We start from the raw sequence: 57,671 nt of genomic DNA, 5'->3' as shown, positions 1-57,671 counted from the left end.
CATGACGGACTCTAAGTACTTCTCAAAAGGGAGTCTAAATGGTTTTATTGCCCACAATAATTTTTCGGATTGGAAACTAGGATTAGAATTAAACACAGATCGACTTTTAGTATTGAACACGGAAGAATCTGAAGACGAATTATATTATGGTACCGGATTTATTTCAGGAACAGCAGAAATAAAAGGCCCAACAGATCAGCTTACGATTAAAGTTATTAATGGAAGGACTGAAGCAGGAACTGAGTTTTTTATTCCACTTAATGATTCTGAAAGTTTTGGAGATAACTCGTTTATTCATTTTTTAAGTCCAGAAGAAAAAGCATCACGAATTAAAGGAGAGATTTCAGAGCAAATTGAAGTTAAAGGATTGGTTTTGGATTTTGATTTAAACGTAAATGAAAATGCTGTTATTGAAATCGTAATAGATAAAGAAGCAGGAAGTACTATAAAAGGAAGAGGAGTAGGTGGTTTAAATTTCTTAATCAATACCAACGGAACCTTTAATATGTGGGGAGATTTTGTGGTTTATGATGGAACTTATAACTTTAAATATGGAGGTTTTGTAGAGAAGAAATTTAAAGTAGAACAAGGAGGAAGTATTGTTTGGGAAGGAGATCCTATGGGAGCCGAAATTAACCTTAAAGCGTTATATGCTGGTAATGCAAATCCTTCGGTTTTATTAGATAACCCCATAAATCAAAGTATTGATGTGGAAGTCGAAATTCACTTAACGGGTAAATTAGAGCAACCAGACCCTCAATTCGATTTTAGATTTCCTAATGTAAGTTCAACGGTTAAGTCTGAGTTAGATTATAGATTATCCTCTAAAGACGAGCGCGATAATCAAGCCTTAATATTTTTAGCAACAGGTGGGTTTTCAAGTAGTTTGGGAGGTGCTAATTTTACAGGTACAATTTCAGAAAGACTTACAGGTATTGTTAATAACCTACTCGGTACAAGTAATGGAAATTTAGATATAGGTATTGATTTAGAATTAGGTCAAGACACACCAGAACTGCAGACGAATAATAAATTTGGTTTAACCCTTCAAACTAAAATAAGCGATAAAATCTTGGTGAATGGTAAGGTTGGTGTGCCTTTTGGAAGTGCGAGTCAAACCGTTATCAGTGGAGATGTTCAAATAGACTTACTGCTAAATGAAGATGGTACACTTAGAGCTAAAGTTTTCAATAGAGAAAATAGTATCAGAAACTTCGGTGAAGAAATTGGGTATACTCAAGGTGTTGGTCTATCATATAATGTAGAGTTTGATACCTTTAAAGAATTACTTCAAATTATTTTTTCAGGTAAAAACAGAAAAGATAAAATTGAAAAGAAAGAGAGTACAAAGAAGAAAAACGACGATAATTTATTGCCAGATTACATGACAATGAAGGATAAAAAGTCAAAATCAAAGTCTTAAACTTCTCAAATCCTTCATATTTATTAAATACTTATTAACGAAAACGTTTGAATTGTTTTTTCGCTATCATTTTTATGATAATAGTCACTTTTATCTATATATAGTTTCTTAATTTTACTGTAAATAATTAAGAAAATGCTACAAACAATAAAAAAAATAGGTGTTTTAACCTCTGGAGGAGATGCGCCAGGAATGAACGCTGCAATTAGATCTGTAGTAAGAACTTGTGCTTTTCATGATATAAAATGCTACGGTATTTATAGAGGATATGAAGGGATGATTGATGGGGATTTTATAGAGATGGATGCACGTAGCGTAAAAGGTATCATTAATAAAGGTGGTACGATTTTAAAATCTGCGCGATCAAAAGAGTTCAGAACTAAAGAAGGCAGACAAATAGCTTACGATCAATTAAAAAAAGCGGGTATTGATGCTTTTGTTGTGATTGGTGGAGATGGTAGTTTTACTGGTGCCATGATATTTAATAAAGAATTTAATTTTCCAGTAATGGGAATTCCGGGTACTATAGATAATGATATCTTTGGTACGACGCATACACTCGGTTACGATACAGCTTTAAATACGGTTGTTGAAGTTATAGATAAGATTAGAGATACAGCAAGTTCACATAACAGATTGTTTTTTGTTGAAGTGATGGGAAGAGATGTGGGGCATATTGCTTTAAACGTTGGTATTGCTGGTGGAGCAGAAGAAATTCTAATTCCTGAAGAAGACTTAGGATTAGATAGACTCGTAGAATCTTTAAGACGAAGTAAAAAATCTGGAAAATCATCCAGTATAGTTGTCGTAGCTGAAGGAGATAAAATAGGTAAAAGTGTTTTTGAACTTAAAGACTATGTGGATCAAAATATGGAAGGTTACGATGTTAGAGTTTCTGTACTTGGACATATGCAGCGAGGTGGTCCACCATCATGTTTCGATAGAGTTTTTGCAAGTAGAATGGGAGTAAAGGCTGTAGAAAGTTTAATTACCGGTAAAAGTAATTATATGGTGGGTATGAAAAACGACCTTATAGAATTAACACCATTTGACCAAGCTGTAAAAGGTAAATCAAAAATAAACAAGGAACTTTTAAGAGTTTCTGACATAATGTCAATTTAAATAAGAATAAAAATTAAAATAAAAATAGAAAAATGGCAGATTTAAAATTAGGAATCAACGGATTCGGTAGAATAGGAAGAATAGTTTTTAGAGCAACTGTAAAACGTAATGACGTTGATGTTGTAGCAATTAACGATTTATTAGATGTAGAGCATTTAGCATATTTATTAAAGTATGATTCTGTTCACGGAAGATTTGATGGAACAGTAGAAGTAAAAGATGGACATTTAGTTGTTGATGGAAAAACAATTCGTGTAACAGCAGAAAAAGATCCTAAAAATTTAAAGTGGGATGAAGCAGGAGCAACAGTTGTTGCAGAATGTACAGGTATTTTTACAACTTTAGAGACTGCACAATATCATATTGATGGTGGTGCTAAAAAAGTAGTAATTTCTGCACCTAGTAAAGATGCGCCGATGTTTGTAATGGGTGTGAATGATGATACGTTGAAAGCTAGTGATACTATCGTTTCTAACGCGTCTTGTACAACAAACTGTTTAGCGCCTATCGCTAAAGTTATAGAAGATAATTTCGGAATCGAAGAAGCTTTAATGACAACGATCCACGCAGCAACTTCTACTCAATTTACTGTAGATGCGCCTTCTCGTAAAAATTACCGTTTAGGACGTTCTGCTCTTAATAACATTATTCCAAGTTCTACAGGAGCTGCAAAAGCAGTAGGTAAAGTAATACCTGAATTAGACGGAAAACTTACAGGTATGGCATTTAGAGTACCAACTGTAGATGTTTCAGTTGTAGATTTAACTGTAAAAACAAAAAAAGACACAACTTTAGCAGATATCAAAGCAGCAATGAAGAATGCAGCTGAGGGATCTATGAAAGGTGTTTTAGGTTATACTGAAGATGCTGTAGTATCTCAAGATTTTGTTAGTGAAGTAAGAACTAGTGTTTTTGATGCTGATGCTTCAATTGAATTAAATTCTAAATTCTTTAAATTAATATCTTGGTATGACAATGAATTTGGATATTCAAACAAATTAATTGATTTAGCTCAAAAGGCAAATAACCTATAAGACATAGTATTAATTCTGAAAATTCCGTAGGATTATGTATTGTCATAGACTACGGAATTTTTATATAAATTCATCATCATGATTTTAATTACAGATGGGGGTTCTACAAAATGCGATTGGATTGCAATAGACTCTAATGGCAAACAAGCTGTTGATAAAATAAGAACCAAAGGTTTAAACCCAGCAATTGTAGCTGAGAAGAAACTGAGTAAAACAATTCGTAAGAGCAAAGAGTTAATGGCTATTGCTAGCGATGTGACGCATGTATACTTTTACGGAGCTGGTTGTGGAACAGAAAAACCAACACTGTTGTTAAAGTCAATTTTAGAATTGTATTTTGTTAACGCAACAGTAGAAGTTAGAGAAGATACGTATGCCGCAGTTAGGGCATGTATTAATTCTAAGGATGAAGCCGCCGTAGTATGCATATTAGGAACAGGTTCTAATTGTAGCTATTATGATGGTAAAGATTTACACCAACGTGTAGCAAGTTTGGGATTTATACTAATGGATGATGCGAGTGGAAACTATTTTGGTAAACAGTTGATTAGAGATTACTACTTTAAAAAAATGCCAGATACCATTAGTGTTGCATTTGCCCATAAACATAACTTAGATGCTGATTTTATTAAGTATAATCTTTATAAGCAAACCAATCCGAGTGCATATTTAGCAGACCATGCTGAGTTTATGTTTATCAATAAGGATTCAGAGTATATTAGCAATATAATCACTAAAGGTATTCGTCTGTTTGCAGAAAACATGATTCTTCAATTTAAGGAGGAATTAAATGCTGGGGTTCCTGTTCATTTTGCAGGATCTATTGCTTTTTTCGGTCAACAAGAAATTAAGCAAGTTGCTGAAGAATACGGATTCAAAGTAGGTAATTTTGTAAGACGACCAATAGAAGGTTTAGTAGATTATCACATACAAAATCTTTAATATGGAAATTGCAATTATAGCGCATGATGGAAAAAAGGCTGAAATGGTTCAGTTTTTAAATGAACATAGTGAAATTTTGCACCATAAAAATATTAATTTAGTGTCTACCGGTACAACTGGAGAAAAGGTGTCTAAAGCAGGTTTTAATGTTAATGCATTATTATCTGGTCCTTTGGGAGGTGATGCACAAATTGCAGCTAGAGTCGCAGAAGGAAAATGTAATATGGTGCTGTTTTTTAGAGATCCATTAGACAGACATCCACATGAACCCGATATTCTTATGTTAATGAGATTGTGTGATGTACACAATGTGCCTTTGGCTACAAATCCGGCTACAGCAGATTTGTTAATGAAATCTTTATGAAATTTTTAATAACCTGTTAATAAAACTGTGCAAGCTTGTTGTAAAACTTATATTTTGGTTATATCTTTGTACTAACAAAACGAAAACGATACAAGAATTATGTTCGACTTTGATCAATATTTAGGATTTTTAGCATTTTTAACCATATTAACTATAGGATTTTGGTTAATGATTTTCCTTTTAACCTTTGTAGTACCATATTGGATTTTTGGTTCAGCAATGGAACGTTTTAAAGAAATAAGAGAAGAAAAGAAAGCTAAACGTGAAGGGTTAACCCTTTAATAGCATTTATGATATAAAAAAAGAGAGCGCAATTTGCGCTCTTTTTTTATGCTTTATGTTTTGCTATACGGTATAACCAATACGAAGCCATTAATCCTACAAAGCTAAAGGTTGCCAAAACCTTAAATGAATTCTGTAATCCGGCGACTTTGTCAGGATTATCTAATAAGATTCCAAACATAGGCCCTGAGAAAATGTCTGGTGTATAACCAATGACGGAAATTAATCCAACAGCAGTTCCCGTTAAAGCAACAGGTATTTTCGCTTCTTCGAGTGTCGCAAAATATAATACACGACAAGAATATACTCCTATAGCTAAAAGCAAAATATTGATGATAAATAATAACGTTGTGTTTGCGTCAATAAAATCTAGTGTAAATATAATACTTGATATGATAGACAATGCAAACCCAATAATTAACCATAAGGTCGCTCTTGTTTTATCAGCTAAAAAACCAATAATTACTCCAATAATTGGACGCACATATAATAAAGAGGTACCAACTCCTGCAGATTCAATGACGTTATATTTCATAACGTCTGTAGCGTATAAAGTAAAGATGTCAGTTGCTTTATAGCCTGTATAGGCACATAAAATAATTAGCATTAATAACCAAACAGAAGGCATTCTGAGTAATACTTTAAAACTGGAGCTATCAATTAATTTGGGTTTAACAGTGATATTCTCATTGTTTTGAAGCGGTTTCAAAAAGAAATAAACTAATAAAGCAATGCAGGCGACCATTGTAGAGCAAACAAGAATTACTTGCTTAAATGCAGCTTGTCTTTCTATTAATGTGCTTTCAGAAACACCGGAATCAATAAACATTGCAAATACAAATACCCCTACAGAACCAAAAGCTGCTGCAACTAAGCCCCGCCCTCCGTCCAAAAACCCAAAAGCAATACCTTGATTATTGTGCCCTCCCCAAATTCTAGTTGCTTTTATCATTGCGGCCCAAAACAAAAAAATGGTCGTAAATCCCCAATACCCATATAAGATTTTTAATTCAAAATAATTTGGAAAGGTCGCAAAGTAAACACCACCAAGCGCAGTTAAGAGCAATGCTAAAGCCATTAAGTTCTTGGGATGGAATTTATCTGCTAGTGGACCACCAAAAAAGTATGAAATAAACGCTACCATACCATAAATTGAAAAACAATACCCAATGTCTTCATTATTAATCGCAAAGACCTCGAGAAATGTAGGTCTAAAAATGCGTTGCAACACAAAAGGCAAAATAAAAATAGCCTCTGCTGCTAATATCAATAATAATATTACATACAGAGGCTGCTTTTTAGATGGTTTTTCGGTCATACTAAACCTGTAAAACTCCCATATTAAAAGGCTTTTCAATAGGAGCGTGGTTAGCGGCTTCTATGCCCATAGAAATCCATGTTCTCGTGTCTAAAGGATCAATTACCCCATCGGTCCAAATACGAGACGCAGCATAATAAGGTGAAACCTGGTCGTCGTATCTATCTTTAATTTTATTAAATAATTCGTCTTCCTTTTCTTTAGTAATTTTCTCACCTTTTTTCTTAAGCGAAGCCGTTTCAATCTGTAATAAAACTTTGGCTGCAGAATTACCACTCATTACTGCTAATTCAGCACTTGGCCAGGCCGCAATTAATCTTGGGTCATATGCTTTTCCGCACATGGCATAGTTTCCTGCACCATAACTATTACCTAATATAATCGTGAATTTTGGAACTACCGAATTACTAACCGCATTTACCATTTTAGCGCCATCTTTAATGATTCCGGAGTGTTCTGATTTACTCCCAACCATAAATCCTGTAACATCTTGTAGAAATACCAATGGTATTTTTTTCTGATTACAATTCGCAATAAAGCGTGTAGCCTTATCAGCTGAGTCATTATAAATAACCCCGCCAAATTGCATTTCTCCTTGTTTGTTTTTAACTAATTTTCGTTGATTTGCAACGATACCTACAGCCCAACCTTCAATTCTGGCATAAGCAGTGATAATGGTTTTTCCGTAATCTTGTTTGTATTCATCAAATTCAGAGTTATCAACCAAACGTTTAATAATTTCTTTCATATCGTATTGGTCAGCACGACTTTTTGGAAGAATGCCATAGATGTCATCCGGATTTTCTTTTGGCTTCTTTGATTCAGCTCTATTATAACCAGCTTTATCAAAATCACCAATTTTATCAACGAGATTTTTAATTTTATCTAAAGCATCTTTATCATCTTTTGCTTTGTAATCTGTAACTCCAGAAATTTCGCAATGTGTTGTTGCTCCACCTAGTGTTTCATTATCAATAGATTCTCCTATGGCAGCTTTCACTAAATAGCTTCCTGCTAAGAAAATACTTCCTGTTTTATCTACAATTATAGCTTCATCGCTCATTATAGGTAAGTAGGCTCCTCCAGCAACACAACTACCCATAACTGCCGCAATTTGGGTAATGCCCATGCTGCTCATTATGGCATTATTTCTAAATATTCGTCCAAAGTGTTCTTTGTCCGGGAAAATTTCATCTTGCATTGGTAGAAAAACACCCGCGCTATCCACTAAATATATAATTGGCAAACGATTTTCTATAGCGATTTCCTGAGCACGTAAATTCTTTTTTCCTGTTATAGGAAACCAAGCTCCGGCCTTCACAGTGGCGTCATTAGCGACAACAATACATTGCTTTCCTTTTACATAACCCATCTTCACAACAACACCACCAGACGGACAGCCACCATATTGTTCATACATACCTTCACCTGCAAAAGCACCAATCTCTATGGATTTAGCTTTAGGATCTAATAAGTAATTGATGCGCTCGCGAGCTGTCATTTTTCCTTTAGCCTTATGTTTTTCAATACTTTTTTCACCACCACCTAATTTGACTTTAACTAAACGTTTTTTAAGATCGGAAAGAAGAAGTTTATTATGATCTTCGTTTTTATTGAATTTAATATCCATATGATTTGCCCATTAAAGTGGGTGTTATTTATGAGTTGAACCTTAGTTTTGTTTTGCACGAATTTACAAAACGAAACGATGTTTGGAAAGTGATTGGTTTGCTAAATAATATTACATGGAAATATTTTCCTTGGAAACTAATTAGTTTTTTTGTAAATTTGTATCATTAAAACATATAAAAAATGAAAAAAAATAAAATTATTTATTACATAGCCACAGGCTTATTAACCTTGTTAATGTTATTTTCCATTAGCATGTACTTTTTTAAACATGACGATATGGTAATGGCATTCACAAATTTTGGATATCCATCGTATATTATATATCCCTATGCTGTTGTGAAATTACTGGGATTGATAGTACTTTGGGCACCAGGTCTAAAAACCTTAAAGGAATGGGCGTATTCAGGCTTCTTTTTTGCTTTTATATTGGCCTTTTTTGCACATTATATGATTGGAGATGGTGAACAAATGGCAGCAGTATTAGCATTTGTCTTACTGATCGTATCTTACATCTTTTATAAAAAAATAAATTAAACCTAAATAAGAAATCAATGAAGCATATTATAGCATTTGCAGGAAGTAATAGTAGTACTTCAATTAATAAACAGTTAGCGACCTATGCATCTCAATTAGTAGAAGGTGTTAGTACAACAGTATTAGATTTAAACGATTTTGAAATGCCTATTTATAGTTCAGATAGAGAGCAGGCTCACGGTTTTCCTGAGCAAGCTGTAAATTTCGTGAATCATTTAAAGAAAGCAGATGGTTTTATAATTGCTTTAGCTGAACATAACGGAGCGTACACTACGGCTTTCAAAAACATATTTGATTGGGCTTCTAGAGTAGAACAAAAGACGTTTTTAAATAAACCTTTACTACTTATGACAACTTCACCAGGGGCCAGGGGGGGAGCTTCGGTTTTAGAATTGGCTGCTGATCGTTTTCCAAGACATGATGCTAATATTGTAGCAGAGTTTTCTTTACCGTCATTTTATGATAATTTTTCTGAAGGTAAAATTTCTAATGACGCATTAAATACCGAATTGTTAAACAAAGTGAAATTATTTAAAGAAAGTTTATAAGCATGGAATTAAAACACGACACGTCAAACGAAAATAATAGATTCTATCTTTTAGATAATGAAAAAGAGATCGGTGAAATTGCGTATACATACGTTAACGAAGATCTTATCGATATCAATCACACAGAGATCGACCCAAATTATAGAGGGCAAGATCTTGGTCATAAATTAATAGATGCAGTTGCAGATTTCGCAAGAGAAAATAAATTACAAGCAAAAGCAAGTTGTCCTTACGTTGCCAAAGTCTTTGGTAAGACTACGCAATATGATGACATAAAAGCCTAAATAGAATTTTAAGACTATTAATATGGGAGACTTATCTAAAGATATTAATTCAAAATTTGAAAGCAATAGAGTTAAGGCGCTTCTAAACATTATTTATACAGCTAATTGGATTACAAGTATTCAAAGCGAATCTTTTAAAGTCTTTGGAATTTCACAACAGCAGTATAATATTTTAAGAATTTTAAGAGGCGCCAACGAGCCTCTAAATGTACAAACTATTAAGGACAGAATGTTAGAACGTTCACCCAATGCTACGCGATTAATGGATAAACTCTGTGCCAAACAATTAATTAAACGTTTGCCATCAGAACACGATCGGCGTGTGGTTAAAATTGAAATTACACAGCAAGGTTTGGATTTGTTGAATACTATTCCGAGCGATATGAATAAAGAGTTAATTCAAAATTTAAGTGAAGCTGAAGCGGAACAATTAAGTGACTTATTGGATAAAATGCGCTAGTAGAATTAAATAAAAGGAAATAATCATGAAAAAAGTAATACATAAAGCAGACAGTAGAGGATTTGCAGATCATGGATGGTTGCAGGCTAAACATTCCTTTAGTTTTGCAAGTTGGAATAATCCTGAACGCGTGCATTTCGGAGCGTTAAGAGTCTTAAATGATGATGTTATTGGTCCAAAAATGGGGTTTGGAACACATCCACATGATAATATGGAAATTATAACCATACCATTAAAAGGTGTTTTAAAACATCGTGATAACATGAAAGATGATTGGCAAGCTGTGCTTCCTGGTGAAGTTCAAGTAATGTCCGCTGGTACTGGAGTGCAACATTCTGAAATTAATGGATCGGTTGATGAGCAGTTAAGTCTATTTCAAATTTGGGTGATTCCACAAGAACGAAATGTAGAGCCGCGTTACGATCAAAAAACATTTAAGGCTGAAGACCGAGAAGGAAAGCTTCAAACATTAGTATCATCTTTTGATGATAGTGACTCCGAAAGCCTTAAAATTCATCAAGATGCTAAGCTTTCAAGAATTGATTTGTCAAAAGATGAAACATTCATATATCATCTAAAAAGTACGAATCATGGTGTTTATGTAATGCTGATTTCTGGTAAAGTCGAAATCGAAGGGGATATTTTAGAATCTAGAGATGCTATAGGGATTTCAGTAACTGATAGTTTTAATTTAACAGCTAAAACAGATAGCGATTTATTATTTATTGAAGTTCCTATGATTAATTTTTAATTTTCATCATAATTTAAGTCAGAAGCATCACAAATAGTGATGCTTTTTTTATTTAAAATGCGATATTTGTAAACTAACTAACGATTAAAACTAAGAATGATTATGGCAATGAATAAAAATACAGTATTAGCTTGGGCGACATGGATTATGGTCTTTGTAGGATTAGGGTTAATTGCGCTAGGAGCATTTAGATATGATGATGTTGCAGGTTGGGGATTTGCTGCTGTTGGTGGCGGTTTCTTCTGTATTGCATGGGTTTTTAATGCATTAAAAGGACGTGTATAATTAATTTGTGATGTTCAATAGTTTAACTTTATAATAAATAACTAACAATTATGAGTGACGATAAAAAAGTAATTTTTGCAATGTCTGGTCTCACAAAGACCTTTCCAGGAGCAAATACTCCGGTTTTAAAAAATATATATTTAAGTTTCTTTTATGGTGCTAAGATAGGTATTCTAGGTCTAAATGGTTCTGGTAAGTCCACACTTTTAAAAATCATAGCAGGTGTAGATAAAAACTATCAAGGTGATGTGGTTTTTCAACCGGGTTATACGGTTGGGTATTTAGAACAAGAACCGCAATTAGATGATGACAAAACGGTTATGGAAATTGTGCGCGAAGGTGCTGCAGAAACTGTTGCCATTCTTGATGAATATAACAGTATCAATGATCAGTTTGGATTAGAAGAAGTGTATAGCGATGCTGATAAGATGGAAAAGCTAATGAATCGCCAAGCGGAACTGCAAGATCAGATTGATGCCGCTAATGCTTGGGAGTTAGATACCAAGTTAGAAATCGCAATGGACGCCTTAAGAACTCCAGATGGGGATAAGAAAATTGGAGTGCTTTCTGGTGGTGAACGTCGTCGTGTAGCTTTATGTCGCTTGTTATTACAAGAACCTGATGTATTATTATTAGATGAGCCTACCAACCACTTGGATGCAGAGTCTGTACATTGGCTAGAACATCATTTAGCACAATATAAAGGTACTGTTATCGCTGTAACACACGATAGATATTTCTTAGATAATGTGGCTGGTTGGATTCTAGAACTCGATAGAGGCGAAGGGATTCCATGGAAAGGAAACTACTCGTCTTGGTTAGATCAAAAGTCTACGCGCATGGCACAAGAAAGTAAAACGGCTTCTAAGCGTCAAAAGACATTAGAGCGTGAGCTAGATTGGGTACGTCAAGGTGCAAAAGGTCGTCAAACAAAGCAGAAAGCACGTTTGAAGAACTATGATAAATTAATGAGTCAAGATCAAAAACAGCTTGACGAAAAATTAGAAATCTATATTCCTAATGGACCACGTTTAGGAACAAATGTAATTGAAGCGATTGGTGTTGCTAAGGGCTATGATGACAAATTACTTTATGATAATCTAAATTTCAATTTGCCACAAGCAGGTATTGTTGGTGTTATTGGGCCAAATGGTGCTGGTAAAACTACAATATTCAGGATGATAATGGGTGAGGAAACTCCAGATAAAGGAGAGTTCAAAGTGGGTGAAACAGCGAAGATAGCCTACGTAGATCAGAAACACTCTAATATAGATCCAGAGAAAACTATTTGGCAAAACTTTAGTGATGAACAAGAGTTGGTAATGATGGGAGGAAAAGAAGTCAATTCTAGAGCCTATTTAAGTCGATTTAATTTTTCAGGAGGTGAGCAAAATAAGAAAGTGAAATTGCTTTCTGGTGGTGAACGTAACCGTTTACACTTGGCTATGACACTTAAAGAAGAAGGTAATGTATTACTTTTAGATGAGCCTACTAATGATTTGGATGTTAATACATTAAGAGCTCTAGAAGAAGGTTTAGAAAACTTCGCAGGTTGTGCCGTTGTTATTAGTCACGATAGATGGTTCTTAGATAGAATTTGTACACATATTTTAGCTTTCGAAGGAGATTCTCAAGTCTATTTCTTTGAAGGAGGATTTAGTGAATATGAAGAAAATAAGAAGAAACGTTTGGGTGGTGATTTAATGCCAAAACGAATTAAGTATAGAAAGTTGGTAAGGTAAATTTACAGACTATTGAGACAAAAAAAGAGCCAGCAATTTGCTGGCTTTTTTTTTTATGTTTTATTGATTATTTATTTTCTAATTGTTTTATTTTGTCTTTCAATTTTCTGGATTTTAAATATTGTAAAGCCCATAGAATTGTCATTGTAACAAACCCAATTCCCAAAATACTTATCATTCGTTGAGAAGAGCCATCTAAAATACGCGTAATCGTTATTAAATTCATTATAACTTACTATACTATTTAGTTATCTCCATAAAGATGACCACTTGGTACGTCTTCAGCAGCTTCTTCATAATCTTTATAGGCATTGGTTTGCATTAACTTTTTATTTTCAGCTTTTAGTTTATACATCTTAACGATGGCAATTAAAATAAAAACGAGAAAAATAGTTGCTACAGCTATTAAAATCATGGTGAGTTGTGTCGTAGTCACAATTATAGCCTTTATAAACAGGTTAAAATAAATCATTCTTCGCTCTAGATTTGGGTTCTATGATGCTAATATATAAAAAAAGTTAATGTTAAATACTTAATATTAAATTATTTACAAACTTTTAGTCAACAACCCTATCGATAAACTGTTAATAAAGTCCGTTAAACCACAGTGTTTTTGAGGGGGACAGATGAATTCTAATTTTTTTTAAAATTCAATTTTATTATAATAATTTGTAACAATTATTAGAAAAGTGCTACCTATATTTTAGTAACTAAAGTTTTTATAGTCTTAAAAAATTACCGAAATTGCTTAAAAGAATAATGTTCAACTTTAATAACACTACACTATATGCCTGACGATTTTGATTTATTAGAAACCAACTCACAAGAAAAAGCTGAAAAAGTCGATGTCAATTGGGGTAAAGCCATTGACCAAATGAAGTCAAAGCTTGCCCAAGAAGATGACCCAGAAAGTCGTCAGAAAATACTAAATGCAACATTAGATAATGTTGTAGATATGGCAGAAAAAGATAGGTCTACCTTATTAGATGCTATAAAGGATTTAACAGATTACCAAGATGAAGTTGGTATTATGTTCGAAGGTTTTTCGGCATTAAATGGTGCTGAGCAGAAAATCATTGACGATGCTATTAAACGATTAGAACGTGCTAAAGTTGAGCTTGAGGATGCAAATAATAAACCAGACACATGGTGGAATAATCTTTGGGGACGCAAAAGCAAAATTAAAGAAGCCGAAGCAGAACTTAAGAATGCTCAAAAAACACGTGATGCTGCAGATAATGAAGCAAAAGCGATGTTTCAGCAACGTATTGAAACGGCCGATGTTCAAACCTTATTAAATGAATTATCATTTAAGAGTCAGGCTGCAATTAAGCGTTTAAAAGATAGAGAAATTGAAATCAAAGAAGTTGAAGAAAGTCTCAAAACAGCTATTGTAGAAGCTTCTAACAATCATACTAAAGCACTTCAAAAGAAAAAAGAAGTAGAGGATAAGCTAGAGACGGAATATGCGTTATTAAAACAAGCACGTCAAGCTCTAGAAGAAGTAGCAGATAAGCAATCAACTGATTATTCTGATGCTTTAAGTAAAGTAACCACTTTAGAGCAAAAAGTTGAAGAGTTAGAAGGTCTTAAGAATGCCTACACAACATTAGCAGCTTCAAAAGATAGTTTTGTACATAAACATAACTTAACCATTAAAGTATTAACGTCTTTACGAAGTAATTTACAAACACATCGTGCAAAATTAAAGTCAGATACAGATGAACGTCTTAAGTATTATGATGGTTATGTGGTAGCTTTAAAAGCACGTACAGATCAGGAATTTGCAGCAATCTTAGAACATTTAGGTGTTAAGACAGATGAGCATATTGGTGAAACTTTAGCCGCAATGCATACCGCAAGTGCTAGAGCACGTCAAGAAATGATGGATAATATTCCAGTGCACGAAAAAGTTATGCAGGGCGTTTACGGAAGTTATGCTGAAGCTTTAAGTGAGATTCGTGAAAAGGATAAGTCTATTCAAAAGAATTTTGCAGAACGTTACGGCATTGATATGAAAGAAATTTTCGAAGATTATTACGCAGCAGATGCCAACGCACCTTCAGGAAGTGATGGAGGAGGAGAGCCAGCAGATGGACCAAAGCCAGATGCGGGTGATGATGATTTGTTAGGATAATTAAATGATGGCGTTTCCTACTTTTGCTTTAATGACAAAAGTAGGTCAGGCTTTCACTACTCGCTCTCTGCGAGGAGCTCAAACAAACCGTTCAATCCTTAACGCGAAAGCAACCTAAACATAATATATTTAGTTATAGCTAATTGTTTTCAATGGAAGACTTTTTAAGAAGAATAAAATTAATTGATACTTTCTCGACTACTTTGAATGTGTCTAGGTCTGAATTTATTTCAGCTTTGCGTAATAATGTTGATGAAGCAGATATTGATAGTATATTCTCTGGAGCATTTGAGGTATTTACATCTAGCAAAAACCTTTATAAGGGTAATGTAAATCACAATGGTTTTAGAATTAGAAAGCGAAAACGTTTTTTTGAGAAGAACATCGGAAAAACTATAGCAACCGGTAACTTGAGAGAACAAGGGGAAACATTGTTTATAAATACTCAAATTAAAGGCTGGAATAATTCCATGTTTTTATTTTATGGGTTTTTATCTGTATTCTATTTGATTTTTATTGTTGGTTCTTTTGCTAATATATTCTCAAGTGATTCGGCTTTTCCGATTTTTGTACCGATTTTTATTCTCATACATGCTTTATTTATGTTTGGAATTCCATACTTCATGATGCGTAGAAGTGTAAAACGATTAAAGGAAGATTTAGATAGAGAATTTCATTATATAATAAGTAAATCTAGTTCCCTTAGATGATTGTAACCCCATTAGATTCCGCAATATTAGATTCCAAAGAGCAATATGTATTCTATCACAAAATGATAGATTTCTCTCTAAAAGAGCTTATTGTTGCTGTTCAGCAAAAACAAATTCTGAACCATCAAGAAGTGCTTCTTTTTAAGCAATACAGCGATTTATTATTATATTCTATTGAAGCCATGCGTGTAAAATACATGTATGACGATGAAGAAAATATGAAGGTCGATTTAACAGACTCTAGTTTTCCTAATTATTTAGAATTCCGTTACTTATTTAACGATTTAGCATTACGAGAAGATTATTTAGGTAAACTCACAGACGTAGATACTTTAAAAGACGAATTTTTAGATACGTTAATGCGAAAGAAAGAACCTATTGCTAAGCGTAAGCTCTTTCAAGCAGCGTCAATAGTGTATTATACGTCGGCTAAAAAAGAATACATTTTTAATCGTTTTGTGCAAGGTAAAATTATAGCAGCACCAGAAGGTTCTGTTGCAGAGCATTTGGTGAGTTGGAGTTTTTATGATGTGTCTCACAATAGGCCGTTTATCTGCTACATGTATTTTGATTATGATGGCAAAGATCCTCTAAAAGAACGCAGTGAAATATACGGTGCTTTAAAGTCTATTGCAGACCGAGAAATGGCATTAGACACTATGGCTTACGGTATAGATAAGCGTTTACCAAAAGTATTTCCAAAGCTCATAAAACGTGTGGATTTAGGTCCAATTCATAATGTATTTGCTAAAGACGAAAATAAAGTGACACATGCCATTTTGCAAAGTATAGCAAATAAGGAAATCCCATTAGAATCGTATGCGATTTCATTTAAAATAGATGAATTAAAATCAGCGAGCGAATTTAAAGAAGGTGGTTTTTTTAGTAAACAAACCTATCAACGCTGGGATGTTATGTTTAGACAGCGTTATGTCTTTGCGCCGCACAGAATTATACAAATGCTATATAATAAAACACCCGAGATTATGAATAAGTTGGCAATGTCACCTATTCAGATTTCTGAATTAAAAATCGATAAATAAGATGAAAGTTTGGAGTCTGAAGCTCGAAGATTCGAGTAAGAAAACTTTTCACTTTTCACTTTTCACTTATAACTCAATCAATGGAACACAACTCAACTTTCCCTATAAAACAAAATGAATTAGATATGCTTCGCGATGAAGCAACATCATACTTAAAATCTATTCAATGGGAACAAGGTCAACGCGCTAAAAATAAAGATAACGACGCCAAAGATGAATCTATTTTATTGTATTTGTCTAGAGCCAATAACGGAAGCAACGTCAATGTCACTTCAGTTTCAAAAACCATTTTGGCTTTAAAAAAGCGTTTGCTACCAGAATCGGTTGCACTTCCTATTTTCTTAAATCAAACGTTGTATGCTGTACAAGAAGGATTGACTTTGGGTATATGGATTAAAGATTCGTACTATGATGCGTCTGGTTTATCGAGTTTAAGTGAGAATAAATCTGCATTAGATAGTTCAGGAAGGCGAGAGTACGAAAGCAAAATGCATACATCAACGGCATTTATGTTGTTCTCCACAGCCTATAAGATTTTACATGATTTAAAACCGCATGCTTCAGATGATTTATCGGTGATGAAGCAGAAGTTTGCAGGTATTCCAGAAGTGTCTTTTTTAACACCTTTAAAAGGAATTTCGTGTCAATTGTTTTATTACGACAAGTATTTAGGTCATCCTGAAATTATAAAGTCAGATAAAGATGTTATCGATTTTACAGTGGTTTATTTTGAAGCTTTAATTGCAGAAATTCAACTACGTAAAAGCAGTTTAGAATACACAGAAACCGTTTCGGACCGAACGTACAAACTCGAAAACTCAGACTTTGCAGTTTCGGGTTGGGAGAATGTATTTCAAGGAACAGCAAAGAGTGTTGAATTCAATAAAATTCAGTTTGAGCAAATTGTAGGTAACAAAGATGCCAAACATTTTGGTCGTCGATTAACTGAACGTTTGTTAAGTTATGATATTGAAGCAAAGAAGAATCCATTTCAAGAATTAGGCGGTTTTATGCCGGTTTTTATGGGCTATGGAATTCCGGGAACAGGAAAGAGTATGTTAATTGCTGCTATTGCCACCCGATTAAAAGAACATTCTGATAATTTAGATATTCCATTTTTATTCCACCCAATGCCAGATACGCTGATATCTACATTTCAAGGTGGTTCTGCCGAAAAAATGGTAGAGTGGATGAAGCCTCTGCAAGATCCTACTAAATTGATTTTCGCACCAATAGATGATGCTGAAAATAATTTGCAAGAACGAACAGCTCAAGGAGTTTCAGCAGGTGTAAAAGAAGTGATTGGTGTATTTTTAAGATATACAGAAGGTGCTTATGCTGTGAATTACGGAAATAGTTCTATTGGTTTATTTACCAATTTACCAGAAATGCTAGATAAAGCGGTGATTTCTCGTGTGCAAGGTCGATTTAAAATTGATGGAGCACGTACGGAACACGACTTTGTAGATCAAGATTATATTTGGTGGAAGAAGTTACAAGACACTATGCCAGATTTTGTAAACATGAATGATCCGGAAGTTTATAAATACTTATCAGATCAGGGTTTAGCAAACAGTATGGGCGAAATTTTGAATGCGGTTAATCACCCTTCAGAAGAACGTGTTCACGATACGTTTAATAAAGTAGAAAAGCTTCACGAAAACAACGATCACATGTTTTATGCGGCTTTGTATAAAGAGATTCAGAAGATATTTCCGTTTTTCTCTTCAAGAGATGTTAGAAACATTCAATCTGCAATTTCATTACGATTAACAGATTTTGACCTAGAGAAAGATTGGTTTGAGAATCCTGAAACCTATTTTAAAAAGGATTACGAAACGAAGTTCAATATGCTTCAAGAATTAATGAAATCGAATATGAAAGGTTTAAACTTTTCAGATATAAGACGACAAGAAGTCATTCGTTATTTAGATAACGTAGCGACTATTGCAGATACGGACTTTAAACGAAAAGTGGACGCTAGAGTGAATCAGTTGAATATTGAAACTGAGGCTAGAGAACAGTTTGGTAAATAAAGTGAAATATTAAAAGTATGAAGTCTATGTCATTCCGACAAAGCGAGGCACGAGCGACGAGGAATCTCATAATGGGAAAACCTAACCAACAAGCAGATTGCCACAGCTAACAATGATGTTAGCTTCGCAATGACATAAAATAGAATGTTTTGTAAAAATATGAATAACCTAAAAAATATAACTAAAACAACCCTTTCTAAAGAATGGGCAAGATTAGATAGAATAGATTACGATTATCAATTTAAAAATGGAGAATGGAAACGTTTATCACGGGAATGTTATAATCGAGGAAATGGCGCTGCGATATTACTATACAATGTAGAAAGACAAACGGTTATTCTTACTAAACAGTTCCGTATGCCTGCTTATGAGAACAATAGTAGGGAAGGTATGTCAATTGAAGCCTGTGCAGGAGCAATTGATAATAATGATAAGCCTTTAGAAACCATAATTAGGGAAACAGAAGAAGAAGTAGGTTATAAAATAAGTGAAGCAAAACTAGTTTTAACGGCATATACATCACCCGGAGCTCTAACAGAAAAGATGTTCTTATTTGTGGCAGAATATGATGAGAACATGAAAATCAGCAAAGGTGGGGGATTAGAAAGTGAAGATGAAGACATTGAAATTCTTGAAATTCCGTTTTCAGAAGCTTTAGAAATGATTAAAAAAGAAGAGATTATAGATGCAAAAACGATTATGTTATTGCAATATGTTCAGATTAACAAATTATTAATTCCCGAGAAGGCAGGAATCTGATGTCATAAAAGAAGGTCAAATAAAACCTATCGTGTTTAGAGATAAATAGTTTTAAAATCGTTCGATGATTTTTAAGCGATTTATAAATAGTGAGATTTAATTACAAATAATGAGATTACCGCTGAAGTTTATCTTGAGCGAAGCCGAAAGACAGCAACAAGATGAATAAACTAAAACAAGCCAACCTATACCGAAGTGATCTTATTCCTATAAGTGGAAAACTAGTTGAGCGTTACAACAAGTGCTTAAAAACCTTGGGGTTTTCAGAAACAAAGTTAACCTCATTTTTTATTGATGGTCTTGGTTGGAGTCCTGATATTGCTGAAGAAAAGAAAAACATGCATTACCTTAATCATGGCGATGCAAACCCCAATGGGATTATTATTTCACCATTACAAAAAGGAAAACCCGTCTATCTGCCGTTTCATTCTTTTGATAGGGAAATGATGCAACATGTATTTAGAACACATGGTCAAAAAATTAATGATATTACTAGAGACTCTGCCATTTGTATTGATTTTGATCAGAATATCGATGTGTTTTATGAGCCTTTAGATGTCTTGAAATATGATAAAATCAATATCACATTCAAGCTTATAGATAACTTAGAACAGGTTCAAAAAGATCAGTTACATCTCGTTGATAAATTTAAAAATGGGAATAACTTTATAGATGAAGGCATTCATCAACAATTACTAGATTCTGCAAATACATTTGGCGATTTAAGAGATAGAGATTTAAGCTTACATCCATTACAATTTAGAACAGATTCGTTTTACACAAGGGCTTTTGATGGAGTGTATTTACTTCGTGATTTCATAAAACCGATAGTCGTTTTTGAAAGTAAAGAACATTATAAGGAAGCGATAAAAGATACCATTCACGATGTACTGATTTATCATATTGAGCAACCAGAATTAGTAGATAAGTTAAAAGATCATTTAATTATTGAATGTGATTTGGAAACGTTAGTAAAAACACCAAATTACGATCGCGTTAAGAAGTATGAATTAGCTCAGTTTTTAAAAGAGACTGAACATCCTATTAAGGATATTTTAAATGATAATGTATTATTTAAAAGTTATTTAAACAAAATAGACATCAATGCCAGAAAGCAGGTGATGAGTGTCGAAATATATCTTGAAAAATTAGAACGTAGTAATGCCTATAAAATTGAAGATATTGTAGATCAGGCCTTTTATTTTGCTTTGCATCAGCCACATTCATCGCTGTCTTCTGAGCATCGCGATTTAATTCATAAGTTACTCATTAACATTGCTCCAATGGATGTGTTATTCTTGTATTGGTATGATAAAGAACAGTTTTATATAAATTATTTGACTTGGGATGATTCTTTTAAGGATTGGGTAATTGAAAGAATCCGTAACAATATTTGATAATTTTAGACTAATTTAGTAGAGCATTTTTTTTGTTTGCAAAAACGCAAATACGCATAGAAAATATTAATTCAAGTTGTCAGCAAATTTCTAGCTTCGTGCTTCAATCTTAACTGCTTCCAACTTCTAACTTTTACAACCATGGGAATTGAACTCGTTATATTTATAGCCGCCATTTTATTCGGAATCTTTCTGTATTGGAGAGAATCTAATAGCAATACTACATATCGCTTTTTAAATAAAATAGTGAATAGTAAAGAGCTACAAATGAGTCCTGATAATCCAAAAGGATTTGTTTACCAACAATCACTTTTGCCACGTATTATTTTTGTGGTTAGTTTGGTTTTGGTATCCGCGTTAATCGTAGAGTTCTTAACGCCAATTGCTGTTTTTAGTAGTTATAACGGCGTTTCTGCATTTGCATCTTTTGCTGTTGGAACACTTTTAGGAACTTATATTGCTGGTTTTGTAATTAAATCGTCTGAAGTTATTGAGGAACAAAGTGAATCCTTAGAAGACAAGTTTGATGATGTCGTTGAAAAAGGTAAAGATTTTATAGAGGATCTAAGAACCAGAGAACCTAAAGTGGTTGAGGAAGCAAAGAAAGAAATTAAAACAGAACCTGAAATAGAAAAACCAAGTGCACGTGACCGTTTGAAAGATAAGGGTCTTATGTAATCCTAAATGTCATACTGAGCGCAGTCGAAGTATCTCATTAACATTATTATATTTATAAAATAACGAACAGATTGCCACAGTTGACAAAAATGTCAACTTCGCAATGACAAACAATTACTATGATAAAAAACTATTGGAACAAAGGAGGTAAACAAAAACGAATCACTGTTTTTGTGGTATTGCTATTATTAGTGTTATTGTTCTTTTTTAGGGATGATTATCAGCTTGTTCTACTATTTCTACGAAAGTATATTTTTGTTTTATTAGTTAGTGCGTTAATTCTGTTTTTTGGTTTACGAAAATTCAGAAAATCAGCTAAAGTAGGGAGTCGATTAGGAGTTTTAGCATTGCTCATTATCTTCTTTGGATTATTATATGTTGTAGGTTGGCATTATAAAATGTACGATTACATGAAAACGTATAATGTATTTAATAGTCTGAATAAAGTTGAAATAGATGAATTACCATTAACTCAAAACGAACGTATTCAACCGTTACGAAACATCTTTTCTATGGCTAATGAAAGTGTTGGTGAAACTAAAGATGTGTCGTTACCTCACTTGGTTAGAGTAGACGATCAGAATAAATGGACGATGGCCATTCAACCAAGTGAAAAGTACGTTATGCAACGTATTAGCGATAATACAGAAGAAGTATTTTCGGTAAGTAGTACCACACCATTTCCTAGATTTTCTAATGAGAATCGTATTGATGTGACGTTTTCAATTGGTGAATCTTTAAAATTTAGTAGAAATACCTACAATGCCGTAGTGCAGCGCTTTAATCCTTGGATGCTATTTAATCACGAGCCTAGTGATACCTTTTACATGAAAAATGATAATGGAGAATGGGTGCAAGTGGTGAGTTTAATTAAATGGAAAGGCTTCTTTTTTCCATATCCAAGTTTTGGGGGTGTGATGATTATTGAAAACGGAGAACACGATTTTAATGATTACATGGAGCGGATTTTAATAGGAAAAGGAACGTATGTGAGTCCTGATGACATTAAGAATTATCCGTTCTTAATGAAGCAAAATACCTTATCTGAAAAGGTGTCTCAACTAGAAGCAGAATCGTTAAAGTTTTTAGGTGGATTTAGTGATCCGTTACCTTGGAACATGAAAACGGCTGTGAAAATTCCTGTGATGCCTAAAGATCAAAATCAACAACCTTATGTTACTGACTTCAATTTTTCGGGTTCAAATAGCGATGCTTACAGTGGATTATATCATTGGTTTGGGTTAGAGCCGGTAGGAGATGAGCGTACCAGTTTAAGTTATAGTGTGTTTGTACCTGCTGATGGAACTGACAAATTATACTATTATGATCATGCCACTAGAAAGCAAGGTTATGCAGGTGTTTCTGCGATGCCATTAAAAGTAAAAGAGTCTAAAAAAGAATACGATTGGACGGCAAGTACACCTGTAGAATTTAGACCTTATATTAAAGACATTGCGGGTAGAAAACGTATGTTTTTCTTAGGAACCATATCATCAATAAGTTCTACAGATGCACAACAGTTTGACGGTTCTGCAACACCAGATTTAGTATTGATTGACAGCGAATACAGAGATGTGATTTGGATTGATGTAAAGCATCCAAGCACATGGGATCAAGAAGTTTATAATCAACTAAACGAAGCTTGGAGAGCAAGTGAAGGTATTGGTTATTTCTATAATGAAAAACCTAAAGATGAAGACATTATGGAACAAGAAATAGATTCCTTAATGCGTATTCCAAAAGTAGAAGATAATTCGGATATGATAAATGCTTTGCAACGTCAGCTAGATTCTTTGAAGGCTGCTGGTGGACAATAATGTAATGAAAAAGTTGAAACAAGTATATGTTGTTTATGCTATCATTCTTCTAATTTTTGTTTTATATCTTACTGCAAATATCTATAGGCTTGTAAATATTCATGATTTAAATGGTCTTTCTTATAGTCTAAAATCTATTTATAGAACCATTTCAATATATGGAATATTTAAATTATTCTTGGTTTTTCTGATTCCTGTTATAGCTATTTTTTATAAAAACAGATTCAGTTGGATACTTATTCTGACTTATTTTTATTTTCTGTTTTGTCGCATTATTACAAATTTATTATTTGATTTGACGTTTAATGATGTTTTAGATGTGTATATGGTTATTTTCATTGCTTTTTTAGTATTACCAATGCTTTCAATTTATTTACTTAATAGCACACCAACGTTTAAGAGTGTTTATGGTTTAGAAAAAAAATCATTATCGACATATAATCTTATGGCATTTATTCTCGGTTGTGGTTTGAGTTTGCTAGTATATATAAGTCAAAATAATCTATACTTTAGTAGCTTCTTTTAACTTTTAATTCTATCAACATTATGTTCCTTTCTTTTTTCAATACGTCATCAAAAGAAGAAAAATTCTGGAATTGGGTTTTAAAAAATAAGACTAAACTGGAAGCTTTTATTCATTCCGATTTTGAAGATTATACTGTATATAATAGATTGACTAATACGCTTAAAAAGTATAATTCATTGTTATTCCCGGAAATGACTTTAGGTGAAAATGGTAAAGTCGTTTTAATTATAACACCAGATGGCATGAAGGACGGGATTCTTCCAACGCAAAAGCTTTATGATTCCAAACCAAATTTAGACAATTGGATTATTAAAAAATTTAGGCAGCCAAATGACGAGATTGGGTTAAATTTTGACGGTGTAGAATATCCCAGTTCAGATATAACAATACGAACACAAATTAATGAGAAAGAAGAAAAAGTTGACGTTGAGATTTATATTAAAAATATGAATTCAGAGCCAAGTAAACATAAAACCTTAGCTTTTTTATATCTCGATCACATTTTAGGCGAGTTTAATACAATTACTAAAGTCGGATTTATCGACTTTAAACACTGGAATGATGCTGTTACTATCGAAGATGGTATTTCAATATTAGAGCTGAGAATATTGATAGAAAAGGAATTGTATTAACTACTAATGTAAAACCTGACAGGTCTTATTCATTATTTACATCTAAATAGTTGTAGCAAAGCTATTATATTAAGTCCTGTACTATAATGACAATGTTGATGATTTACTAAAACAAGAGTAGAAACTCTTATTACTTATTCCGTCTATTATAATTCTTATCACCTCTAGTTTTTGGCTTCTTATATTTTGCTGCAATTTTAAATTTATAAGAACCACCTAAATTTTCTTTAGAGTTTTTTTCTGATTTCTCATGGAAAGCTGGTCCAGGAGCATCTTCATCACGACGTTTAGTTGGATTATTTCGCTCACGTATTTGCGGACGCTCTTCTTCAATTAATTCAGTTGAAATTGTAATATCCTCAGGAATCTCAAGGGTTTCAATTTTCATTTGCATTAATTCCTCAATACGTTCTAGTCCTTCTTGTTCGCTTTCAGTAGAAAACAAAATGGTATGTCCTTCTTTCTCAGCACGACCAGTTCTACCAATTCTGTGCATGTAGTTTTCAGGGTAATCTGGTGTGTCAAAATTAATAACATGAGATACACCTTCTATATCCAAACCTCTAGCCATAACATCTGTAGCTACTAATAAACGATTTTCACCGTCTCTAAATTGCTCTATACTACGCAACCTGTAATTTTGGGTTTTGTTAGAGTGAATGACACAAGTTTCATTCGGAAACAATTCTTCTAACTGATCAAAAAGGCGATCTGCCATTTTCTTATACGCCACAAAAATTAAGACTCTTGAGAATTCGTCTTTATCACGAAGTAAATGTTCTAATAGATTTACTTTGGTATAAAAATTAGGAACATCAAAACGTTCTTGTTTAATGTTTTCTAATGGAGTTCCAGAAACTGCGATTGATATTTTTGTTGGACTTTTAAAAAAGTCGGTAATTAAATCATCAACATCTTTAGTCATCGTTGCCGAATACATAATGTTTTGGCGACGCGGAGGTAAAATATCGAAAATATTAAGGAGTTGATGTCTAAAACCTAAGTCTAACATCACATCAACTTCATCAATCACTAATTTTTGAATAGACTTTAACTGTAAAACGCGGCTCACTGCTAAATCATACAGTCGACCAGGAGTGGCAACAATGATGTCTTGCCCTTGTGCAACGGCTTGCTTTTGCGTATTAATGTTAGTACCACCATAAACACCTAAAACACGATTGTTAATGTATTTAGAGAATTTTTCAATTTCACTAACAACTTGAACCACTAATTCTCGTGTTGGTACTAAAACCAAAACTCTAGGGTTTTCTTGTTGCGAAAACTTCAAATTTCTCAATATAGGTAACATATAGGCAAGGGTCTTACCAGTACCAGTTTGTGCAATACCAACGACATCTTTACCGGCAGCAACTACATTAAAAGATTCTGCTTGTATTGGAGTAGGAGTATCAAAGCCTAAGTCGTCTAAAGCGTTATATAAAGGGGTATTTAAATTAAGGTCGTTAAAAGTCACGTTTCTGTTTTAAGGTGCAAAGATAGTTGTAATTAGATAACTATTTCTACAACTCTAAAAAATCTGTAATTAGAGTTTCTATTTTAGTCTTCCAATCCTCATCATATTCATCCCAATAGGTGTAAGAATCATACATTGTAAATTCAGTGTTTTGATCTATTTTTTTAAGGGGGCCGACGATACCTATGTACGAAATGTTTTCATTTGGATCTTCATCTATATAGTCGAATCTAACAGCGTAAAACTCTGAATCAGTCTTCTTAATTTTTTTCAAAATCTTAATTTCATCCGGATAACCTCCATCTTCACCAACATAATTGTAAAAAGAAAGCTTAGCGAATGTTTCTTCTTTAAGATATTTTTTGTCTACATCATGAAGTTTGTTGACTTTATGATAGGCTTCTATGATTTCAAATCTGAAATAGAAATCTTCTAAATAGGGATTCAGCACAGCTTCTGAAATAGAATAATTATTAAATATACGCGAAGTAATAGCTAATAATCTCAACCATCTGTCATCATCTCTGCTTAATAATTTGGAAGTAAAAGCATTGCTGATACTGTCGTCATATTTTACGGTATTTAGGCTATTTAAATAAGCCACCATTAAATTATAATAGGTGTAATCATAATCTTCATCATACTCATCACTAGGTGGAGGTATGTTAAAAAATACCTCGGCATCAGTCGTTAAATAATTTAGAATCTTATCGTAATTTGACTTTACAATGTCATTTGTATCTAATTCGGAGTTATGAATATCATTAGATAAGTATATAATGTCATTTCTGTATTGTCTTACAGACATAAGCGATAGTAGTTTAATGTAATTTTCTATCGCATAATTTAATGAGTCATTAAAAGGTTGAAATATACTATAGTCATAAGAATCCTCTTCAGTTGGCGGATTAGAAAAGAATAATTTGTTATAAAGCGGTAAAGATTGTTCTGATTCAATAGCTGGAATAGCAATCAAGATAGCCGTTTTTAAGATATCTGATGTTGAAGATTTGTTATAAAATGACTCCAAGGTTCCCAAGGACGTTTCATCATTTATTAAACTATATTCATTAATTAAACTAGCTTTTATCGCATCATTAGTGTCTTCGGAAAAAGGATAGTTAAGTGCGACGTTTAAAATTGGCAGATCATCTTTATCAAACTCGTAGTATTCAAAAGCTTTTATGGCTCTATTATACACTAATGAATCTGTAGATTTTAAATCTTCAATAATGTATTTCGCTTTAGATTCGAAAACATTAATATCAGAGATCACAGGTTTTACATCTATAGAATTGAAGACATCTTCTACAATACTAGTATTTAATTCTTCCTCATTTATAATGGCTTTAGCAATATGCATTCTGTAATTGTTATACCAAATCCGGTGGACAGTCACACGTTGTGTATCTTCGAATAATTTATTTTTGACAGTAAACTGAATTAATGAATCACCTTCTTTAACTAAAATGCGTTCATTTACAATACTATCATTGTATTCTATTGAGCCATTTTTGTAGTCCTCGAGAAATTTCTTGTGTGTTGGTATTCTGAAGTATTTGCCAATATTGTTATAACCATACTGGTAAATGTTACCCGTATTAGGGTTTATGGTTGTATAATCATACGAATCAATAACATTAGAATCATTGGTATCTAGTGTGTCGATATCTTCAGTTACGCGTTCAAATAATTTTATTTTAAAATCTTTATTTGGAGATTCGTAATCTGTAAGTTGTGATTGTTGATAAGGCAATAACTTAAAACTATCAAAGAAAAGATCATCAACACTCACTTTCTCAGTTTCGCTAAGTTTTTGTTTCATCAATAGATATGTTCTGTTCCCTCTGAAATAAGCACGTACAATACAATGATATTTGTTATTTAGTAATATTTCATATTCTCGTCCTTCTATGTCATCTAAATAAATAACTTTCGGCTCTGCAAGTAATTCTGATGTTTGCGTTAATCCATTTTCAGTTTCTTTAAATGCTATCTCGGGATTTTGAAGAAAATAACCCATAGGTTGGTCGTTATACCGAATCAAATAATTATTTAAATTTTTAGAATCCGTGGCCATGTAAAGATTAAGAAAATAAGGCTCACCATCAGGATCAATAGGGTTTGGGTGTTCTCTCGATACTTCTTTGGCGTCAACAGGTATTTGAATGGTAAAAGCTCCCTTTTCGCTTTTAAATTCTCGCCAACCTTTAGTTTCAATAACGGGTTCTACACCGTCGATAGTAATGGAATTAAAATAACGATCAATATAATTTTCGTTGATTTGTTCTTGTGGTGTTTCGGCTGAGAAGTAGTAAAAATGATTATTCTTAATTACAAACCGTGCTTTTATCATATTGCCATCGGGTAATTCAGCGGTAATATCAGACCCAAATTGATCTGAGTCCGCTAGCTCTTCTCGTTTAATAACGACTCCCTCTCTTTTTTCAATAATATTAGAAATCATAGTTTCTAATAAGGTGTCTATCTGAGATTGCGCCAAAGTATAGCCAGAATCAAATCCCATAAAAAGGTAGCTCGTTTTAGTAGGTATATCTCCATAGCCATGTATAATAAACTTATCGAAATCTTGTTTAATATTTGGTGTTTTTGGTAATTCAAGATTAAATCCTAAATCATGATCTATATAATTGTACCAATACCCTTTAGAAGTGTCAATTTTATAGGTGTCTGCAACTCCAGTAAATTTTGCTTCAACAACGCTAACGTTATAACCTTCTTTTTGTAATAACTCAATAACATTTTGTTCTCCTACTAAGTGAGCAGCTCCAACCCCAGCAAATAGACTACCTTTTTTCATTATGTCTATAATGCTATTGCTCATAACTTTATTTCTCGAAATCATAGTGTCGTCAATAACCTCGTATTGATTTACAAAAGCAGCAATTTTATTTAAATCACCAGTCGCATAAACTTTGGTCATTATTTCCTTGGTTCTATTAATACTATCAACATCAATACTCAAGTGATTTAAAATTTCTTCTATTTTATTCTCATCAGAAAGATTATCAAAATAGTTCATCTGATCATCTACATCTTCTAATCCGGTAATCGTTTTATTCATGGTGCGCGCCTGACCTAAAAGATAAAAATCTACAAAGGTCGATTTGCCATCCTCTTTATCAATATCAGGTATTAGCATGCTCATTATCTGATCTGGACTCATAATGTCAGAGTCTTCTAATGAGTACTCATTAACTTCTTCGAAACGTTCTAAAAGACGCTTATAGTCATTGGGTTTTAATAATTTTTTATAATAATCGTTTGCAGGGATGTCGTATTTTTTGCGGGTAATCGCAGCCATTAGAGAATCTGCATTGACTTCTAAAGCAAAATATTCTGTGCTTTCAATTGCTGGCATTACGGCATCACTAAAGTTAAATACTCTAGCATCATCGATGTGCATAGTCCCAAATATGTAAGAAGGAGAATCTGTGTTGCCACCTTCAATTTTCCATAACAAACTATAGTTATCATTGTTTTGAGCAAATGCAAATTGCGATAAAAACGATAGAATTATAAAAAGACGAAATAGGTGATTGTTTTGTAATATTTGGTAGCTCATAGGGTGGTGTTAACGTTTTGTTAAAGCAAATTAATATACTTTTTAAATAATAGGGCATTTTGCTTCAATAAAATTAAAACAACAATCTATAATTATGATCTAAACAACTTACTGTAAGTGATTTTTGTTTATTTCAATACTGTAGCTCGCATTAAATTGTGAACTAGCATCTAATTTTATAATCCCTTCTTTAGTTTCTATGTTTTGATCTGTAGTCTCGTTATCAGCAAAACCTAACCAAGGCTCAATACAAACATAAGTAGCGTTTGGTTTTGCCCAAATACCTAAGTGTTTAAAATCTTCAAAATTCAGAGTCAAAACGTTCCCTTTGGTTTTATGCTTTAAGCTTACTATTCTCGATTTTAAATTTTTAAAAATTAAAGCGTCTTCGTTAAATAGGTCTGGTCGAAGGTTTATCTTATTACCTTCCGTAAATGCTGGTTTGGTTTTATCAGTAATTAAACCCGTATTCATGTTTAATAGGTGAGACTGACTGTTTTCAGATTGCTCAAATTCTAAAAAGTAATCGGTATAATTTTCATCCTTCTTAAGCGGACAATTAAAAGCAGGATGACCTCCTAAAGAAAAATAAAGCACTTTGTCATCTAAATTGGTAACCTTATGTGTAATAGTTAAGATGTTGTTTGAAAGTGTATAAGTGATTTCAAACTCAAATAAGAAAGGATAGTAAGTATGTAATTCTTCATTTGAAACTAATGAAAACGTAACACTAGAATCTGACTGATTTTTAATCGTGAAATTATCGTTATGTCTTGCAAAACCATGCTTTGGCATAGGGTACGATTTGTCGTTGTAGATGTATGTATCATCTTTCATGCAACCGATTATAGGGAATAGGTTTGGCGCGTGACTTCCCCAAAACTCAGGATTAGCTTGCCACATAAATTCGGTATTATGCTTTGCTGAAGTAATATTACATAACTCAGCACCTTTAGATTTTATATTAATCTGTAAGAGATTATTCTTTAAACTATACATTGATTTTATTTTTCTTGAAATATACAATTCTTATAGAACCCATGAAATTGCTTTGGATTCAAATTTATTTCCTACCAAATTTTAATTTAGGTAAATTGCAGCAATTATATTTCTATTGAGAACAACACAAAGTCATCAACTTAAAAACAGCGCGACCTTTAAACAAAATTTATTGCTTTGGAGTCAGCAATTTGACGATATCGTTTGGTTAGATTCTAATAACCACAAGGATCAATATAGCAGTTACGATGCTGTGCTGGCAGTCGATGCGTTTACAACAATACGTACCGATTATTTTGATGCGTTTGAGCGTTTAAAGGAATATCAGACATTAACCAACGATTGGATCTTCGGTTATCTCACCTACGATTTAAAAAACACGACAGAACACTTAAAATCTAAAAATTATGATGGTTTAAATTTTCCTGATTTGTATTTCTTTCAACCTAAGAAGTTGTTTTTAATTAAAGATAACCAGGTTGAAATTCAGTATTTAAAAATGGTTGATGATGAGATTGAGGATGATTTATTAGAAATCGAAAAATCGAATCATCTAACCATCGAAAAATCGAACCATCCCATCAAAATAAAACTAAGAATCCACAAAGACTCTTATTTTGAAAAAGCAACTAAAATGCTGGCTCATATTCAACGCGGTGATATTTATGAAGCTAATTTTTGTCAAGAGTTTTATGCAGAAGACAGCGTTATAAATCCAGTTGAGACCTTTAATAAGCTAAATGCTATTTCAAAGCCGCCTTTTGCTAGTTTTTTGAAATTTGAAGATAAATATATGATGTCTGCATCTCCAGAACGTTATATTAAAAAGCGTGGAACAACAATTATTTCGCAACCCATTAAAGGCACAGCCAAACGTTCAAACAGTACAGTTGAAGACTTAAAACTTGCAGAAGACTTATCGCAAGACCCAAAAGAACGTAGTGAGAATATTATGATTGTTGATTTAGTGCGTAATGATTTATCGCACACCGCTATAAAAGGTAGTGTAGAGGTGAAGGAGCTTTGTAAAGTGTATTCATTTTTACAAGTACATCAAATGATTTCAACAGTTCAATCTAAAGTAGAACCAGAAACTAATGCTGTAGACATTATAAAATCTACATTTCCGATGGGAAGCATGACAGGTGTTCCAAAAATTTCAGCTATGAAAATCATTGAAAACCTCGAAGAAACGAAGCGTGGTTTATATTCTGGTTCAGTTGGTTATTTTACACCAAAGGGAGATTTCGATTTTAATGTTATTATTAGGAGTATTCTCTACAACGAAACTAAAAAATACATTTCCTATTCCGTTGGAGGTGCCATCACGGCAAAGAGCGATCCGCTAAAAGAATATGAGGAATGTTTAATTAAAGCAAAAGCCATGCGCGAAGCCTTAGAAAATTAAATAAGCTCACTAATACACACAACCTTTCTACAAGTTTTACATCTTTAGATAAATCCGGTAATGAAAAAGAATTTAAAATTTCTTCTGTTAGCACCTTTTTTAATGGCAATACTTTGTGAGTCTGACGATGACCAATGTAGTAGTATTTCGCCAGAATTTTGGTTAGATGTTGAAAACATCTCAGATAATTACAACACAGACGAAATAATTTGGATAAGTGCTGAAGCAAGTTCAGAGTTATTATTGGGTTGTCCTGGTGAAGATATGAGACAAGTACTTAGTGATGGATTATTTGTTCTAAAACTGACCAATGAATTAGAGAATCTAAATGCACTTGTTGTACAAGATTACGACGTAATTTATGAATTCGGCTCAGCATATGATGGCAGCTATTGCTCAGAATACGTTTCTTATGTGCCGGAATATTTAGATAATGAACTAGTTTACAAATTCAGAATAGGTATTTCAATTAATCAACCAGGTGATTACTGTCTTGCTATGGTAAAAAACAATTACTTTAACTTTGAGCAAGAAAATAATTTTGAAATATTCGAGCCTTATAACACTCTCGATAACAATGTTAAGTTTAATCGTTGTGGAAATACCTATATAAGATATGGTTACTTAGATCGTTACTTTTTGAGTATAAATCCGTAAAATTATTTACTCAATATGTCTTCTAAAGGTGCGCTTAACCTTATCAAAAATCGCTTCAACACGTTTCTGTTCTATCTTTTTAATCTTAGCTATAGATTCAAAATCTAATTTCCCAAAAATGTATAAATCCATAATGTTAGACACATTAAATGGTAACCAGTTGTAAAGCTTATCGAATACTTTTGGTGATTGTTTTGCAGATAAATCCTCAACTTCAAAGGCAGTTAAAATCGACGTTTCTTTGTCTGAGTATAACTGTAACGTTTCATTATTATCTTGGTGATAAGAAATATCATTAAGTTCTGTGTTTAAAATAAAATCGAAATCACCATCAACAGTATAGTCTTCACTAAGCTTAGATAATTCTTTTTTAAGTAATGCATCTGTACTAATCGTTTCTTTATGATAAGCTTCGTTTTTAAACAGCAGATTCATATAATTGTCCACAATTTTAAACAGTTCGAGTTTTACAGCTAATGGTTCTGCTTCGATGTCGAAATCAGTATCATAAAGTAGAATAATACTCTCGTCAATAATTCCGTTAGATGAAAACATATTTTTTGGCAAGATACCCGTGGTTTCAGCAATATAAATTCTATGTTTTACATAGGGGTGTAGATGTGGTATTGCAGAAAGCACCTTTTTTTCAAAGGTATTTCGTGTCTTTTCTGATGTTAGTTTTTCTGTTACACTCATGACCTAATAATTTTAAATTCTTTTAAAGTTAATTAAAAAGAAAACACATCAATATGATAAAAGTCATTTTAACATCAGAGAATATAGTCTAGAAATCATAAAACTTTGAGTATATGTGCTTCTAAAGGAATAAATAAATTCAATACCTTTGAGATGTGCAAAACGACTTTAATATTCATATAAATAAAAATCTTTCTATTTTAAAAGAGGGTAAATTGCTGATTGCTATTTCTGGTGGAATAGATAGCGTGGTATTGGCGCATTTATGTAAGCGTCATAATCTTAATTTTTCGCTAGCCCATTGTAATTTCAACTTAAGAGCAGAGGAAAGCAATAAGGATGAAGACTTTGTTCTAGAATTAGCAGAAGAATTAGATGTCGAAGTTTTTATTCAAAATTTTGATACAGAAACCTATGCAAAAGAGCATAAACGGTCTATTCAAATGGCTGCGCGCGAATTGCGTTACGATTGGTTTAAAGAATTAGCAGAACAATTAAAATTCGATTATATTTTAACAGCGCATCATGCTGATGATAATTTGGAAACCTTTCTTATCAACTTTACAAGAGGAACAGGGTTAAACGGTTTAACCGGAATCCCAATGATTAATGATAATGTTGTAAGACCCTTGTTGCCGTTTTCAAGAGCGCAAATTGAAGCTTTTGCAAAACAGGAAAGCATTTTGTGGCGAGAAGATGCGAGTAATGCGTCGCGAAAGTATTTAAGAAATAAATTACGACATGAAGTTGTGCCTATTTTAAAGGAAATCAATCCACAATTACTAGATAGCTTTCAAAACACCATTTCTAATCTTAATGATACGGCAGGTCTTATAGAAGATAACCTCAATAATTTTGCAGAAAGCGCTATTGTGAGTAATGATGCTTACGGAATAACTTATAAAATTTCAGAATTCAAAAAACTCAATAACCCTAAAGCGTATTTGTTTGAATTGTTTAAGGACTATGGTTTTACAGAATGGAATGATATTGTTGATTTATTAGATGCGCAATCTGGTAAGTTGGTAAAATCGAATTCACATCGTTTAATAAAGCATCGCGAGTTTTTAATCCTAACAGATTTTTGTCATTCTGAGCAAAGCGAAGAATCTCTATTGATCAATGAAAATAATAAAGAAATAGAAACACCAATAGGTAAGCTTTCTTTTGATACTGTTGAAGGCCTTTTTGAGGTTTCAAAAAACACAATTTACATTGATAAAGATCTCTTGAAATTTCCATTAGAATTCAGACTTTGGAAAGAAGGGGATGTGTTTCAACCCTCAGGAATGACGGGTAAAAAGAAATTGAGTAAATACCTTAAAGATGAAAAACAGTCTTTGGTTGAAAAAGAAAATACGTGGTTATTAACGTCCGATAATAAGGTCGTTTGGGTCGTAGGTAAACGTGCTGACGAACGATTTAAAGTGACAAACAACACAAAAAATAGACTTAAAGTTGAGATTCAATAAATTAATGTAAATAATTCACAATTAATTATTTAAGTGGGTTGTGTTTTTGAGCTTTAAGTGATTTTATAATAAAATAAAACAGACAATTTGATAATAAAAGGAAACATCGTAGATATTCAGAATCGAAGCATCTACAAAGGCGAAGTGACTATTAAAAATGGTAAAATAGAATCTATCATAGAAAAGGATTGTGAAGAAAATCATTTCATTTTACCAGGTTTTGTAGATGCACATATTCATATTGAAAGCTCAATGTTAGTGCCAAGTGAATTTGCAAAGATTGCAGTAAATCACGGAACCGTTTCTACCGTTTCCGACCCACATGAAATTGCCAATGTACTCGGGGTAAGGGGTGTGGAATTCATGATTGAAAACGGAAAGAAAACCCCTTTTAAATTCAATTTCGGAGCACCTTCTTGTGTGCCAGCCACGAGTTTTGAATCTGCAGGAGCAGTGATTGATTCGGATGATATTAAAACCTTAATGGCGAATCCTGATATTAAGTATTTGGCTGAAATGATGAATTATCCCGGAGTCATTTATGATGATGCTGAAGTGCTTAAGAAAATCGAATGGGCAAAACATTACAATAAACCGGTTGATGGTCATGCGCCAGGATTACGAGGTGATGATTTAACCAAATATATTTCGGCTGGTATTTCTACAGACCATGAATGTTTCACTTATGATGAAGGTTTAGAAAAACTTCAAAAAGGCATGAAAGTGATTATTAGAGAGGGTAGTGCTGCTAAAAACTTTAATGCGCTTATAGATTTATTAGACGAACATTATGAAAATATGATGTTTTGTAGTGATGATAAGCATCCAGATGATTTATTATTAGGACATATAAATGAAGTTTGTGCAAGAGCCGTTGCAAAAGATATTGATGTCTTTAAAGTATTACAAGCTGCTTGTGTGAATCCTGTAAAACACTACAATTTAGATGTTGGCTTATTGAATGTTGGTGACGATGCCGATTGTATTGTTGTAGAAGATTTAAAAGATTTTAAAACGCTTCAAACGTATATTAATGGAGAATTGGTTTCCGATAATGGAGTGTCAAAAATTAAACATGTTGAATTTGAAAATTTAAACAATTTTAACACAGATAAAAAACAAGTTTCAGATTTTAGATTCGAATCAAATTCAAAACAAATTAGAGTAATTGAATGTTTGGATGGTGAATTAGTAACGAATGAAATTATTGAAGATTCAACGATTGAGGATGGAAATCTAGTGTCTAATATAGAAACAGATGTATTAAAAATGGTTGTTGTTAATCGTTATCAAAATGATACACCAGCTATTGCATTCATTAAAAACTATGGACTAAAAGAAGGAGCCATTGCGAGTTCTGTTGGTCACGATTCACACAATATTATTGCTGTTGGTGTTTCGGATGAGGCTATTTGTAAAGCAGTGAACTTATTAATAGAAAATGAAGGTGGTATTTGTGCAGTTTCAGATTCAGAAGAAAAAGTAGTAGCACTTCCTGTAGCAGGGATTATGAGTGATAAAAGTGCTGACGTTATAGGAAAGCAATATTCCGAATTAGATAAAATGGCTAAACAATTAGGAAGCAAGCTTCATGCACCTTATATGAGTTTATCGTTTATGGCCTTATTGGTGATTCCGGCATTAAAATTAAGTGATAAAGGACTTTTTGATGGAGGAAAGTTCGAGTTTACTTCAGTTGAAGTCGCTTAAAATCCAATCTATCCTGCGAGGTTTTAAAAACCTTGTAGGTATAAAATTTTAACTGCTTATCTTTAAACTTTTCAAAATTTAACTACAATGATATTCCAAAGAATTACGCTTTTCCTATTAATTTTTATAACCCTTTCAAGTTGTAAACCCACTGAAACATCTTCTGTTAAAGAGGTTTCGGAACTTGCAGTTGATACGGTTTACAATCCACAAGACCATTATACAAAGAAAGAGGTGGTGATAGCGATGCGTGATGGAATTAAGTTGCATACCACTATTTATTCGCCAAAAGATGCGTCTAAGACTTATCCGATGCTAATGATGCGTACGCCTTACAGTTGCCAACCGTATGGGGAAGATGAATTCAAATCTAAAATTGGGCCAAATAAATACCTAATGGAAGAAGGTAATATTATGGTGTATCAAGATGTGCGTGGGCGTTGGAATAGTGAAGGTGTTTATGATAATATGCGTGCTTATATTCCTAATAAAACAGGGACTCAAATCGATGAAGCTAGTGATACTTATGATACTATTGAATGGTTGGTAAATAATGTTGAAAACAACAATGGAAATGTTGGAACTTACGGCATTTCATATCCTGGTTTTTATGCCACCTATTCTTTATTGGATTCTCATCCGGCTTTAAAAGCGGTGTCTCCACAAGCTTGTATTAGTGATTTCTTTTTCGATGATTTTATTCATAATGGTGCGTTTTTATTGAGTTATTGGAGAGCAACTGCTTTATTTGGAGCTATGAAACAAGAGCCAACAACTGAAGCTTGGTATGCATTTCCAGATATGGAAACAGAAGATCAACATCAGTTTTTCTTAGACCACATGCCATTAAGTAAACTGAATAAATTCTACGACAGCACTAATGTGTTTATGGAGCAAATAAAAACACATGTTACTTATGATGAGTTTTGGAAGAGTAGAGGGATTATTCAACATTTAAAAGATATCAAGCCTGCGACGATGATTGTTGGTGGTTTGTTTGATGCTGAAGATTTATATGGGCCTTTTAATACGTATAAAGGCATTGAAGAAAATAGCGATAATTATAATACTGTTGTTTTTGGACCTTGGAGTCATGGAGATTGGGCTAGAAATAGCGAAAGACAAGTTGTTGGGAATATTCATTTTGGAGATAGCATATCAGATCATTTTCAGAAAAATATTGAAACCAAATTCTTTAATCACTTCCTTAAAGGCGAGGCAGATGGAGAAACTAATTTACCTGAAGCACAATTCTTTAATACAGGCACCAAAGAATGGCAATCCTTTGACGTTTGGCCTCCAGAAAATACAACGAAGGAAAGTTATTACATGCAGCCTTATGAGCGTTTAACACAACAACCTAATAAAATGTATGGAGCGTCAGAATTTGTTAGTGATCCTAAAAAACCAGTGCCATACACGGAAGATATTAAAGTTGGTTTTACTCCAAGAAAATTCATGACAGACGATCAGCGTTTCGCCTCAAGACGCCCAGATGTATTAACTTTTGAAACTGAAGTCTTGGAGGATGACGTTACACTTGCTGGAGATATTCTAACAAAGTTATACGTTTCAACAACAGGAACAGCAGCAGACTGGATTGTAAAAGTGATTGATGTCTTTCCTGCAGATACTGAAAACACAGAAGATGTTCAAGATCATTTAAAACTGAGTAATTATCACATGATGGTGCGCAGTGAAGTCCTAAGAGGACGTTTTAGAAACAGCATGTCTAAACCAGAGCCTTTTGTGCCGAATGAAAAGACAAAAGTGAATCTAAAGTTGCAAGATGTATTTCATACGTTTAAAAAAGGACATAAGATTCAGGTGCAAGTTCAGAGTACGTTCTTTCCTTATATTGATGCAAATCCGCAGACGTATGTCGATAACATATTTGAAGCCAAGGAAGCGGATTTTCAAAAGCAAACACATAAAGTTTTTAATGATTCGTCTATAGAGTTTACTGTGCTTAAATAATATAACAATTACATTGCAGTGGTCACTTCGAGTGATTTCGAAGCATGAGGAATTGTATCGAGAAGTCTTTAGTAATTAATGCTTTAAAAAGTTCTCGATACATCCCGACGAAAAAGTCGGAACACTCGAACTGACATGAATCTATAAATAGGAAATATTACAAGAATGCCAATATTAGAATCAACCTACAAACCACCATTCTGGGCTAAGAAAAGCTTTGTGTCAACCGTTTTTTCTGGACTAGCTCGAAAAGTTGATGGAGTAGATCAGACTAGAGAACGTATACCGCTTCCAGATACCGACTTCTTAGATTTAGATTGGAGCTACGCGAAACAAAAATCGAATAAGATCATTATTCTTTTACATGGATTAGAGGGTAATGCGCAACGACCCTATATCACAGGAGCAGCAAAACACTTTAACAGCAATGGTATCGATGCTGTTGCCGTTAATTTTAGAGGTTGTGGTGGTGAACCTAATCTCTTGTTTCGTAGTTACCACTCTGGTGCAACTGAGGATTTAGATGCTACGGTAAAGCATGTGTTGTCAAAAGGAGTTTATGATGAAATCTATATTAAAGGCATAAGTTTAGGTGCTAATATGGTTTTGAAATATGTGGGTGAAGGAAGGGAACTTCCAACGGAACTAAAGTCGGTTATTGCAGTGTCTACACCTTGTGATTTAAAAGGTTCTTGTGGAGAATTATTAAGTTTAAAAAATAAACATTACGCGATTCGATTCTTAGCGCATTTAAAAGATAAGTTGAAACCAAAATTAGAGCAATTCCCTAATAATATATCAGTTGCAGATTTTGATTCAATTAAAACTTTAATAGACTTTGATGATGTCTACACTTCAAAAGCACATGGTTTTAAAGACGCTTTAGATTATTATGACAAGGCTAGTTGCTTGCAATTTCTGCCAAATATTAAAGTACCGTCTTTAATTATTAATGCACTTAATGATTCTTTTTTATCTGCAGAATGTTATCCAGTAAAAGAAGCAAAACAGAATTCAAATGTCTTTTTAGAAATGCCTAAATATGGAGGGCATGTCGGATTTATTGGGAGGGGGAATGTTTATTATAATGAACAGCGTGCTTTGGAGTTTGTTAGTAATGTTAAAAAGCGTTAATTTTCCGACTAGAGATTTATAGATATATGAAACAGTTTTACACAACAATTATTTTAGTTTTTTGTTTGCAGTTTGGTTTTGGGCAGGTTGAATTTCAGGAGCATCTCATAATTGAGCCTGCTGCACATTCACCTCAATATTTAAATAGTGCTGATATAGATGGAGACGGCGATTTAGATATTTTTTCAATATCATCACAAGATGAAAAACTTGCTTGGTATGAAAATAGTGATGGTAATGGAACCTTTGAAGATCAACAAATAATTTCTAACAGTCTCGGTTATCTTAAAGCGCTTTGCTCAGCGGATTTTGATGGAGATGGAGATATTGATGTGTTGGCAGCTAGTTATAATAATTCTATTAATTTTTTTAAGAATTCTGACGGTTTAGGAAATTTTACTCTCCAGCAAGTGATAACTAATGGTTCAGATTTTCTTCATCCAGCCGACTTAGATGGAGACGGAGATATAGACATTATTTCGGCCTCAATATCGGGCGATATTGTGAGCTGGTATGAAAACACTGATGGTCAAGGTACATTTGGTCCGCAATTAACTATTAGCATCGCCGTGGATGGTGCATCCGCAGTTTTTGCGGCTGATATAGATAATGATAATGATATGGATGTGTTTTCGGTATCTCGTTACGATGATAAAGTGGCTTGGTACGAAAACACAGATGGTCTTGGGACTTTTGGCGCACAACAAATAATTTCTACAGTACCAAGTGTTTATTCTATTTATGCAACAGATGTAGATGGTGATGGTAATGTAGATGTTGTAACTGGTTCAAATTCTGGCCCTAATTATTTGGTTTGGTACAAAAATGTAGATGGCTTAGGGACTTTTAATGAGGTACAGCAAATACAAATAAGTATGGGTTCAGTACAACATTTAACCTGTTCAGATTTTGATAATGATGGTGATCAAGATATTGCAATAGCTTCAACCAATGGAGCGAATTCTGTAATTGCGTGGTACGAAAATGAAAATGGACTAGGTGACTTTGGAGAGCAAAATAACGTTAGTACAAAAGTAAATGGTCCTGTGTATGTTGGTGCTGGTGATTTAGATGGCGATGGCTTTGTAGATGTTTTGTCGGCATCGCATTTCGATAATAAAATGGCATGGTATAAATATGATAATGCTCAAAGTATTTTTGGGGAGCAACGACTTATGGCTCCTGCAACGGCTAAAGCAATATCTGTTTTTGCCATTGATATTGATGGAGATAGTGATTTAGACGTTATTTCAGGAACAAGGGAAGATAATATCATTGCTTGGTATGAAAATATGGATGGAGAGGGAAGTTACAGTGAAAGGATTATTGTAGCCACTAATGTTAGTAGTCCAGAATCTGTCTATGCAACAGATATTGATAATGATGGTGATAATGATATTATTTTTTCAGGAATTAGTAAAATAGGTTGGTACGAAAATGAAGATGGTAATGGTAGTTTTGGAGAAGCACAAATTATAAATAGTAGTGCCCAAGCAGTAACTTCGGTTGTCTCTATAGATATAGATGGAGATGGAGATATGGATGTGTTATCATCATCTAGACTTAATGATAGGATAGGTTGGTATGAAAACCTGAATGGTAATGGTAATTTTGGTTCTCAGCAAGCCATATCATCGAATGCAGACGATGCAAAAGATGTTTATGCTGCGGATTTAGATGGAGACGGAGATATGGATGTCATATCAGCGTCTAGAGGAGATGATAAGATTGCTTGGTACGAAAATGCAAATGGCAATGGGGATTTTGGTGCTGAACAAATATTAACAACAGATGCTAATGGAGCTGCATCTGTATATGCAAGTGATATTGATGGTGATGGAGATAAAGATATATTGTTTGCCTCAACTTATGATGATAAAATAGCTTGGTTTGAAAATCTAGATAGTGAAGGTAGTTTTAGTACAGAGCAAATTATTACTATGAATGCAGATGGACCAAAAAAAGTTCATGCTAATGATATAGATAAGGATGGTGATGAAGATGTGCTTTACATTTCTGGAACAAAGTTAGCTTGGTTTGAAAATATTAACGGATTAGGGAACTTTGCTGAAGAACAATTAATTACATCAATAACGAATGATGGATTGTGCGCCTATGCTGTAGATATTGATGGTGATTCTAATATGGACGTTCTATCCTCTACAGAGGACGATTTAAAAATAACTTGGTACGAGAATTTGAATGCTACGAATGAAATAAGAGGAGAAATCAGAATTGATGTCAATGCTAATGGATGTGATGATAGCGATTTATCATTAAGTAATATTTTAATTGAAACCACAGACGGGACTAATAGTTTATCGACATTTAGCTTTTCTAATGGTGTTTATAGGTTGTTTCCAAATGAAGGTACTTATACGACATCTGTAATTGGTGGATTACCAGATTTTTATAATATAAGTCCACTGTCAGCCACATCAGATTTTACAAGTCTTGGTGATTTAGATATAGTAGATTTTTGTGCGGAACCTACAGTTTTGTTAAATGATTTAACGGTTAGTATATATCCATCACTAGATGATCCAAGACCTGGTTTTGATACAACTTATCAAATAGTATATAAAAACGTTGGAACAATACAACTAAGCGGTTCAGTAACTTTTGAGTTTGATGATTCAAAATTAAATTTCCTAAGTGCAAATGAAACTATAGCATCACAAACAACAAATACACTAACTTTTGATTTTACAGACTTAAATCCTTTTGAAACAAGAACCATAGATTTAGAGTTCAACGTTTTTGCTCCACCAATCACCAACATAGATGATGAGCTTGTGGCAACGGCAACCATAAACCCTGTTTCAGGTGACGAAACCGAAGAGGATAATGTATTCACTTTAGAGCAAACCGTTATTGGTTCTTACGATCCCAACGACATCACAGTTTTAGAAGGGGAAGAAATAACTATTGAAGAAGCAGACAAATATTTACATTATTTAATCCGTTTTCAAAATACAGGTACAGCGAGCGCTATCAATGTAAGAGTAGAAAATGTCCTAGATGATAAATTAGATTGGACCACTATGCAGTTAGAAAGTTTAAGTCATACAGGTCGTGTAGAAATTTTTAACGAAACTGATGTGAGTTTTATATTCAATAATATCAACTTAGCAGACAGTACAAATGATGAACCTAATTCTCACGGTTACATCGCTTACAAAATAAAGCCTAAAAGTGATGTAGAAGTTGGAGACATCATAAGTGGAACAGCAGATATATTCTTCGATTTTAATCCTGCAATAATAACAAATACAGTAAGTACGGAAATTGTAGAATCTTTAAGTGTAGATCAGTTTAATGCACAAGCTATTCAGGTGTTTCCAAATCCTGTAAAAAATAAATTAGAAATTACATCTAATCAAATTATTGATAAGCTTACTATTATTGATATTAATGGTAGACTATTGAAAGAAATTAAGCTATCTAATTTAAACTACGATTTAGATGTTTCAAACCTAACCAAAGGAGTTTATTTCTTGGAAATTCAATTTGGAGAATCAAAATCGACTAAGAAGTTTATAAAAAATTAAATAAGTATTAAGAGCATTCCAAATATATTCGGCGTCGAAGAATTTCATACTTAAAAAGAAAGCCTTTCAAAATTAAATTTTGAAAGGCTTTTTTATGGGATAATGTTATCCTGTTAAAGCATCAAAGCAAAAATCAAAATCTGTTTTTAGAAATGCCAAAATATGGTGGACATGTTGTATTTATTGGGAAAGGGAATGTGTATTATAACTAAAAACGTGTATTGGATTTTGCGAATAGATATAATAAGAGTTAATTTACGGATTATAGTTTTAGATATATGAAACAGTCTTACATTACGGTTAGTTTAGTTTTTTGCTTACAATTTGGTTTTGGGCAGATTGGGTTTCAAGATCATTTAATTTCTAGCGATACTTATGCTCCAATTGGTGCTAAAATGGCGCTCTCTGCAGATATTGATGGAGATGGTGATTTGGATATTGTTTCAGCTTCTACTTCAGATGACACTATTACAATACATGAAAATATTGACGGACAAGGAACATTCAGGTTGCGGTTCTTAACAACGTCTGCCATAGATGTATTAGCTATTGAAGTTACAGATATGGATGGTAATGGAGATATTGATGTTGTGGCTGTTTCTGGTTCTGCAGACCGACTAACATGGTACAGGAATTTAGATGGTAATGGTAATTTTAGTTCTGCAATCATGATAGATACTAACATTAATTATCCTGTTAGTGTTAAATCTGCAGATCTCGATGGTGATGGAGATCAGGACCTTGTAGTTGCTAGTGCTGGTGATAGTAAAATAGGTTGGTATGAAAATATAGGTGGACAGGCAATTTTTAGTTCTATTAAAGATATTACATTACTTACAGAGAATATTTATGCTATTGATATCGTGGATATCGATGGAGATGGAGATCATGATGTTTTATCTGCTTCAGTTAATGATGATAAGATAGCTTGGTATGAAAATTTAGATGGTTTGGGTAATTTTGGAAGTCAGCAAATTATTGAAAATCTTGATAGAGCCAATGCTATAAGTTCGGGTGACTTAGATGGTGATGGTGATATCGATGTTGTATCTGGGTCAGGTGCCTTTGGAGCGGATAAAACCATTTCATGGTATAAAAACACTGATGGTATAGGGACTTTTGGGTTGCCGCAAATAATAGTGTCATCAACTGCTTCTTATGGCGGATCCATTGAGGTTGTGGATTTAGATGGCGATACAGATTTAGATTTGCTCATTTTCTCTCCAAGTGATTCTACGATGTTTTGGCGCGAAAACACAAATGGTTTAGGTGATTTTTCGGTAGAACATATTATTACAACTTCAACTATATTTAGACATGTAAGTGCAGATGACATGGATAATGATGGTGATATAGATATACTGGCTACATCTTCTACTGAACAGAAAATTGAATGGTATGAAAACAATGACGGTTTTGGTAATTTTAATTCCGGCATAAATACAAATGATTTTCCTGAAAGTCCTGAAGCTGTATATGTTGCAGATATGGATGGTGATGGCGATAATGATATATTAGCAACCTCTAAAGGCGATAAAGAACTCGTTTGGTTTAAAAATTTAGATGGTCAAGGCTATTTTAGTGCTCAAATTGTTATTACAGATGATCCTGGAATCGTGGCTTATGCATATCAAAATAATATAATAGCGGTAGATATTGACGGAGATGGTGATTTGGATGTTGCAAATATGGCCCAAACGCGTTTAGCTTGGTATGAAAATGATGATGGCTTAGGGACTTCATTTACACAACATATTATAGAAGATGTGGTTGTTGGTGGTACAACCATTACAGGTAGTGATTTAGATGGAGATGGTGATATTGATTTGCTGGTTTCTAAAAGAAATGATGAATCAATTAGTGATACCTTATGGTATGAGAATACAGATGGTAATGGGACATTTATTGCTCAAAATATTATCAGATCATCATCAGAGTATACTGCAGTTTTCTCAAGTGCTTATGATTTTGATAACGATGGAGATATGGATGCGTTATTGGTAAATGAGAATGAAAGAAAACTAAGTATGTATAAAAATTTAGATGGTCAAGGTAGTTTTGGTCCAGAAATCTTAATAAATGATGAAGGAGGTGCTTATCAGGCTGCATATGGAGGTGATATTGATTTAGATGGTGATTTAGATATATTGTTGTCTCAAGGTCAGGGGATTTTTTGGTTAGAGAATTTGGATGGGCTTGGTGGTTTTGGCCCCCCAATTACGGTTACAGATATATATGCTCAATATGGTGATACATGCTATTTAGCAGATCTTGATAATGATGGGGATTTAGATGTTGTTATGGCAAGATCAGGACCTAATAACCGTGTGGCATGGTATGAAAACATTGACGGTTTAGGAACCTTTGGAGTCCAGCAGATTATATCTGAACAAAGCAGTAATTCTAGAGCTTTACATTTTGGTGATATAGATGGTGATGGTGATTTAGATCCGGTCTCTGCTTCATGGTATGATGGTAATATAATTTGGCACGAAAACCTTGGTATTGTTCGTAATCAAATAAGAGGTTATGTGAGATTAAAACCATCAGAAGAAGCTTGTGATATTTCAAGCTATCCTTTTGCTAATATGATGGTTGTTAGCACAAGCGGCTCAGAAACAGTTGCAAATTTCACCTCTCATACGGGGTTATATCAATTATTTCCTAATGAAGGTGGATATGAAACGAGTGTCACTTCTCAATTGCCTACTTATTACGAATCTAATCCAAATTCTTATACTTCAAATTTCACAGGAATAGGTTATTTAGATATCGTAGATTTTTGTATTGAACCAATTGCGAATAAAAATGATTTAAATATTAGTGTATATCCTTCAACTAACGAGCCTAGACCAGGCTTTGATACAAGTTACAGGTTGGTTTATCGTAATATAGGAACAACCCAATTAAGTGGTTCTGTCTCTTTTGAGTTTGATAATTCAAAATTAAATTTTCTTAACGCAAGTGAAACTATAGCATCACAAACAACAAACATATTAACATTCGATTTTACAGACCTAAATCCTTTTGAAACAAGAACTATTGACTTAAGTTTTAATGTGTTTCCTCCACCAACAACTAATATAGATGATGAGCTTGTTGCAATAGCGACAGTTAATCCTGTTTCTGGCGATGAAACCGAAGGAGATAATGTATTTACTTTAGAGCAAACGGTTATTGGTTCTTACGACCCAAATGACATTACAGTTTTAGAGGGTGATGAAATTTCTATAGAAGAAGCAAATAAGTATTTGCATTATTTAATTCGTTTTCAAAATACAGGAACAGCTAGTGCTATTAAGGTAAGAGTTGAACATGTGTTGGATGATAAATTAGATTGGACAACCATGCAATTAGAAAGCTTAAGTCATACAGGTAGAGTTGAAATAGTTAACGAAACTAATGTTAGTTTTATATTTAATAGCATCTATTTACCAGATAGTACAACTGATGAGCCTAATTCTCATGGTTATATAGCCTTCAAAATAAAACCTAAAAGTGATGTTGCTATTGGAGATGTTATAAGTGGAATAGCAGATATATTCTTCGATTTTAATCCTGCAATAATAACAAATACGGTAAACACAGAAATTGTAGCGCCTTTAAGTGTCAATGAGTTTAATGTGCAATCTATTCAGGTGTTTCCTAATCCTGGTCAAAATGTATTAAAAGTAGTGTCAAATCAAGTTATTGATAAATTAACTATAATAGATATTAATGGGCGCGTTTTAAATTCAATAGATATCTCTAATTTAGAATATAGTTTAGATATTTCAAGTTTCTTAGAAGGAGTGTATTTTATTAAAGTTGACTCTGGAGATACAGAATCAACTAAAAAATTCATCAAAAACTAAAGCAATCAATACGTTACAGTTAAAACCTTTCAAGATTAAATTTTGAAAGGTTTTTTTATTGCATTGGTTTTCTTACATTTAAGAAAACTAATCATTCATGCTTAAAAAAGTTTTTGCAAGTGCCGTTTTTGGTGTTGAAGCTTCTGTTATTACGGTTGAGGTAAATGTAGATATTGGCGTTGGTTACCATTTAGTTGGACTTCCAGATAATGCCATTAAAGAAAGCAATTATCGTATTGCAGCTGCGCTTCAGAATAATGGTTACCGAATTCCAGGGAAAAAGATCACCATCAACATGGCCCCTGCCGATTTACGGAAAGAGGGATCTGCTTATGATTTAACCTTGGCATTAGGAATATTAGCAGCAACAAATCAAATTAAAGCAGAAAATTTAGACGATTATCTCATAATGGGAGAATTGTCTTTGGATGGAAGTTTACAGCCTTTTAAAGGTGCTTTGCCAATGGCTGTAAAAGCAAGAGAAGCAGGATTTAAAGGTTTTATATTGCCTATTCAAAATGCAAAAGAAGCTGCCATCGTTGATGATTTACAAGTTTTTGGTGTCGAAAACATCATGCAGGTCATTAATCACTTCGATAAAGGCGAACCTCTAGAGCAAACCATAATAAATACAAGAGAAGAATTTTATAATAAATTAGATTTTCCTGAGTTTGATTTTGCAGATGTAAAAGGCCAAGAGTCTATAAAACGTTGTATGGAAATCGCGGCAGCAGGTGGTCATAATATTATATTAATTGGTCCTCCGGGTTCAGGAAAAACTATGCTAGCAAAGCGTTTGCCAAGTATTTTGCCTCCAATGACATTGCATGAGGCTTTGGAGACAACCAAAATACATTCGGTTGTTGGTAGAGTAAAAGAACATACGGGTTTAATGGCACAACGTCCGTTTAGGAGTCCTCACCATACGATATCGAATGTTGCGCTCGTAGGCGGCGGAAGTTACCCGCAACCTGGTGAAATCTCCTTATCTCATAACGGAGTTTTATTCTTAGATGAATTACCAGAGTTTAAACGCGAAGTTCTAGAAGTTATGCGTCAGCCTTTGGAGGATCGAGAAGTCACCATTTCTAGAGCGAAATTTACAGTCACGTATCCATCATCTTTTATGCTAGTGGCTAGTATGAACCCGAGTCCAAGTGGTTATTTTAACGATCCAGATTCGCCGATAACATCATCGCCTGCGGAAATGCAACGTTATATGGGGAAAATCTCAGGACCCTTATTAGATCGTATTGATATTCATATAGAAGTGACTCCGGTGCCTTTTGAAAAATTAGCAGATGAAAGAAACGGTGAGTCTTCTGTTGAGATTAGAAAACGCGTGACTAAAGCTAGAGAACGCCAAACGGAACGTTTTAAAGATTTACCGAATATTCATTACAATGCGCAAATGAATACAAAACAAATACGGAAGTATTGTAAATTAGATGAGGCTTCCATGCAGTTATTGAAATCAGCAATGGAGCGTTTAAATTTATCAGCCAGAGCTTATGATAGGATTTTGAAAGTAGGGAGAACAATCGCTGATTTAGAAGGTGCTGATGATGTTTTGGGTGCTCATATTAGCGAAGCTATTCAATATCGAAGTTTAGATAGAGAGGGTTGGTTAGGGTAGTTAATTCCTGCGGATGCAGGAATCTCTATTTAATAAGCCAGTAAGTCATTTTAAGCGACAACTACAGTCAAATATTTTTTATTTTAGCCTGAGAAGCATCCATCCTCACAAAAGCCATATTTTTAATACAACAAAACATGAACAAACTATACATACTTTCATTAATTCTATTAGCATTAAGTTGTGGTGACACAAAAGAGCATCAAAACACCACTAAATCTGCTTTAGAGACCGAAGAAATAGCAGGAACACCATCTCTAAGTCTAATTCAGGCCAATCATTTGGCGCAATTACCATTACATTGTATTAATACAGAATACCCAAATAAACTAGGGCAAACCATTGGGGATGCTTCAGATTTAAAAACACCACAAGAATTACATCCTGCATTTTATGGCTGTTTCGATTGGCATTCTGCAGTTCATGGGCATTGGAGTTTGGTGTCGTTATTAAAGCAATTTCCTGATCTGGAAAATAGAGCTGAGATTGGGCAGAAATTACTTCAGAATATATCTAAAGAAAACATAGAGCAAGAATTGCTATACTTTGATGGTCAGTATAATAAATCTTTTGAGCGGACCTATGGTTGGGCTTGGTTATTAAAGTTAGCAGAAGAATTACACACTTGGGATAGTGATGTGGCGAGACGATTAGAAGCTAATCTTTTGCCATTAACGAATATAATTATTGAAAAATACTTAGAGTTTTTACCGAAGCTCAATTACCCAATTAGAGTAGGAGAGCACCCAAATACAGCTTTTGGATTGAGTTTCGCTTATGATTATGCTGTGGCTGTTGAGCATATAGAGTTAAAAACATTGATAGAACGAAGAGCGAAAGATTTCTATGAAGATGATCAAGATTGTTCTATAGAATGGGAGCCGAGTGGTTTCGATTTTCTATCACCATGCTTAGAGGAGGCGGCTTTAATGAAGCGTGTGTTGTCTGTAGCGGAGTTTAAAGTTTGGGTAAACGATTTTATGCCAGAGCTTAGTAATGATGATTTTGATATCGCAGTCGGTGAAGTCTCAGATAGAACTGATGGAAAACTGGTGCATCTTGATGGAGTTAACTTTTCAAGAGCATGGAGTCTTAATTATATCGCTAAGGATTTACCAGAATATAAACACCTTCAAAATGTAGCCAATGCACATATTAATTATTCATTACCTAGTATTGTTGGTGATAGTTATGAAGGTGGACATTGGTTAGGGAGTTTTGCTATTTATGCTCTAAATTCGATAGATAAAGAATGACGGAATTCTTTAAAAATATTGGGCCGGGACCTTTAGTTGCAGCTGCTTTTATTGGTCCGGGAACTGTGACGGTTTGCACGTTGGCAGGAGTCAATTTTGGTTTCGCATTATTGTGGGCAATGGCTTTATCTATTTTTGCGACTGTTATATTACAAGAGATGGCGGCGCGATTAGGAATCGTATCGCAAAAAGGCCTGTCTGAAATTATTAGAGAAGAAATAAAACATCCAATTGTAAAAGGCATTGCTGTATTACTAATTATTAGTGCAATCGTTATTGGGAATGCGGCCTATGAAGCAGGGAACATTAGTGGTGGCGCTTTAGGGATGGAAGCGATTGTTGGGAATGTGGTTTGGGAAATAGGTCAACTTAAACTCAACATTATGAGTTTAATTATTGGTGCTATTGCCTTTGTTTTGCTTTATATCGGGAATTACAAAGTATTAGAAAAAACCTTTGTGTTCTTAGTGATTCTGATGAGTTTTGCTTTTATAACAACAGCAATTCTCACAAAACCCAATCTTTTAGAAATTCTAAAAGCAATAGTGATTCCAGTCGCACCAGAAGGTAGTATTTTAACAATTATAGCCTTAATCGGAACAACTGTGGTGCCGTACAATCTCTTTCTGCATGCGTCTTTAGCTAAAACCAAATGGAAGTCAAAGAGTGATTTGCCAATAGCAAAGAAGGATACTTTGGTTGCTGTAATTTTAGGCGGAACGGTATCCATGTGTATCATTATTGCGGCATCCGCTATTCAAAAACAATCCATTACAAATACATCAGACTTGGCGTTGGGCTTAGAGCCATTATTCGGAAGTTTTGCAAAATACTTTTTGGCTATTGGTTTGTTCGCTGCAGGAATTACAAGTGCGATTACAGCACCTTTGGCTGCGGCATTTGTAACTAGTGGTTGTTTGGGTTGGGAAGCGGATTTGAAATCTAAAAAATTTAAATCGGTTTGGATGGTGATTGTGGTATTGGGAGTTGTGTTTTCGAGTATTGGATTTAAATCTATTGAAATTATAAAATTTGCGCAAGTGGCTAATGGCTTGTTATTGCCTGTTATAGCTGGATTTTTATTGTGGGTAATGAATAAATCATCTGTCTTAGGATCTTATGTAAATTCGAAGTTACAGAATGTTTTAGGGGGCATTATTTTAGTCATTACAATCTTTTTAGGAGTGAAAGGAATTTTGAGCGTTTTTAATCTGATATAAAATGGAAAAGGTGTTCAGTGTAGATATTAATGCAGATGTTGGTGAGGGTATCGGTAATGAAACGGATTTGATGCCTTTGTTGTCCTCTTGTAATATAGCTTGTGGTGGACATGCTGGTGATTTAGAAAGCATGAAAACGGTAGTTCGATTTGCAAAAAAGTATAATGTAAAAATTGGAGCACATCCATCGTTTCCTGATACATTGAATTTTGGAAGAGAAATTATGCAGCTCTCGGCTTCAGATTTGTATGCGAGCTTAAGGCATCAGGTTAGTGCTTTACAAGCTGTTTTATATGATGAAGGTGCTTATTTATACCATATAAAACCTCATGGCGCATTATATAATTTGGCTGCTAAAGATGAAAATACAGCACGAGTTATTATCGAAGTTATAAAGAGCCTTTCGTCTCCAATTAAATTATATGCTCCTTTTAATTCGGTATTAGCTGAAGTGGCAAAAACTGAAAATATTACAGTGAAGTTTGAAGCCTTTGCAGATCGAAATTACAACGATGATTTATCTCTAGTTTCTAGGGAAAATAGTAATGCCATTTTACATGAAAAAGAAGCTGTTTTGAGTCATGTTTTGAGCATGGTAAAACATCAAAAAGTGACGTCCGTAAATGGAGTAAAAGTGCCTATAAAAGCATCGACAGTTTGTGTGCATGGAGACACAGAAAATGCACTTGAAATTTTGAAATATTTATCCAATAATTTGGTCAAAAATAATATTAAAATTCAATAATAATTATGAGTTTTCAGCTTCAGTATTCGCAGTATAATGAGCATTCTGTTTTGGTGGAATGGCCAGCGATTATTGATGAAAATATACTTGAAGATATTTTATTTTTTAAAGAAAAAGTTGAAAATAAATTAATTAAAGAAGTTGTTGAGGTGATTTCGGCATACCACTCAATATTAATTATTTATAAGTTCACTATTGATAATGTCAATGATGTGTTTGTAGACTTAAAAGAACTATACTCAAGCCAAAGTAATGTAGAACAAATAGAATCCAAAACCTTTAGAATCCCGGTTTGCTATGAGGGTGAATTTGCTATGGATTTAGATTGTTATGCTAAAGAAATAAAGCGATCAAAAGAAGTCATTATAAGCTTGCATTCAAATACGATTTATACGGTTTTTTTTATAGGCTTTTTACCTGGTTTTTTGTACTTAGGAGGACTCAATTCTGATCTGTATTTAGATCGAAAAATAACTCCAAATCTCAACATAAAAAAAGGGTCCATTGGCATAGGTGGAAAACAAACCGGAATCTACCCACAAGACAGTCCTGGTGGTTGGCATATTATTGGAAATTCACCCATCGAATTATTCAATCCTAAACACAATCCACCATGTTTTATTACGGCAGGTGATAGGGTGAAATTTCATCCAATTTCGAAATTAGATCATCAAAAGATGAAGTCCGAAATCAATAATCCAAAGTTTGATTTCAAAACGTTATTATTAAATGATTAAGGTTATAAAACCAGGATTCTATTCCACGATTCAAGATCAAGGGAGATTAGGTCATCGCAGTTTCGGTGTGCCTATCTCAGGCGCTATGGATTCATACTCTAGTCAATTTGCAAATGAGCTTGTTGGAAATGATAAAGCGGCTGCGGTTTTGGAAATGACCATGACCGGAGCTGATTTGTTATTTCTAAAATCGACCACAATTGCTATTACTGGTGCTAATATGGATCCGAAGTTAAATAGTAAGGCGATTGCGATGTTCAAATCCATTATTGTTCATAATGGTGATATAATTAGTTTTGGACGCCTAGAGTTTGGTTTTAGAGCTTATATGGCGGCAAAAGGTGGCTTTTTAACCGAGACGGTTTTGGGAAGTAGAAGTATGCTGAAAGGAATTACAGATGATTTCCGAATCCAGAAAGATGACTGGTTAGAAACAATGAAGTCTTCAAACTTAATACTTCCAAAAAATGCAAAGTTAAAGTTTGATGCGTCTTATTTAAATGGGGGTACTTTAGAAGTTCTGAAAGGTCCGGAATTTGATAAACTCTCTAATGACAAAAGGGATTTACTTTTAAATACCACGTTTGAAGTTTCAAAATATAACAATCGTATGGCTTATCAGCTTCAGCCATTGGTGGAAAATGATTTAAAACCGATATTAACCTCTCCCGTTTTACCGGGAACTGTACAACTTACTCCATCAGGGCAACTCATTGTTTTAATGCGCGATTGCCAAACCACAGGTGGTTATCCTAGAGTCCTTCAATTAACTGAAAAATCGATAAACATTCTAAGTCAGAAGACTACAGGTAATAATCTAAAAATCAGACTACAAGATTAATCCTATACGAAAACGATTGATTTAAATTTTATATGTTAAATAAAATCAATAATTTACGGTCACTATTAACAAAACCAACCATTGATTATGAAAAATTTTGGATTGCTTATTTTGGGAATTATCTTGGGAGCTTTAGCGATGTACTTTTATTGCTGTAATGATGTAAATAAGATGGATAGTTCTCCAACTAAGCCGCCTTCCGGCATTATTTCACCTACTAAAATAAAGGAGCTTAGTCAAGCTTATAATGAAAGATACCGTATTATCAATGATTCCCTTTTTAAGAATACTAAAGCGGAAGATAATAGATCAACTTGGTATAAGTTAGAAGATATTGAAAACTATTTGACCTATGCAAAAAAACAAGCTAATGACAATAGTCATGTAATGGACGGATTACGCTTGTATTTGGGTGCTTATCCAGATGCTAATGGTGAGAAGGGTTTAACTACGTTGTTTTTTGTTCCTACAGGCTATGAGAATATATCTGAAGGAAGTTTCTTCTCTCTACAAGATGAAGGAGGTAATGATTTAACGAATTCTGACGGATTAAATTTAGGAACTCATGGTAAACCACCAAGAGCTAATTACCCTCAGTAAGAAATAGAATATGCTTGATGCTATAATTACCAGCTCTTTAGAACTAATAGCTGCATTTTCAGGGTTTTATTTCTTAATAAAAAATAGAAACTCTAAATTAAGACCATTTGTTTATTTCTTGGTAATTACGGTTTGTGTGGATGCTTTAGGTTCCTACACTAGTTTTATTGATAAAATAGAGTTTTTAAAATTTTTAAAAGGAACTCGTTTTGAAACTAACTCGTGGTTATTTAATCTTTACGTTACTGGTTCGATGTTTTTTTATGTTTTTTTTTATAGAGGATTTATAAAAAATCAGAAGCGTAGAAGAATATTAACGTTATTAATCGTTGTGTCTATTTTAGTTGTGCCTTTTAATTTTTATTTAGGAAAATCACTATTCTTTGTTAACATTTTAAAATATAATTTTATTTGGACAACGTTTTCAGTTTTTATCTGTGTGTCTATTTATTTTTATGAGTTATTGTTGAGTGATAATATATTAATCTTTTATAAATCAACCCTGTTTTATATTAGTATTGGTATATTATTATGGTGGCTTATTTATCCTCCTATGATTTTTTACATGCCATATTATAAAAAAATATATCCAAATGTCATCAGTATTAGATCAACTATAATAATATTTGCAAATGTATACATGTATGGTTGTTTTATAATAGGATTTTTATGGGGGAAAGAACAGTAGAAAAAGAGATTTTAGATTTAACCATTTTAACGTATTCGATAGTTGTTATGGTTATAATTGCTGCTACAATTATTTTGTTTTTTGTGGTTTTTCAAAAACGTAAAAATCAATTACTAAGAGACAAAATAAAACAACAGCAAAAATTTGATGAAGAACTTATAAAGACTCAACAAGAGATACAAGAAGAAACCTTAAAACATATAGGTAGAGAATTGCATGATAACGTTGGTCAAAGGTTAGTCTTAGCAACAATGCAAATGACTGCAGCAGCAAGTATCGTAAAAGACGAAATGAAAACTAAAGTCGATAATGCGGCCGTTGCCTTAAAGGAATCTCTAGAAGAAGTTAGAGCTATTTCAAGGTCATTAAATAGCGATGTTATTTTTAATTTAGGTTTTGAAGCTACAGTTAAAAATGAAGTCGCGCGTCTAAATAAATCAGGACTTATTGAGTCTCACGTGTCAATAACAGGCCAGAAGGTGAATTTCGAGAACAAAAAAGATGAAATTATTCTATTTAGGATTCTTCAAGAATTTTTTTCAAATACTTTAAAGTATGCTGAAGCTGAACAATTATTAGTGTCTTTAGATTACGAAGCACAATTCTTAAATATTAAAGTGGAAGATGATGGTAAAGGTTTTGACGTTGGTAACGCCGAAAAAGGATCTGGACTTATTAATATAGAAAAAAGAGCAGAATTATTGAATGCGACACTTCAATTAGAATCTCAACTAGAACAAGGCACCATACTTAATTTGAAATACCCTTATAGAGAAATTTAAGTATTGCAAGCATCCCAAAGTGGATCATTGGGTAAAGGTGCAGTGACGAAAACTTTTTCTTTTTTTACAGGATGCATAAATGTTAAGGTTCTAGCATGTAAACTAATGCTAGCATCTTTGTTACTGCGATCAAACCCGTATTTTAAATCGCCTTTTATAGGACAACCAATTGAGGCTAATTGCACGCGAATCTGATGATGTCTTCCTGTTTCTAAGTCAATTTCTAATAAAAAGAAATTATCAAGTTTTTGGATGACTTTATAATGTAAAATAGCTTTTTTACTAGCGTCAATTTCTTTAATATACGCTGTAGACTTATTATTTTTTGGATTCTTTTTTAGCCAATGAACTAGTGTATCATTTGTTTTAGGTGGCTGATTCTTCACCAAAGCCCAATATGTTTTTTTAGCTGTTTTTTCTGCGAATAATTTATTTAATCGAGGTAAAGCTTTACTGGTTTTTGCAAACATTACAATGCCAGTGGTCGGTCGGTCTAAGCGATGCACAACCCCTAAGTAAACATTACCATCCTTATTGTATTTGTCCTTTAAATGCGATTTAACCACTTCACTCAAAGGTTTATCGCCTGTTTTATCGCCTTGTACAATATCACCAGCACGTTTGTTAACGACTATGATGTGATTGTCTTCATGGATAACCTGTAGATTGTTTTTGTTGGAAAGGATTTTTTTCGACATTTTAGATTATTCGATTTTTAGATCTTTGGATTTAATTAAGTGTAGATTTAAATTTTGAGGTCATTTTAATAATTGATTCAAGTTCTTTTAGTAGATCGTTTAGTTCTTGATTATTTATAAATTTCAAATCAAATGCAATTAATAATTGTGTTTCGATTTCATATGCAGAGCCAAGGGTAATTTGAAGAAATCTCGAGAAATCTTTATTCGAACTTCTTGAAGAGCCTTCTGCAATATTAGAAGGTATAGACACAGAAGCTCTTCTTAATTGGTTGGTGAGTCCAAATTTTTCAGAATCAGGGAACTTAGAAGTGATTTCGTAAATTGAAGTGCAAAATAACCTGCTTTTTTTCCAAATTTCTAAATCTTTAAATCGATGCATTGTCTTTGAATTATTAATGAATAAGTAATTTCCTAATATTTAATTTTTTGGTAATAACCTCAATTTAATAAACTTATCTAACAATCTAACAATCTAACAATCTAACAATCTAACAATCTAACAATCTAACAATCTAACAATCTAACAATCTAACAATCCAACAATCCAGTTTAATATTGCTCTTCATCATTCGGAAAGTCTTCAGACTTTACATCAGTGACATACTGACCTATAGCATTAGTCATTTCTTCATAAAGATTCATATAACGACGTAAAAAACGTGGGTTAAATTCGTGCGTCATACCAAGCATATCATGTAATACTAAAACCTGACCGTCAACACCAGCACCAGCTCCAATACCAATGACTGGAATAGATACACTTTCGGCAACTTCTTTTGCTAATGCTGCAGGTATTTTTTCTAATACAATTCCAAAACAACCCGCTTTTTCTAGCATTAAAGCATCTTCTTTTAATTGCTGAGCTTCTTGTTCTTCTTTAGCTCTTACCGTATAGGTTCCGAATTTATATATAGATTGAGGAGTTAATCCTAAATGTCCCATTACTGGTATACCTGCATTTAAAATACGCTTTATAGATTCTTTTACTTCTTTTCCGCCTTCCATCTTCACAGCATGCCCACCTGATTCTTTCATTATTCTAATGGCAGAACGCAACGCTTCTTTAGGATCACTTTGGTAACTACCAAAAGGTAAATCAACCACCACCAAAGAGCGTTCAATTGCTCTAACGACAGAAGAGGCATGGTAAATCATTTGATCTAATGTGATTGGTAACGTGGTTTCATGTCCGGCCATAACATTACTGGCAGAATCACCAACTAAAATAACATCAATACCAGCTCCATCAACAATTTTAGCCATGGTGTAATCATAAGCAGTAAGCATTGATATTTTTTCACCTTTAGACTTCATATCGACTAAAGTCTTAACCGTGATTCTTTTGTATTCTTTTTTTGCTGTTGACATTGTGTTTATATTAGTTGATGTAAAAGTAAAGAGATTTGCTAAAATAATTATCAATCTAGGACACAAATACTGCCAAATCTGTAATTAGTTGCAAACTAGACATGGTAAATATTTGGGCCA

Annotated in this window: 49 protein-coding genes (1 of these 49 only partly in view); 39 read left to right on the top strand and 10 right to left on the bottom strand. The window is 33.5% G+C overall.

Annotated features, from left to right (window positions below; translation table 11 throughout):
* The 6 genes from BLT80_RS18270 to BLT80_RS18245 form a co-directional block, all read left to right on the top strand.
* Positions 1–1,423 carry the 3' end of a translocation/assembly module TamB domain-containing protein gene (locus BLT80_RS18270; RefSeq protein WP_245710299.1) on the top strand. It extends 2,930 nt beyond the left edge of the window, so 1,423 of the gene's 4,353 nt are visible here — the last part of the coding sequence; its start codon lies beyond the left edge, outside the window; it ends in the stop codon at positions 1,421–1,423.
* Positions 1,424–1,558: 135 nt separating this feature from the next.
* On the top strand, positions 1,559–2,545 hold the full coding sequence (gene pfkA, locus BLT80_RS18265; RefSeq protein ID WP_092470704.1) for a 6-phosphofructokinase: 987 nt from the start codon (positions 1,559–1,561) through the stop codon (positions 2,543–2,545).
* Between the two features lie 32 nt (positions 2,546–2,577).
* Complete coding sequence (gene gap / locus BLT80_RS18260; protein ID WP_092470702.1) at positions 2,578–3,579, top strand: type I glyceraldehyde-3-phosphate dehydrogenase; 1,002 nt, start codon at positions 2,578–2,580, stop codon at positions 3,577–3,579.
* A 78-nt stretch (positions 3,580–3,657) separates the two neighbouring features.
* Positions 3,658–4,521: an N-acetylglucosamine kinase gene (locus BLT80_RS18255; protein ID WP_092470700.1), complete on the top strand. Its 864-nt coding sequence runs from the start codon at positions 3,658–3,660 to the stop codon at positions 4,519–4,521.
* 1 nt (position 4,522) lies between these two features.
* A complete protein-coding gene (locus BLT80_RS18250; RefSeq protein WP_092470698.1) occupies positions 4,523–4,885 on the top strand; it encodes a methylglyoxal synthase in 363 nt (120 codons plus the stop codon).
* A gap of 99 nt (positions 4,886–4,984) precedes the next feature.
* Complete coding sequence (locus BLT80_RS18245; protein WP_092470696.1) at positions 4,985–5,167, top strand: hypothetical protein; 183 nt, start codon at positions 4,985–4,987, stop codon at positions 5,165–5,167.
* Positions 5,168–5,213: 46 nt separating this feature from the next.
* Here BLT80_RS18245 and BLT80_RS18240 read toward each other — a convergent pair whose 3' ends face one another.
* The gene (locus tag BLT80_RS18240; protein WP_092470694.1) at positions 5,214–6,485 is read right to left on the bottom strand and encodes an MFS transporter; all 1,272 of its coding nucleotides are present in this window, start codon (positions 6,483–6,485) and stop codon (positions 5,214–5,216) included.
* A 1-nt stretch (position 6,486) separates the two neighbouring features.
* Complete coding sequence (locus tag BLT80_RS18235) at positions 6,487–8,115, bottom strand: acyl-CoA carboxylase subunit beta (protein ID WP_092470692.1); 1,629 nt, start codon at positions 8,113–8,115, stop codon at positions 6,487–6,489.
* A gap of 182 nt (positions 8,116–8,297) precedes the next feature.
* On the opposite strand from BLT80_RS18235, the gene BLT80_RS18230 reads away from it, so the two are divergent.
* The 7 genes from BLT80_RS18230 (at position 8,298) to ettA (ending at position 12,721) form a co-directional block, all read left to right on the top strand.
* Entirely contained in the window at positions 8,298–8,651 is a 354-nt protein-coding gene (locus tag BLT80_RS18230; RefSeq protein ID WP_092470690.1) for a DoxX family protein, read from the top strand.
* Between the two features lie 17 nt (positions 8,652–8,668).
* Positions 8,669–9,199, top strand: coding sequence for an NADPH-dependent FMN reductase (locus BLT80_RS18225; protein ID WP_092470687.1), 531 nt, complete (start codon positions 8,669–8,671; stop codon positions 9,197–9,199).
* 2 nt (positions 9,200–9,201) lie between these two features.
* Positions 9,202–9,483, top strand: coding sequence for a GNAT family N-acetyltransferase (locus BLT80_RS18220; RefSeq protein WP_092470684.1), 282 nt, complete (start codon positions 9,202–9,204; stop codon positions 9,481–9,483).
* Positions 9,484–9,505: 22 nt separating this feature from the next.
* Positions 9,506–9,943 (top strand): MarR family winged helix-turn-helix transcriptional regulator, encoded by a 438-nt coding sequence (locus tag BLT80_RS18215; protein ID WP_092470682.1) that lies wholly within the window; start codon positions 9,506–9,508, stop codon positions 9,941–9,943.
* 25 nt (positions 9,944–9,968) lie between these two features.
* On the top strand, positions 9,969–10,694 hold the full coding sequence (locus BLT80_RS18210) for a pirin family protein (RefSeq protein WP_092470680.1): 726 nt from the start codon (positions 9,969–9,971) through the stop codon (positions 10,692–10,694).
* A 102-nt stretch (positions 10,695–10,796) separates the two neighbouring features.
* Positions 10,797–10,979 carry a CAL67264 family membrane protein gene (locus tag BLT80_RS18205; RefSeq protein WP_040757621.1) on the top strand — a complete coding sequence of 61 codons (183 nt, stop codon included), beginning with the start codon at positions 10,797–10,799 and terminating at the stop codon, positions 10,977–10,979.
* Positions 10,980–11,029: 50 nt separating this feature from the next.
* On the top strand, positions 11,030–12,721 hold the full coding sequence (ettA, locus tag BLT80_RS18200) for an energy-dependent translational throttle protein EttA (protein WP_092470678.1): 1,692 nt from the start codon (positions 11,030–11,032) through the stop codon (positions 12,719–12,721).
* A gap of 244 nt (positions 12,722–12,965) precedes the next feature.
* Here the strand turns inward: ettA and BLT80_RS19930 are convergent, their stop codons facing one another.
* Positions 12,966–13,193, bottom strand: coding sequence for a hypothetical protein (locus tag BLT80_RS19930; protein ID WP_139181104.1), 228 nt, complete (start codon positions 13,191–13,193; stop codon positions 12,966–12,968).
* A 315-nt stretch (positions 13,194–13,508) separates the two neighbouring features.
* Here BLT80_RS19930 and BLT80_RS18195 point away from each other — a divergent pair, with 315 nt between their 5' ends.
* The 9 genes from BLT80_RS18195 (at position 13,509) to BLT80_RS18150 (ending at position 24,456) form a co-directional block, all read left to right on the top strand.
* Entirely contained in the window at positions 13,509–14,858 is a 1,350-nt protein-coding gene (locus BLT80_RS18195; RefSeq protein WP_092470676.1) for a coiled-coil domain-containing protein, read from the top strand.
* 152 nt (positions 14,859–15,010) lie between these two features.
* Positions 15,011–15,568, top strand: coding sequence for a hypothetical protein (locus tag BLT80_RS18190; protein WP_092470673.1), 558 nt, complete (start codon positions 15,011–15,013; stop codon positions 15,566–15,568).
* Positions 15,565–16,611, top strand: a complete 1,047-nt coding sequence (locus BLT80_RS18185; RefSeq protein WP_092470671.1) for a hypothetical protein — start codon at positions 15,565–15,567, stop codon at positions 16,609–16,611. Before BLT80_RS18190 ends, BLT80_RS18185 begins: the two co-directional genes overlap by 4 nt.
* Positions 16,612–16,691: 80 nt before the next feature.
* Complete coding sequence (locus BLT80_RS18180) at positions 16,692–18,647, top strand: AAA family ATPase (protein WP_092470669.1); 1,956 nt, start codon at positions 16,692–16,694, stop codon at positions 18,645–18,647.
* 159 nt (positions 18,648–18,806) lie between these two features.
* Positions 18,807–19,406, top strand: coding sequence for an NUDIX domain-containing protein (locus BLT80_RS18175; protein ID WP_245710298.1), 600 nt, complete (start codon positions 18,807–18,809; stop codon positions 19,404–19,406).
* 161 nt (positions 19,407–19,567) lie between these two features.
* Entirely contained in the window at positions 19,568–20,803 is a 1,236-nt protein-coding gene (locus BLT80_RS18170; RefSeq protein ID WP_092470665.1) for a DUF6638 family protein, read from the top strand.
* A 141-nt stretch (positions 20,804–20,944) separates the two neighbouring features.
* Positions 20,945–21,481, top strand: coding sequence for a hypothetical protein (locus tag BLT80_RS18165; RefSeq protein WP_092470663.1), 537 nt, complete (start codon positions 20,945–20,947; stop codon positions 21,479–21,481).
* A gap of 119 nt (positions 21,482–21,600) precedes the next feature.
* Complete coding sequence (locus tag BLT80_RS18160) at positions 21,601–23,298, top strand: hypothetical protein (protein ID WP_092470661.1); 1,698 nt, start codon at positions 21,601–21,603, stop codon at positions 23,296–23,298.
* 546 nt (positions 23,299–23,844) lie between these two features.
* A complete protein-coding gene (locus tag BLT80_RS18150) occupies positions 23,845–24,456 on the top strand; it encodes a hypothetical protein (protein WP_092470657.1) in 612 nt (203 codons plus the stop codon).
* 130 nt (positions 24,457–24,586) lie between these two features.
* Here the strand turns inward: BLT80_RS18150 and BLT80_RS18145 are convergent, their stop codons facing one another.
* The 3 genes from BLT80_RS18145 to BLT80_RS18135 all read right to left on the bottom strand — a co-directional run bounded on the left by BLT80_RS18145 (position 24,587) and on the right by BLT80_RS18135 (position 30,518).
* Positions 24,587–25,933, bottom strand: coding sequence for a DEAD/DEAH box helicase (locus BLT80_RS18145; RefSeq protein ID WP_092470655.1), 1,347 nt, complete (start codon positions 25,931–25,933; stop codon positions 24,587–24,589).
* 46 nt (positions 25,934–25,979) lie between these two features.
* On the bottom strand, positions 25,980–29,519 hold the full coding sequence (locus BLT80_RS18140; RefSeq protein WP_092470653.1) for a TraB/GumN family protein: 3,540 nt from the start codon (positions 29,517–29,519) through the stop codon (positions 25,980–25,982).
* Between the two features lie 108 nt (positions 29,520–29,627).
* Positions 29,628–30,518, bottom strand: coding sequence for an aldose 1-epimerase family protein (locus BLT80_RS18135; RefSeq protein WP_092470651.1), 891 nt, complete (start codon positions 30,516–30,518; stop codon positions 29,628–29,630).
* Between the two features lie 115 nt (positions 30,519–30,633).
* On the opposite strand from BLT80_RS18135, the gene BLT80_RS18130 reads away from it, so the two are divergent.
* Both BLT80_RS18130 and BLT80_RS18125 read left to right on the top strand, forming a co-directional pair.
* Complete coding sequence (locus tag BLT80_RS18130; RefSeq protein ID WP_092470649.1) at positions 30,634–31,926, top strand: anthranilate synthase component I family protein; 1,293 nt, start codon at positions 30,634–30,636, stop codon at positions 31,924–31,926.
* A gap of 60 nt (positions 31,927–31,986) precedes the next feature.
* Positions 31,987–32,583, top strand: coding sequence for a hypothetical protein (locus BLT80_RS18125; protein ID WP_092470647.1), 597 nt, complete (start codon positions 31,987–31,989; stop codon positions 32,581–32,583).
* 6 nt (positions 32,584–32,589) lie between these two features.
* Here the strand turns inward: BLT80_RS18125 and BLT80_RS18120 are convergent, their stop codons facing one another.
* The gene (locus tag BLT80_RS18120) at positions 32,590–33,279 is read right to left on the bottom strand and encodes a hypothetical protein (protein ID WP_092470645.1); all 690 of its coding nucleotides are present in this window, start codon (positions 33,277–33,279) and stop codon (positions 32,590–32,592) included.
* 155 nt (positions 33,280–33,434) lie between these two features.
* Here BLT80_RS18120 and tilS point away from each other — a divergent pair, with 155 nt between their 5' ends.
* The 15 genes from tilS (at position 33,435) to BLT80_RS18045 (ending at position 55,482) form a co-directional block, all read left to right on the top strand.
* Positions 33,435–34,751, top strand: a complete 1,317-nt coding sequence (tilS, locus tag BLT80_RS18115) for a tRNA lysidine(34) synthetase TilS (protein ID WP_092470643.1) — start codon at positions 33,435–33,437, stop codon at positions 34,749–34,751.
* A gap of 87 nt (positions 34,752–34,838) precedes the next feature.
* Positions 34,839–36,461, top strand: coding sequence for an adenine deaminase (ade, locus tag BLT80_RS18110; protein WP_092470641.1), 1,623 nt, complete (start codon positions 34,839–34,841; stop codon positions 36,459–36,461).
* A gap of 87 nt (positions 36,462–36,548) precedes the next feature.
* Complete coding sequence (locus BLT80_RS18105) at positions 36,549–38,438, top strand: CocE/NonD family hydrolase (RefSeq protein WP_092470639.1); 1,890 nt, start codon at positions 36,549–36,551, stop codon at positions 38,436–38,438.
* Positions 38,439–38,603: 165 nt separating this feature from the next.
* On the top strand, positions 38,604–39,572 hold the full coding sequence (locus tag BLT80_RS18100; protein ID WP_092470637.1) for a YheT family hydrolase: 969 nt from the start codon (positions 38,604–38,606) through the stop codon (positions 39,570–39,572).
* A 26-nt stretch (positions 39,573–39,598) separates the two neighbouring features.
* The gene (locus BLT80_RS18095) at positions 39,599–43,123 is read left to right on the top strand and encodes a T9SS type A sorting domain-containing protein (protein ID WP_092470635.1); all 3,525 of its coding nucleotides are present in this window, start codon (positions 39,599–39,601) and stop codon (positions 43,121–43,123) included.
* A gap of 278 nt (positions 43,124–43,401) precedes the next feature.
* On the top strand, positions 43,402–46,977 hold the full coding sequence (locus BLT80_RS18090) for a T9SS type A sorting domain-containing protein (RefSeq protein ID WP_092470633.1): 3,576 nt from the start codon (positions 43,402–43,404) through the stop codon (positions 46,975–46,977).
* A 97-nt stretch (positions 46,978–47,074) separates the two neighbouring features.
* Positions 47,075–48,613, top strand: a complete 1,539-nt coding sequence (locus BLT80_RS18085; protein WP_092470631.1) for a YifB family Mg chelatase-like AAA ATPase — start codon at positions 47,075–47,077, stop codon at positions 48,611–48,613.
* A gap of 137 nt (positions 48,614–48,750) precedes the next feature.
* A complete protein-coding gene (locus tag BLT80_RS18080) occupies positions 48,751–49,869 on the top strand; it encodes a DUF2891 domain-containing protein (RefSeq protein WP_092470629.1) in 1,119 nt (372 codons plus the stop codon).
* Positions 49,866–51,089: an Nramp family divalent metal transporter gene (locus BLT80_RS18075; RefSeq protein WP_092470627.1), complete on the top strand. Its 1,224-nt coding sequence runs from the start codon at positions 49,866–49,868 to the stop codon at positions 51,087–51,089. Before BLT80_RS18080 ends, BLT80_RS18075 begins: the two co-directional genes overlap by 4 nt.
* 1 nt (position 51,090) lies before the next feature.
* On the top strand, positions 51,091–51,834 hold the full coding sequence (gene pxpA, locus BLT80_RS18070; protein WP_092470625.1) for a 5-oxoprolinase subunit PxpA: 744 nt from the start codon (positions 51,091–51,093) through the stop codon (positions 51,832–51,834).
* A 5-nt stretch (positions 51,835–51,839) separates the two neighbouring features.
* Positions 51,840–52,571, top strand: coding sequence for a 5-oxoprolinase subunit PxpB (gene pxpB, locus BLT80_RS18065; RefSeq protein WP_092470623.1), 732 nt, complete (start codon positions 51,840–51,842; stop codon positions 52,569–52,571).
* Positions 52,564–53,412, top strand: coding sequence for a 5-oxoprolinase subunit C family protein (locus BLT80_RS18060; protein ID WP_092470620.1), 849 nt, complete (start codon positions 52,564–52,566; stop codon positions 53,410–53,412). The genes pxpB and BLT80_RS18060 overlap by 8 nt, the downstream gene beginning before the upstream one ends.
* A gap of 87 nt (positions 53,413–53,499) precedes the next feature.
* The gene (locus BLT80_RS18055) at positions 53,500–54,012 is read left to right on the top strand and encodes a hypothetical protein (RefSeq protein WP_092470618.1); all 513 of its coding nucleotides are present in this window, start codon (positions 53,500–53,502) and stop codon (positions 54,010–54,012) included.
* A gap of 10 nt (positions 54,013–54,022) precedes the next feature.
* Positions 54,023–54,700 carry a hypothetical protein gene (locus BLT80_RS18050; RefSeq protein ID WP_092470616.1) on the top strand — a complete coding sequence of 226 codons (678 nt, stop codon included), beginning with the start codon at positions 54,023–54,025 and terminating at the stop codon, positions 54,698–54,700.
* A complete protein-coding gene (locus BLT80_RS18045) occupies positions 54,682–55,482 on the top strand; it encodes a sensor histidine kinase (RefSeq protein ID WP_092470614.1) in 801 nt (266 codons plus the stop codon). Before BLT80_RS18050 ends, BLT80_RS18045 begins: the two co-directional genes overlap by 19 nt.
* Here the strand turns inward: BLT80_RS18045 and BLT80_RS18040 are convergent.
* The 3 genes from BLT80_RS18040 to panB form a co-directional block, all read right to left on the bottom strand.
* A complete protein-coding gene (locus tag BLT80_RS18040; protein WP_092470612.1) occupies positions 55,479–56,180 on the bottom strand; it encodes an RluA family pseudouridine synthase in 702 nt (233 codons plus the stop codon). The two genes, BLT80_RS18045 and BLT80_RS18040, sit on opposite strands and share 4 nt — an antisense overlap.
* Positions 56,181–56,211: 31 nt before the next feature.
* Positions 56,212–56,562 carry a four helix bundle protein gene (locus BLT80_RS18035; RefSeq protein WP_092470610.1) on the bottom strand — a complete coding sequence of 117 codons (351 nt, stop codon included), beginning with the start codon at positions 56,560–56,562 and terminating at the stop codon, positions 56,212–56,214.
* 170 nt (positions 56,563–56,732) lie between these two features.
* A complete protein-coding gene (gene panB, locus BLT80_RS18030) occupies positions 56,733–57,551 on the bottom strand; it encodes a 3-methyl-2-oxobutanoate hydroxymethyltransferase (protein ID WP_092470608.1) in 819 nt (272 codons plus the stop codon).
* Positions 57,552–57,671 lie beyond the last annotated feature (120 nt).

Origin of the sequence: Winogradskyella thalassocola (assembly GCF_900099995.1) — a bacterium.
Lineage (GTDB): Bacteria > Bacteroidota > Bacteroidia > Flavobacteriales > Flavobacteriaceae > Winogradskyella > Winogradskyella thalassocola.
The sequence above is the reverse complement of the archived record's forward strand: the minus strand, read 5'-3'. Positions and strand labels throughout refer to the sequence as shown.

Bases quoted from the DNA above. Each gene is read 5' to 3' on its own strand.
- pfkA (WP_092470704.1), top strand. From the start codon at position 1,559: ATGCTACAAACAATAAAAAAAATAGGTGTTTTAACCTCTGGAGGAGAT.
- gap (WP_092470702.1), top strand. From the start codon at position 2,578: ATGGCAGATTTAAAATTAGGAATCAACGGATTCGGTAGAATAGGAAGA.
- BLT80_RS18255 (WP_092470700.1), top strand. From the start codon at position 3,658: ATGATTTTAATTACAGATGGGGGTTCTACAAAATGCGATTGGATTGCA.
- BLT80_RS18250 (WP_092470698.1), top strand. From the start codon at position 4,523: ATGGAAATTGCAATTATAGCGCATGATGGAAAAAAGGCTGAAATGGTT.
- BLT80_RS18245 (WP_092470696.1), top strand. From the start codon at position 4,985: ATGTTCGACTTTGATCAATATTTAGGATTTTTAGCATTTTTAACCATA.
- BLT80_RS18240 (WP_092470694.1), bottom strand. From the start codon at position 6,485: ATGACCGAAAAACCATCTAAAAAGCAGCCTCTGTATGTAATATTATTA.
- BLT80_RS18235 (WP_092470692.1), bottom strand. From the start codon at position 8,115: ATGGATATTAAATTCAATAAAAACGAAGATCATAATAAACTTCTTCTT.
- BLT80_RS18230 (WP_092470690.1), top strand. From the start codon at position 8,298: ATGAAAAAAAATAAAATTATTTATTACATAGCCACAGGCTTATTAACC.
- BLT80_RS18225 (WP_092470687.1), top strand. From the start codon at position 8,669: ATGAAGCATATTATAGCATTTGCAGGAAGTAATAGTAGTACTTCAATT.
- BLT80_RS18220 (WP_092470684.1), top strand. From the start codon at position 9,202: ATGGAATTAAAACACGACACGTCAAACGAAAATAATAGATTCTATCTT.
- BLT80_RS18215 (WP_092470682.1), top strand. From the start codon at position 9,506: ATGGGAGACTTATCTAAAGATATTAATTCAAAATTTGAAAGCAATAGA.
- BLT80_RS18210 (WP_092470680.1), top strand. From the start codon at position 9,969: ATGAAAAAAGTAATACATAAAGCAGACAGTAGAGGATTTGCAGATCAT.
- BLT80_RS18205 (WP_040757621.1), top strand. From the start codon at position 10,797: ATGGCAATGAATAAAAATACAGTATTAGCTTGGGCGACATGGATTATG.
- ettA (WP_092470678.1), top strand. From the start codon at position 11,030: ATGAGTGACGATAAAAAAGTAATTTTTGCAATGTCTGGTCTCACAAAG.
- BLT80_RS19930 (WP_139181104.1), bottom strand. From the start codon at position 13,193: ATGATTTATTTTAACCTGTTTATAAAGGCTATAATTGTGACTACGACA.
- BLT80_RS18195 (WP_092470676.1), top strand. From the start codon at position 13,509: ATGCCTGACGATTTTGATTTATTAGAAACCAACTCACAAGAAAAAGCT.
- BLT80_RS18190 (WP_092470673.1), top strand. From the start codon at position 15,011: ATGGAAGACTTTTTAAGAAGAATAAAATTAATTGATACTTTCTCGACT.
- BLT80_RS18185 (WP_092470671.1), top strand. From the start codon at position 15,565: ATGATTGTAACCCCATTAGATTCCGCAATATTAGATTCCAAAGAGCAA.
- BLT80_RS18180 (WP_092470669.1), top strand. From the start codon at position 16,692: ATGGAACACAACTCAACTTTCCCTATAAAACAAAATGAATTAGATATG.
- BLT80_RS18175 (WP_245710298.1), top strand. From the start codon at position 18,807: ATGAATAACCTAAAAAATATAACTAAAACAACCCTTTCTAAAGAATGG.
- BLT80_RS18170 (WP_092470665.1), top strand. From the start codon at position 19,568: ATGAATAAACTAAAACAAGCCAACCTATACCGAAGTGATCTTATTCCT.
- BLT80_RS18165 (WP_092470663.1), top strand. From the start codon at position 20,945: ATGGGAATTGAACTCGTTATATTTATAGCCGCCATTTTATTCGGAATC.
- BLT80_RS18160 (WP_092470661.1), top strand. From the start codon at position 21,601: ATGATAAAAAACTATTGGAACAAAGGAGGTAAACAAAAACGAATCACT.
- BLT80_RS18150 (WP_092470657.1), top strand. From the start codon at position 23,845: ATGTTCCTTTCTTTTTTCAATACGTCATCAAAAGAAGAAAAATTCTGG.
- BLT80_RS18140 (WP_092470653.1), bottom strand. From the start codon at position 29,519: ATGAGCTACCAAATATTACAAAACAATCACCTATTTCGTCTTTTTATA.
- BLT80_RS18135 (WP_092470651.1), bottom strand. From the start codon at position 30,518: ATGTATAGTTTAAAGAATAATCTCTTACAGATTAATATAAAATCTAAA.
- BLT80_RS18125 (WP_092470647.1), top strand. From the start codon at position 31,987: ATGAAAAAGAATTTAAAATTTCTTCTGTTAGCACCTTTTTTAATGGCA.
- BLT80_RS18120 (WP_092470645.1), bottom strand. From the start codon at position 33,279: ATGAGTGTAACAGAAAAACTAACATCAGAAAAGACACGAAATACCTTT.
- BLT80_RS18105 (WP_092470639.1), top strand. From the start codon at position 36,549: ATGATATTCCAAAGAATTACGCTTTTCCTATTAATTTTTATAACCCTT.
- BLT80_RS18100 (WP_092470637.1), top strand. From the start codon at position 38,604: ATGCCAATATTAGAATCAACCTACAAACCACCATTCTGGGCTAAGAAA.
- BLT80_RS18095 (WP_092470635.1), top strand. From the start codon at position 39,599: ATGAAACAGTTTTACACAACAATTATTTTAGTTTTTTGTTTGCAGTTT.
- BLT80_RS18090 (WP_092470633.1), top strand. From the start codon at position 43,402: ATGAAACAGTCTTACATTACGGTTAGTTTAGTTTTTTGCTTACAATTT.
- BLT80_RS18085 (WP_092470631.1), top strand. From the start codon at position 47,075: ATGCTTAAAAAAGTTTTTGCAAGTGCCGTTTTTGGTGTTGAAGCTTCT.
- BLT80_RS18080 (WP_092470629.1), top strand. From the start codon at position 48,751: ATGAACAAACTATACATACTTTCATTAATTCTATTAGCATTAAGTTGT.
- BLT80_RS18075 (WP_092470627.1), top strand. From the start codon at position 49,866: ATGACGGAATTCTTTAAAAATATTGGGCCGGGACCTTTAGTTGCAGCT.
- pxpA (WP_092470625.1), top strand. From the start codon at position 51,091: ATGGAAAAGGTGTTCAGTGTAGATATTAATGCAGATGTTGGTGAGGGT.
- pxpB (WP_092470623.1), top strand. From the start codon at position 51,840: ATGAGTTTTCAGCTTCAGTATTCGCAGTATAATGAGCATTCTGTTTTG.
- BLT80_RS18060 (WP_092470620.1), top strand. From the start codon at position 52,564: ATGATTAAGGTTATAAAACCAGGATTCTATTCCACGATTCAAGATCAA.
- BLT80_RS18055 (WP_092470618.1), top strand. From the start codon at position 53,500: ATGAAAAATTTTGGATTGCTTATTTTGGGAATTATCTTGGGAGCTTTA.
- BLT80_RS18050 (WP_092470616.1), top strand. From the start codon at position 54,023: ATGCTTGATGCTATAATTACCAGCTCTTTAGAACTAATAGCTGCATTT.
- BLT80_RS18045 (WP_092470614.1), top strand. From the start codon at position 54,682: ATGGGGGAAAGAACAGTAGAAAAAGAGATTTTAGATTTAACCATTTTA.
- BLT80_RS18040 (WP_092470612.1), bottom strand. From the start codon at position 56,180: ATGTCGAAAAAAATCCTTTCCAACAAAAACAATCTACAGGTTATCCAT.
- BLT80_RS18035 (WP_092470610.1), bottom strand. From the start codon at position 56,562: ATGCATCGATTTAAAGATTTAGAAATTTGGAAAAAAAGCAGGTTATTT.
- panB (WP_092470608.1), bottom strand. From the start codon at position 57,551: ATGTCAACAGCAAAAAAAGAATACAAAAGAATCACGGTTAAGACTTTA.